This window comes from Streptomyces sp. NPDC002463, from assembly GCF_042889835.1.
In the GTDB taxonomy this organism is placed as follows: Bacteria; Actinomycetota; Actinomycetes; order Streptomycetales; family Streptomycetaceae; genus Streptomyces; species Streptomyces nymphaeiformis.
In genome coordinates, this window is record NZ_JBIARL010000033.1 from 1 (window position 1) to 55,245 (window position 55,245).

The following is a 55,245-nucleotide window of genomic DNA, read 5'->3' on the forward strand; positions in this document are numbered from 1 at the left end:
CGACGTGACGGTCACGGCCGCGGCGGTCGCGGCCACCAGAGCGGTGGCGACGGCGAGCTGACGACGGGTGGGCTTGGGCATGAATCGCACTCCTCCAGACGGCTGTACCGGTAGGTCACCGGCGCGGGCCAGACCATCAGGCGCCTGCGAAGAAAAGGTGAACAACCGGTCGAACGCACGTATCCCGAACACGTCGAGTACCGGTCCGGCGGCTGTCCGAATTGTGCGCGATTCATGCGATGGGGGCGAGGAAAGGCCGATGTCAGTCCTCGTCGTGTCCTTCGGCGTCGTGGCCGCTGCCGTCGCGGTCGTCGCCGGACTTGTCCGCCGTGACCTTGCCGTCGACGGCGTTGACGGTGACCTCGTGCTCGGCGCCCTTGGCGTCGACGATGTCGACCTTCCAGACGGGCTTGCCGTCCACACCGTCCAGCTCCACGCCGGTGACCGTGCCCGCCACGGACTTCACGGCCGTACCGGCGGCCGTGTCCAGGTCGACCTTCACGGACTTGACCAGCGAGGCGTCGGCATCTCCGTCGTGGTCGTCACCGTGATCGTCGTCGTCCTCCCGCTCGTGCGAGGCCGAAGCAGCCGGCGAGTCGTCGTGATCGTCGTCGTCCGCGAAGGACGCCGCGGTGGCGGCGCCGGCGCCACCGAGGACGACGGTGGCCGCGAGCACGGCGGCGAGGGTGCGGCGGCGGCCGGTCAGGGCGAGCAGGCGAGCCTTCATGAGGACGGTTCCCTTCGGTCGTGGGCGGCGGGACGGTGCCGTCCCGCCGCCGTCCACCATGGACGAGCGACCCTGAAGCCACGCTGAAGCTTCCTGAAGATCGTTTCAGGGACGGTCTGAGACGCTGGGGACATGCGCCTGCTGATCGTGGAGGACGAGAAACGCCTCGCCACCGCCCTGGCCCGCGGGCTCGCGGCCGAGGGTTACTCCGTGGACCTCGCCCACGACGGCGTGAGCGGGCTGCGTCTCGCCCGGGAGCAGGGGTACGACCTGATCGTCCTGGACATCATGCTCCCCGGCCTCAACGGCTACCGCGTCTGCGGACAGCTGCGGGCGGCCGGCGACACGACGCCGATCCTGATGCTCACGGCGAAGGACGGCGAGTACGACGAGGCCGAGGGGCTCGACACCGGCGCGGACGACTATCTGACCAAGCCGTTCTCGTACGTCGTCCTCAAGGCCCGCATCCGCGCCCTGCTGCGGCGCCGCCCGCAGACCGGCCCCCAGGTGCTGCGGATCGGCGACCTGACCGTCGACCCGGCGGCCAGACGGGTCGACCGGGGCGGCGTCGACATCGCGCTGACCACGAAGGAGTTCGCGGTCCTCGAGCACCTCGTCCGGCACGCCGGACAGGTCGTCTCCAAGGCGGACATCCTCGCCCACGTCTGGGACTTCGCCTACGACGGCGACCCGAACATCGTCGAGGTCTACGTGAGCGCCCTGCGCCGCAAGCTCGACGTGCCCTTCGACCGGCGCTCCATCACCACGCTGCGCGGAGCCGGCTACCGCCTCGAAACCGACGGCGGCCGGGATGCGTAGGCCGTTCTCCTCCGTACGGGCCAGGGCCGCGCTCGCCGCGACCCTGGTCGTCGCCGTCGCTCTGGTCGCCGCGGGGGTCGCCGTGGTCGCCGTGCTGCGCCACGACCTGGTCGACCGGGCGAGCCTGCAGTCCGAGGTCACCGCCCGCACGGTGGCGGGCGCCCAGGCCGCGCTGAACGGCGACTTCGGCACGCTGGACCCACCCGCCGACGAGGAGCGGATCGTGCAGGTCGTGGGCTCCTCGGGCGAGCTGCTGGCCGCCGGCGAGGACCTGCGCGGCCGCGCCCCCGTCGCGGACTTCGCGCCTGCCCCGGCGGGACCCGCGCCGTCGGACGGCGACCACGACGAACCGGACGACCATCCGGCCCGTGGCAGGGTCGGTACGGACGTGGCCCACCGGACCCTCGACATCCGGTACGGCGACGAGATCCACACGTACCGCTTCGCCGCCGTCGAGGGCACGACCTACGACGGCCGCACGTACACCGTCTACGCCGGCACTTCGCTGGAGGACGGGCAGGCCACCCTCGACCAGGTCAACCGCGCACTCCTCGTGGGGTTGCCGTTCCTGCTCGTGGTCGTCGCGGTGGTCACCTGGCTGGTCACGCGCCGTGCGCTGGGTCCGGTCGAGGGGATCCGGGCCGAGATGGCCGAGATCACCACGAGCGGCGACCTCTCGCGCCGGGTGCCCGAGCCCGCCTCGCACGACGAGATCGCCCGGCTCGCCGCCACCACCAACGAGACCCTGGCCGCGCTGGAGGAGTCCGTGGAGCGGCAGCACCGCTTCGTCGCCGACGCCTCCCACGAACTGCGCAGCCCCATCGCCTCGCTGCGCACCCAGCTGGAGGTGGCCCGGGCGCACTCCGAGCTCCTCGACGTCGACGAGGTGCTCCAGGACGTCGTCCGCCTCCAGCACCTGGCGGCGGACCTGCTGCTCCTCGCCCGCCTCGACGCCGGCGAGTCCCCAGTGGCAGGCCGGATCGACCTGGCGGCCCTCGTCCACGAGGAACTCGCCGGCCGCGCGGCGACGGACGTCATCGTCCCGACCCTCCGCATCGACGACGGACCGCTCGAAGTGAACGGCAGCCGCGGCCAGTTGGCCCGGGTCCTGGGCAACCTGCTCGACAACGCCCAGCGCCACGCCACCTCCACGATCGGCGTCGGCCTGCGGGCCGAGGGGCCGAATCTGCTGCTCACGGTCACCGACGACGGCCCCGGCATCCCCGAGGCCGACCGCGAACGCGTCTTCGAACGCTTCGTCCGCCTCGACGAGGGCCGCACGCGCGACGAGGGCGGTGCCGGCCTCGGCCTGGCGATCGCACGCGACGTGATCCGGCGCCACGGGGGAACGCTGACGGTGAGTCAGGCCCCGCGCGGCGGCGCCGCCTTCGAGGCCCGGCTGCCGAGAGCGAGCTGACGGACGAGGGGCGGACACGGCCGGAGCCGGCGTCCCCTCGGGGTCACCGGTGGCGCGGGGGCCCTCTCCGTCGGGCCTGCCGCGCTCGTCCAGGACGTCGCCACCGGGCTGTCCGTGCCTGGCCGTAGCCCACGCGCGGGTGCCTGTCAGTCCGCAATCTTCCGGGGTCCCCCGGCGCGGCGCCGTTGCTACGTTCCCGAGCGTCGTCCCGCTTCGACCCGGAGGTCATGTTGAGCGCGAAGAACCCCACCCGTCGGAACGTCCTCAAGGCAGCCGGAGGCCTCTCGGCGGCGATCGCCGTGGGCGGTGGAGGCGTCCTGGCCTCGGCGGCGCCCGCCGCCGCCGTCGGGGACGGCTTCGGGCTGCGGATCGTGGACCGCAACGAGGCCGACCCGCGCATGTGGTACTACCGCTTCCAGACCGGCGCCATCGGCTGGAACCCCGGCGTCAACGTGCTCCTGCCCGACGACTACCACTGGAGCGGACGCACCTACCCCGTGCTCTACCTCTTCCACGGCGGCGGCAACGACCAGGACTTCATCACCTTCGACCGCGAGGGCGTCCGCGACTGGACCGCGGGCCGGCCGATCATCGTCGTCATGCCCGACGGCGGGCACGCCGGCTGGTACTCCAACCCGGTGAGCTCCAACGTCGGCCCGCGGAACTGGGAGCAGTTCCACATCTCCCAGCTGATCCCCTGGATCGACGCGAACTTCCGTACGTTCGCCGAGTACGACGGCCGTGCCGTGTCCGGCTTCTCCATGGGCGGCTTCGGCGCGCTGAAGTACGCCGCCAAGTACTACGGCCACTTCGCCTCGGTGAGCGCCCACTCCGGTCCGGCCAGCCTGCGCCGGGACAACGGCCTCGTGGGCCACTGGGCCAACGCGAGCTCCGCGGCGCTCGACCTGAACGGCGGCACCATCTACGGCGTGCCGTTCTGGGACGAGGCCCGGGTCAGCGCGGACAACCCGGTGCAGCGGATCGAGAGCTACCGCAACAAGCGGGTCTTCCTCGTCGCCGGTACCAGCCCCGACCCCATCAACTGGTTCGACACCGCCAACGAGACCCAGGTCCTCGCCGGGCAGCGGGAGTTCCGCTCGCTCCTCGGCAACGCGGGGATCCCGCACGAGTGGTACGAGCTGCCCGGCGGCCACTTCATCCGCCACGACATGATGCAGCGCGACATCGACGGCGTCATCGACCGGCTCCGCAAGGCGTGAGCGGATGCGTCCCCGACCTTCCCGACACGCGCTGCGCCGGTTCCTCGCGGCGGCGGTCGCCCTGCTGCCGGCACTGGTCGCCACGACCCCGGCCGCGGCCGCGACCGCCGGCTCCGCCTCTGCGTGCCCGGCCGCCGGCTTCGTGAGCCAGCCGTTCCACCCGGGCCACAACGGTGTCGACATCGCCAACGACGTCGGTACGCCGATCTACGCGGTGGGTGACGGCGTGGTGACCATCTCCGGCTACACCGGTGACTACGGCCAGTGGATCCGCATCCAGCACCCGGACGGCAAGACCTCCGAGTACGGGCACATGTCCCAGCGGGACGTCTCGGTCGGCGACCATGTCGTCGCCGGCCAGCGGATCGCCCTCATGGGAGCCGAGGGCAACGCGGACGGCCCCCACCTCCACCTGCGGATCTGGGGGGACCTGTCGTACTCGTACGGCATCGACCCCGAGGTCTACCTCGCGGAGGGCGGCGTGGTGCTGCCCTGCATCCCGGGCAGCGGTCCGCGTCCCAGGCCGCTCGTGTACCCGGCGGAGTCCGGCCGGGTGGTGTCGGCGCGGTCGGCGGACGGGCGGCTCGAAGTCTTCGCCGCCGGCGCGGACGGCGTCCACCACGCCTGGCAGCGGGAGGCGAACCGCGACTGGTCGGAGTGGGAGCGGCTGGGCGGGCCCGTGAACGCCCAGCTGGCGATCGCTCCGAACGAGGACGGCCGCCTGGAGATGTTCGCCATCGACGGGACCGTCTTCCGACACCGCTACCAGCTCGCCCCCTCGGGCGCCTGGTCCGACTGGGAGGACTTCGGCGGCGGCGGCCGCGACATCGCGGCCGGCGTGAACGCCGACGGCCGCATCGAGGTCTTCGCCTCCGGCCCGGTCGGCGTGTTCCACCGCTACCAGCTGACGCCGAACGGCGGCTGGTCGGCATGGGAACCGACCGGCGGCGGGCCCGCCGACAGCCGCATCGAGATGGAGAAGTCGCCCGACGGGCGCCTCGAGGTCTTCGCGCTCAACGGCAGCACGTTCCAGCACCGGTACCAGACGGACCCGAACGGCGGCTGGTCCGCGTGGGGCGACTTCGGCGGCGGCGGTCACGACCTCACGGTCGACCACAACGCCGACGGCCGCATCGAGGTCTTCGCCTCCGGCCCGGTCGGGGTCTTCCACAAGTACCAGACCAGTCCGAGCAGTTGGTCAGGGTGGGAGGGCACCGGCGGGCCCGCGGACTCCCAGCTCAGCAGCGAGCGCACGGCCGACGGGCGCGTCGAGGTCTTCGCCATGAACGGCGACACGGCCGTGCACGCCTGGCAGACCGGGGTGAACGCGCCCTACCACGCCTGGGAGACCTTCGGCGGGGGTGGCACCGAGGTCACCGCGGCCTCGAACGCCGACGGCCGGATCGAGGTCTTCGGCACCAACCCCACCGGCACGTTCCACATCTGGCAGACCGGCTTCTCGGCCTGGTCGCCGTGGGGCTGGGTGAACAGCACCGCGGGACCCGGCCTCAGCTGATCCCCACCGGCCGACCTCCGAGCTCCGATCCCCACCGGCCGGTCCCCGAGCTCCGATCCCCACCAGCCAGGCCCCCGAGGTCCGTTCCCCCGACCGCCGCCGTCCTTCCGACCCGCGGCCGGCCGAGCCCTCACGGCGCGGCCGGCCGCGCGGTTCCCCTGGAGACCCTCATGCTTCCGATCAGCAGACGGAACCTGCTGCGCGGCGCCGCCGGGCTCGGCGCGCTCTCGGTGCCGGGCGCCGCCGCCCGCGCCGTGGCCGCGACGGCCGGGGCCGTCCCGCCCGCCCGGTGGATCGGCGCGGGACCCTTCGCCCACGTCTACGACCCCTCCACCCCCGCCGGGCCGCGCTACCTCAACGACCACACGCTGATCCGGGCCCAGGGCCGCTGGCATCTGTTCAGCATCGTCGGGAGCAGCGCGCCGCGCGGCGAAGTGCCGGACAGCTCGGCGGAGACCTCCTTCGCCCATGCCTCCGCGCCGACCCCGCAGGGCCCGTGGACCACGCACCCCGACGCGCTCACCGTCGCACCGTCGTACTTCGGCGAGGAGCACCTGTGGGCGCCGCACGTCGTCGAGGCGGGCGGCCGGTTCTGGATGTTCTACGCCGCGGGCGGTACGAGCGGGGCCGCCATCAACCTCGCGACCTCCACCGATCTGTTCGCCTGGACCCGCGAGCCGTCCGGGCCGCTCTTCCGGGGGATCGCCGCCCGCGACCCGATGGTCCTGCGGATCGGCGGCGAGTGGGTCATGTACTACACCGAGCTCTCGGGCCCTGGCGGCCACCACGTCGTGGCCTACCGGCGGTCCGCCGATCTGGTGCGCTGGAGCGAGCCGGGCGTCGCGTTCACCGACGCGAGCACGGACACGACCGTCTCGGTCACCGAATCGCCGTACGTCGTCGAACGGGACGGCTGGTACTACCTGTTCATCGGGCCGCGCAACGGCTACGCGGGCACCGATGTACTGGCCTCGCGCGACCCCTTCCGCTTCGACCTCACCGGCCCCGCCGGCCATGTCCCCGGTCACGCGGTGGAGGTGTTCGCCGACGGGGACGCCTGGTACGCGAGCGCGGCCGGCTGGTTCGGGCAGGGCCTGTACGTCGTGCCCCTGGAGTGGCGGGACACTCCCCCGCCGTGGCAGAGCCCGGACAACCCGGTGGCGGGGCTCGACGTGGCCGGCCGGCTCACGGTGTTCGCGCTCGACGCCGCCGACCGCTCGATGCTGCGGCGCGTCCAGCTCGACGCGAACACCGACACCTGGTCGGAGTGGGAGGCCTTCGGAGGGCCCGCCGGTGCGGTTCCCACCCTGGGGCGCAACGCCGACGGCCGCCTTGAGGTGTTCTCGCTCGCCCCGGGCGGTGTCAACCTGCACCACCGGACGCAGCGGTCGGACGGCGGCTGGGACGACTGGGAGGAGTTCGGCGGCCCGGCGGGTGCGGCTCCCGCCGTCGCCCGCGACTCCGCCGGACGCCTGGAGGTCTTCGCGTCGAGCCCCGGCGCGGCCTCCTTCGCGCGGCGACGGCAGCGCTCACCCGGATCGGCGGTCTGGGACGCGTGGGAGCCGGGCTTCGGCGGGGCCGCGGGTGCCCCACCGGCGGTGGCCGCCAACGCCGACGGCCGGTTGGAGGTGTTCGTCCTCGCGGTCGGCGGCTCCGGGATCCGCCACCGGTGGCAGGAGTCCCCCGGCGGCACCTGGACCGGCGCCTGGTACCCCTTCGGCACCGCCGCCGGTGCGGCGCCGCGGGTGGCCGGGGACGGCAGCGGCCGGCTCACCGTGGCCGCGATCGGGCCGTCCGGCGCGGGGACGTTCTTCCGGCGGCAGACCGTGCCGAGCGGTGGCTGGGACGACTGGCAGCCGCTGTTCGGCTGGAGCGCCGCCGCCCCGGCGCTCGCCGTCAACGCCGACGGCCGTCTGGAGGCGTTCTCCCTGTCCCCCGGCGGTGCCCGCCTCAGCCACCGCTGGCAGGTGACGCCGGGCGGGAGCTGGGACACGGGCGGGGAGTTCGGCGAGCCCGGGACCGTGCTCGCGGCCACGCCCTCGGCCGCCCTCGACGCCACCGGGCGGATCCACGTCTTCGCCGTCACCGCCGAGGGCCGGATACGGACCCGTGTCCAGGACCGGCCGAGCGGCGGGTGGCGGCCGTGGACGGCCTTCGGCGACCGTCCGGTCGCGCCCCTCGTGTCGGGCAGCCCCGTACTCTGAGTGCGGGCCACGCTGCGCTCCGTACAGATTGCGCCAAGTAGGAGGGAGGCGAGCGGACGTTCGGCCGCCTGACGAACCTCCCGGATCGCCTCTTACTCCCCCTCCGGTCGCCGTGACCTACCCCACCTTGCGCACGGCGTCCCCCGCCCCCTGGCCCGCGGGTCTCTCCGATCTCAAGGTCCCTCGCACCTCTGGGCTGTGATGTTGCGACGACCACGAGACCTCGGGGACCGACCGAGGGGGGGCGACGGCCGGCGCGGTCGGTCCCTGCCGAAGTGGCCGAAGGACGCCGGTGAACTCTACTGACTGGTGAGTATCGTTCCGCTCGTCCGACAACCGCTGACGGGACGAAGAGGGGGAGCGGTGAGCGGCGTAGTCGTTCATCTGCCGCGGGGAAGCGGTGGCGCCGACGGCGGCGAACCAGGCGGGGACGCGGTCACGTTGCGGCTCGGTCCCGGCCAGGTCGCCCGCTTCGGACGGGGATCCGCGACGACCCCGGTCGAGCTCCGCCTCGCCGACGCGGCGATCTCCCGGCTCGCCGGGGAGATCCGCGCGACCGACGACCACTGGCAGCTGACGAACCACAGCACCACCCACAGCTATCTGGTGGAGAACCCCGAGGGAGCGGGCGAGTACCTGAGGGTCTCGCCGCGGCGCGTCGGGGCGCCCGTCCCGTTCGAGTTCTCCCGCGTGGTGCTGCCCACCCGCGGCGAGCTCGCGGTCTCCTTCCAGGTGTTCGCGCCCGACCACGTCTATCTGGACCCGGACGCGATGGGCGCGCCCTGGGGCAGTCGTACGGTCACCGCGTACTCCCTGGACGAGTCGGCCACGTACTTCCTCGTGCTCGTCGCGCTCTGCGAGCCCCGGCTGCGCGACCAGTCCCGCGTGGCGGTCCCCACCACGCCGCAGATCGTCGAGCGGCTCAGGGGGCACGTCACCGGCGGCACGCTGACCGCGCGGGCGATCAGCTCGCACATCGACTACCTCGCAGAGGAGAAGCTGCGCATCGGAGTCCTCGACGCCCTGGAGCCGGGCAAGGGAGACCGCCGCAACGGCAAGCGGGAGGAGATCGTCGGGCTCGCGCTGCGGTTCGGTCTGGTGCGGGAGGAGCATCTCGGGCTGCTGCCGTCCCTGGCCGGGGGCGGCGGGCGGGAGCGGCAGAGGCCGCGATGACGGTGTCGCACGGCCCGCACGACACCGCGGGACTCGACCGTACGGAGCTGCTGCCGCCCGGCCACCGGGTGGGCGACTGGGTGGTCACCGAGCTGATCGGGTCCGGGGGCTGGTCCACGGTGTACGCGGCACGGCCCGCCGGGCGCCGCCGCGAGGGCGACGGCCGGGCGCCGGAGCCCACCGAGGTCGCCCTCAAGATCATGCCGACGGCCGGGCTCGCGCCGCGGCAGGCGCGCAGGATCGTGGAGTCCGCCCGGCGCGAGGTCGAACTCGGGCGCAGGGCCGGGCATCCCCGGCTGATCGGCCTGCGGGAGTCCTTCGTCCTCGCCGCCCCGGAGCTGCCCGCCGTGGACGGGGCGATCGTGCTGGTCATGGAGCGGGCCGCCGGCAGTCTGCGCGAGCTCCTCGACGCGGGGGTGTCCGAGGCCGATCGCGGCCGGCTGATCGCGGGGATCTGCGAGGGCCTGGCCCATCTGCACCGCTCGGGCTGGGTGCACGCCGACCTCAAGCCGGAGAACGTCCTGCTCGGCCGGGACGGTTCGGTGAAGCTCTCGGACTTCGGCCTCGCCACGGAGCTGACCGGGACGCACGGGTACGTGCCGCCCATGGGCACCCTGGACTACCTCCCTCCGGAGCGCTGGCGGGCGCCCCTCGGGGAGCTCGGCGTGCAGGTCCGGCCGAGTGCCGACATCTGGGCGCTGGGGGTCGTCGTCCACGAGGTGTTCGCCTCGGGCGCCTCACCGTTCCCCGGCGCCACACCCGTTGCGCGGGGCGCCGCCGTGCAGGAGTACGGCGAGGGGCGTGCGCCGCTGCGCATGGACCCCGCGGTGCCGCCGTTCTGGCGGGCGCTGGCCGCCGACTGCCTGGCCCCGACCCATGCGGCACGCGCCCCGCACACGGCCGAGAGCCTCCTCGCCCGCATCGAGGCCCGGGGGCTCGCGCACGACGACGCCGAGAAGCACGACACGCGGCTTCGGGGCCGGGTCCGGGCGGCCGTCCTGGCCGCCGCGCTCTGCGGGACCGCCGGCGCGGCACTGTGGTCGGACGCCGTACGGGAGGGCGCGTCCGGTCACCGTCCCGGCGCGGTCAGGGTCTTCAACGCGGAGCGGGGCTGTCAGGACCGGACGGACAGGGACCCGCAGTGCAGTCTGGGCCTGGCGATCGACCCCCTGCGGCCGTACGCCGCGGGCAATGTCGTACCGACGCGGGTGTGGCACGGCGACGTCCTCACCGCCGACTGCCGGCTGCCCGACGGACAGCCCGTCATCGACGAGGAGGACCTGCAGTCCACCCTCTGGTTCCGCGTCCGGCTGCCGCACGGCTCCCCGTACCGGGCGGCCTGGCTCCCCGCCGTGCGCACGAAGGACCGTCCGGCGCTGCCGGGCTGCCCCCGGCCTCAGGCCGGACCTCCGCAGCACGGAGGTCCGGCCCCTGGAGGGCCCGGCTCCTAGTCGATCGCCGGCCCGGAGTCGTTCAGCCGGCCCCATTCCGCCCAGGTGGTGAAGCCGGTCTGCCACCGGTGGTAGACGCCGGCGTGGCTGGTGCCGAACACCTCGATGCGGCCGTCCGCGTTGTTGCTCGCGCCGATCTCGGTGCCTCCGCCGCCGAAGGTCTCCCACGGCGAGTACGCGGCGTTCGGACCGGTCTGCCAGGCGTGGCCGGCGGTGGCGGAGTTGATCGCGAAGACCTCGACCCGGCCGTCGACCGAACGCGCGGTGGTCAGCTCGGCGTTCGAGATCCCGCCGGTGCCCGTCCACGCCGACCAGGACGTCGGGTTCGTCTGCCAGCGGTGGAAGACACCGCTCGCGTTGGAGGCGAACACCTCCAGACGGCCGTCCTGGTTGTGGCTGACGGCGACGTCGTGTCCGCCGCCGCCGAAGTCCTCCCAGGCGGACCAGCCGCCGTTGACCGCGGTCTGGTACAGGTGCCCGAACGTCGCGTCCGACAGCGCGAACACCTCGAGACGGCCGTCGGGCGCGTTCTCGACGGCGAGCCGCGCGTCGGCCGGTCCGCCGCCGGTGCCCTCCCAGTCGGCCCAGCCGCCGCTGGGCGCGGTCTGCCAGCGATGGAACACGCCGTTGGCGTTGGAGGCGAACACCTCGATACGGCCGTCGGCGTTGCTGCCGGCCGCCAGCCGGTATCCGCCGCCGCCGAAGTTCGCCCACGCGGACCATCCCGCGCTGGGCCCGGTCTGCCACATGTGGTCGAACGTGCTCGCCGAGAGCGCGAACAGCTCGAGCCGGCCGTCCGCGTTCGACGCGACCGCCAGCTGCGCGTTGCGCGGGCCGCCCTCGAACCGCCACGGCGACCAGGCCCCGTTGACCGCGGTCTGCCAGGCGTGCCAGACGCCGTCGGCGCCCGCGGCGAAGGCCTCGAGGCGTCCGTCGGCGGACCGCCCGGAAACCACCCGCCCCGAGCCGTACGGGTGCCTGGGGCCGGCGCTCATGCCGGACCACAGCGCGTTGGCGATGGTCACCGCGTCGCCCGCCTGGACTCCGTACAGGTAGCGCAGGTCCTCGCGCGGCCGCTGGACGTGCCAGCAGACCTCGCCGATCGCCTCGTCGTTCCACGAACCGCCCGGGTACTGGGATTCCATGGCGTCGAGGAAGGCGTTGGTGGCGTAGACGGGGTCGAGCCGCTGCTCCTTGGTGCCCCACCAGTCCTGCTGCTGGAACAGCCCGACGCTGGTGTAGTCGACGGCCTGGGAGTAGTTGTTCATGCTGCTCTCCACGATGATCGTGGCGAGCGCGATGGCCGCGGCCTTCTCGTTGAGCCCCCGGTCCTTCACCGCCTGCGTCACCATCCGCGCGCAGGACATCTTGTAGGCGTCGAGGTAGCCGGCCATCTTCGCGTTCAGCTGCGGGTTGAGCTGGTCGGCGAGGACTCCGTCGGTGGCCGACGGGCCGGCCGGGTCACAGGGCTCCGTCGGGATGGCGAACCCCTCCGGGCCGCTGAAGTACCGGGAGACGCCGTGCCGGTCCTTGCCCGGTTCCGGCACGGGCCGGGCGCCGGCCGCCGGGGCGGTCAGCCCGACGGCCAGCGCCCCGGCTCCGGCGACGACGACCAGTCGGGTGAGCGCACGGCGTAAGAAGTCTCTTGCCATCACGAGCCTTTCTGTCACGGAGTCGGTGGGGAGAACCCGTCCGCAAGGTAGTGGCGAGAGAACCGGGGACGGCATCCGGAACGATCCGGAGTGACACCGCCGTCGAGCACCCGTGGAGACCGTCAGGGCGTGCCGGGCGTCCCCGTGGGGGCCGCCGGGGCCGGGCAGGCGACCGTGCCGGGCCGTACGGAGAGCGAGAGCTTCGGGGTCGTGAGGAGGCCCGGGATCTGGAAGTCCTGAGCGGTGCCGGTGATCCGGTCGAACTTGGCGTAGCGCGCCTGGATGCCGAAGCGGTGCTGCGGGCTGTCCAGCGGGTTGGTCACGTACGCGCCGGTGGCGTCCTTGACGGTCTTCACGTTGGCGCCGTTGACGTTGAGGTCGACGATGCCGTCCATGTCGAGGACGCCGGTGGCCGTGCGCAGGTCGAGGACGGTGTTCTTCGTCCTGATCTCCCAGCTGCCCGGGTCGTCGTCGCCGAGGGTGAGCAGCAGGGTGTACGTGGCTCCCGCGATCTGCTGCCGCTGGCTCAGGCACAGGCCGTTGATGACGCCGTCCGCGAAGCCCATGCGGAGCACGCGTTCGCTGCCGGTGGTGCCGTCGGGGCGCCCGACGGCCTGGTCGACGACGACGGCGCCGTACTGCGTCCCGTACAGGCTGCTGGTGGTGAAGTCGACGGGCCGGTCCTGGATGCGGAGGCCGACGGCCAGCGCGCCCGTCGCCATCGCGGAGCCGAGGCCGCCGGCGGCGAGGAGCGCGGGCAGGGCGACGGCGAGGGACCGACGCCAGTGGGTGCGTCCTTCCTCCCGGGTCCTCATGGCGTGGTCACCGTGATGGTGCCGGGGAGGTGGACGGGGTTGTCGGTGGAGTCGAGGGCCGCGTGGTCGTCGACCGTACGGATCGCGTAGATGTCGCCGGTGAAGTCCTCGGCTCCGGCGGTGAGCGGGATGAGGGAGCCGAAGAAGTCGAGCAGTCCCTGCACGCCGCAGATCTTGAGGAGGACGCGGACGCAGACGTTGGTGATGTTCCCCCACATCGTCGTCGTCTCGGCCCTGCCCGCGCTGTCGTAGCCGCCGAGCGAGCCCTCCGCGGGCACGTCGATGGTGACGGTGTGCCCGGCGGCCTTCTGGACGACGTTCATGTGGGAGCGGATCTGGAGCTTGGTGAAGGTGTACCGGGTGGTGGTGCGCGTCGAGCCGTCGGAGAGCCGGATGGTGACGTTCTTGTCGACCGTCATCGAGACGGCGACCATGCTGGCGATGGTGACGTGCAGCGGGTCCGGGGAGGGCAGGAAGGGCACGCCGAGCGGCTCGACCGCCGCGCTCCCGGCCGAGGCGCTGCTCGGCTGCCCGGACCACACGGCGGTGACGACCGCGAGGAGCAGGGCCGCGGTCACGGCGAGGGCCTTGCGCGGTGCCCCGCGCGCCCCGGCCGTCATCCTTCCACCGCCCGCCGTCGGGGGCGTTTGACGCCCCAGCCGACCATCATGGAGCCGCCGAGGACGCCGAGGAGCATGCCGAGCAGGAAGCCGCCCAGGTTGGAGACGACGAGCGAGACGACGGCGAGGACCGCGCCGATGAGCCCGAAGGTGTACCGCTGGGCGGGCAGGGCGAGCGGGATGAGCCCGCAGAGGATCATCCCGCCGCCGACGAGGTAGCCGGCCACTCCCCCGAAACCGGTGCTGACGATCAACTGCAGCGAGCTGAGGGAGAACTTGAGGACGGTCCAGCCGCCGGCGACCAGCCACACGCCGCCCCAGAACGGCCGGGTGCGGCGGAACGCGCGGAACCAGGCGTACGCGGCCTTCGCCCGGTCCGGTCCGAGCCCGCCGTACGTGGACCCGGCCCGGCTCAGCATGCGTTGGCCGATCCCGCGACGACCCTGATCTTCAGGTCGGGCAGCACGAGCGCCCCGGCCATCTCGGCGTCGTACGCGGTGGCGTTCAGTCCGTGCAGTGCGATGGAGCTGCCTCCCTCACCGCCGGCCGAGCCGAGGCCGAAGCCGCCGGGCAGGGCGCCGGTGAGGGCCTTGCCGGCGACGGTGACCTGGTCGGCGGCCTGGCCGAGGACCGCGTTCTGGAGGGTGGTGGGCCCGTACGCCTGGAGCTCGGTGGCCTGGATGTAGAGGTTCGAGGCGTCGATGTCGGTGGTGAAGGTGGCGGGCGGGCTCGCCGTCACCTTCTGGCCGCCCGTCAGGAGCAGCGAGTACGGGACCCCGGCGATCGTCTGGTGGACGATGCCGCACAGTCCGGCGAGATGGGCGCTGGCGAAGCCGACGCGCGCCATCGCGGTGTTGGTGCTCGTGGTGCCGTCGGGGCGTCCGACGGCGGGGGTGTTGACGATGGCGCCGAAGCCGCTGCCCTCGACCCCGTTGGAGGTCAGGGTGAAGGGCTGCCCGGTGACGCTGAAGTTGGCGGCGAGCGCGCCCTGCGCGAGGGCGGTGCCGAGGACGCCGATGGCGAGGGCCGAGGGGACGAGGGCGAACGCGCCGCGCCCCCAGCGGGTGCCGCGGCGGCTGCCGTCGGCGGCCTGGGCGAGCATGCGGGCGTTCCAGTCGGCGGCGGCGCCGCGGGCCCCGGAGAGGAGGTTGCTCATGCGGATCCGCTCCCCACGGCGGTGGGGGTGGTACGGCGCGGGAAGCGCCGCTCGGCCGGCTTCTCGGGGAGCCAGGCGAAGGCCATGGAGCCGCCGAGGACCGAGAGGAACATGCCGACGAACAGGCCGCCGAGGTTGGACAGCGGGAAGGAGGCGACTCCCGCGATCACCGCGATGACGCCGGCGGTGTGGCGCTGTCCGGGCAGCAGCAGGATGAGCAGGGCCATCGCCATGAGGAGGACCCCGCCGGCCATGCCCGCGATGCCTCCGATGCCGACCTGGAGGATCTTGCCGAGCGGTGCCATCGGCAGGAAGAAGATGACGAAGCCGCCGAGTCCGGTCCAGACGGCCGCCCAGAACGGCCGGGTGCGGCGCCAGCGGCGGAAGGCGCGGCGGGCGCGGTGCACCCCGCCCGGGGCGGGCGCTTCGGCCGGCGCTCCGGGGTCCGGCTCGGGGGGCTGATCGGTGGTCATGGAGGCCTCGCAGCGGTGGGTCGGGGTGGGAGGGTCGGGGCCCCGCGCCGTCGGAGGACGCGGAGCCCCGGGGTGGTACGTGCGGTCAGGCGCCGCAGGTCTTGTCGCCCTGGGCGATGCCGATCGCGAGGTCCGGCAGGGTGATCGCGCCGGCGATGGTGGCGCCGTTGGCGTCGGCGTTGAGGTTCTTGATGTCGGTCCGGCCACCGGTGGCGTCGAGGCCGAACTGGCCCGCGCTGCCGTCGTTGATGCCGGTGCCCTTGATCCCGGCGCCGTCGGCGGCCGCGCCGATGACGTTCGGGGTGGTGTCGCTGGCGTTGAGCGTGGCCGTGGCCGCCCTGACCGCCTGCGCGTCCAGGACGAGCTTGTTGGCCTGGAGCCCGGCACCGGCGACGAGCTGGTCGCTGGTGAGCGGGGTGGCCGCGGCGGGCGAGGAGATGTTGAGCGACCAGGTGCCGAGGCTGCCGACCACCGGGAGGTTGACGGACTGGGTGGCGTGGACGCAGATCCCGTCCAGGCCGGCCTTGGCGATGCCGACCTCGGCGGCGCCCTTGGCCCCGCCGGCGTCGATGGTGTGCATGACCGCGCCGATGCCCTGCGGTGCGGCGACCGTCTTGGAGCTGAGGGTGAAGGGGACGCTCGTGAGCGAGAGGTTCGCGGCGAGCGCGCCCTGCACCATGGCCGTCGCCATGGCGGCGATGGCGGCCGTCGCGGGAACGGCGAGGAACGCCGATCTGCGCCAGCGGGTGACGCCTCTGGTCTCGTGCTGCATGTGATCTCCAACCGTCGTGCCGCACTGGCCGAATGACACTTCGCGGCTACCTGTTCGAGAATTGGACACTTTGCTGAGAAGTGTCAACACTTCTGACAATCCCGGGAAGTTTTGCTGCTGGTCTAGGCTTGGCCGATGCCACGGTTCAGGGAGACGGTCCGGACACTGCTGCGCGAGCGACTGCTCGACGCCGCGTACGAGGCGGTCGCGGACCGCGGCTTCGACAAGCTCCGCATGGCGCACCTGGCGAGTGCCGTCGGCGTCAGCCGGCAGACGCTGTACGCGGAGTTCCCCTCCAAGGAGGCCGTCGGCGAAGCACTGTTCCAGCGCGAGCTGGAGCGCTGCCTGGTCGGCATCCAGCAGGGCCTGGACGCGCACCGGGACGACCTGCGCGCGGCGGTCGAGGCGGCCGTCGGCTTCACGCTCACGCTGGCCGGCCGGAATCCGCTGATCAAGGCCATGCTGACCAGCACCGGCGAGGACGGGCTCCTCTCGTACCTCACGACCCGCTCCACGGCGGCCTTCGACACGGCGACGGCGATGTGCGACGCGTACGTCACGGAGGCCTGGCCCGCCATCGACCCGGTCGCGCGCGAACTGGCCGTGGACGCGGCGGTCCGGCTGACCGCCAGTCACATCGTCCAGGCCACCGCCTCCCCCGAGGAGTCGGCCCGCCGCATCGCGGACACCGTGGTCCGGGTCGCACTGAGCACGGGCCGGGAACAGCTGATCCGGTAGGACTCCCCCGGCGGACTCAGGGACTCGGCCCGCGGTACTCCTCCAACACCGGCCGGTTGCCGATGCCGGGTGACGCGGAGACGGGGAAGGCCCGGACGCCGACCCGGCCCTCGATCCGGTCGAGCGCGCCCCAGCCGTAGGCCCGCGAGTCGTCCGACAGGTCGGGGTTGTCTCCCAGGTAGAAGAAGGAGCCCTCGGGCACGGTCCGCAGCTCGGGCCGCGCCGACCGGGTGCCGTCGGGACCGCAGCAGGCGCTCGCACGGTGGGCCTGTGCCGCCCATGGGGGCGCCACCACCCGGCGCACCGGGCCCCTGCCCCGCTCCTGGAGGAGGACCTGGAACGGCTCGTCCGGTGTCGAGACGATCCCCACCCGGTCGCCGGGCAGGGCGATCACCCGCTTGACGAGGAGGGTGTCCTTCCCGGTGGCCCGCAGCAGCACCACGTCGAACCGGTGCGCCTCGCCCGCCGAGCCCGGGGCGACGAGGACCCGGTCGCCCTGGTGGAGGGTGGGGGTCATGCTGGTGCCGTCGACGCGGACGCCGAGGGCCGTGACGGCGACCCCGGCGAGGAGGCAGAGCAGGACGCCGGTCCCGAGGACGGCGCCGGCCGCCCGGCGCGCGTTCACCGGGGTCGGGTGGGGTCCGGCGGCCAAGCGCCACCGGACCGGTCGATTTCGGTCATGGCGGGAAGGTAGGCCGGACGGCGGACGGCGGCTGTGACCGTACCGCTCAGGGTTGTTGACCCCGCGTCTGATAAGACCGGGGCGTCTCTCCGGTCCAGCGCCGGAACGCCCGGTGGAAGGCGCTGGGTTCGGAGAAGCCGAGCTGCCGCGAGAGCCGCTCGATCGAGACCCGGCCGCCGGTCAGCTCGGCGATGGCGTGGTCACGCCGCACCTGGTCGCGGATCCGCTGGTACGTCGTCCCCTCGGCGGCCAGCCGGCGCCGCAGGGTCTGCGGGCTGACGGACAGCCGGTCGGCGAGCTGCTCGGGCGTCGGCACCGGCCCGGCGGGCAGCGCCCGGCCGATCAGGTGCCGCACCCGGCCGGTCGCCGTACTGCCGTAGTCGCCGCAGACCAGCACGTCGACCGGGGCACGACGCAGGAAGGCCTTGAGCGCGGCCGCGTCCCGCAGGACGGGTTCGTCGAGGTCGGCCCGGTCGAAGACGGCAGCGGTGCGCCCGGCGCCGAAGACGCAGGGCGCACCGAAGAGCAGGGCGTACTCGCGCGCGTGCCGGGGCTCCGGGTGGACGAACTCGACCCGCCGCAGGCCGATCCGGCGCCGGACGAGCCAGCCGGCGAAGCGGTGCGCGACCAGGACGGTGGACTCGGCGCCGAAGTGGAGGGGGTCGTCGTACCCGGAGACGTCGAACTCCATCCGCGCCTCGTCGGGTCCGCCGGTCCCGGGCTCCACGAGCCGGAAGCGCGGACCGGCCGGGAAGAGGGAGTAGAAGGTCTGCGCGCGCCGGAGCGCCTCGCGCAGGTCCCGACTGCCGTGGACGACGACATGGGCCATCATCGCGAAGGTCCCGACCTTGCTGGGCGCGCCGCCGAAGCCGATCAGCTCGTCGTCGAGGGTGGCCCACAGCATGCGGACGAGCTGCCCGAACTGCTCCACGGGAACCCTGGCCCGGGTTTCCTCCAGGAGCGTGGAGGGCAGTCCGGCGCGGGCGAGGAGCGGCCCCGGGGCCACCCCGCGCCGCTCGGCGCCGAGCAGCACGGCCCGTACGTGATGCGTACTCACCGAGGAGTTCACGGAAGAGTTCACGGAAGCTAGACACTTTCATCGAAGGATGTCCAGGTTCCGACACTCTACTCAGAACTGTAAGGCTCTCGAAGTGCGCATCCCGTGAACGGGACACAGCTCACAGCCGTACCGTCTGCTGCAGTACACCGAGGAATGAGGGGCAGCACATGAGCGGAGTGGCACGCCGGACAGTGGTCGCGGCGGCGGGCAGCGCGGGCCTCGCGGCGGCGCTCGCCGCCTGCGGGGGCGGCGCGGACGACAAGAGCACGGCGTCGGAGGGCGCGGCTCCGAAGGGCGCGGCCCTCGCGAAGACCGGGGACATCCCGGTGGGCGGCGGGAAGATCCTCGCCGACAAGGGCCTGGTGATCACCCAGCCGAAGGCCGGCGAGTTCAAGGCCTTCTCCTCCAAGTGCACGCATCAGGGCTGCGCCGTGAGCAGCGTGAAGGACGGCGTCATCGTCTGCCCGTGCCACCAGAGCCACTTCGACATCTCGGACGGCAGCGTGAAGGCCGGTCCGGCGCCCTCGCCGCTGCCGCCCGAGCCGATCCAGGTGGTGGGCGAGGAGATCAGCCCCGGGTGACGGCGCCCGCGTCGCCCTCGGGGGCCTTCCAGCACCCCAGCACCTCGTCGGTCGTGGTGATCGTGGCGACGAGCGCGAGGGTGTGACGGATCATCGCGGGGGTGTAGTCGGCCGGCACCCCCGCGATGGCGTCCCCGGGCACGACGACCGTGTAGCCGAGGTTCACGGCGTCGAAGACCGCGTTGGGCACGGCCACGTTGGCGGAGACCCCCGTAACGACGAGCGTGCGGCAGCCGAGGTTCCGCAGGAGCGCGTCGACGTCGGTGCCGGCGAGCGGGGAGAGCCCGTGCAGGCGCCGGACCACCAGGTCCTCGTCGGCGACCTCGATCGGTTCGGCGATCCGGACGGCCCTGCTGCCGCTGTGCTGCTGCACGGGCAGCCGGGCGGCGGCCGCGAACAGCCGGGCGTTGGTGTTGGCGCCTCGCCCGTCGGGGCGGCGCTCGGCGACGGCGTGGATCACCTGGACGTCCGCCGCGTGCGCGGCGGCGACGAGGCGGGCGACGTTCCGCAGGACGCCCGACGCGTGGGCGACGGCGGCCAGTTCGGGCAGGGCGCTGTCGGGACCGACGACACCCTGCTGGCACTCGACGGTGAGCAGGGCGACTCCCCCGTCCGGGCGGATCCGCTCCGCGAGTCGTTCTCTCGGACTCTGGCCCATGACTCCCCGACCTCCCCTTGCACGCGCGCGATGGACCCCCCATGCTTTCTGACGTCTCGTCAGAAAGCTAGAAGGGGGCGGACGATGACCGTCGCACAGCGCCGCGGACGCCGGATCATGATGACTCCGGCCGAGCTCGACTCCTTCCTCGCGGAACAGCGCACCTGCCGGGTCGCGACCGTCTCCGCCGACGGCCGCCCGCACGTGAGCGCGCTCTGGTTCGCCTGGGACGGCTCCTCGCTGTGGCTGTACTCGATCACCCGCAGCCGGCGCTGGGCGGAACTGCGGGCCGACCCGAGGATCGCGGTCGTGGTGGACGACGGCGAGGAGTACGGGGAGCTGCGCGGCGTCGAACTGTCGGGCACCGCCGTCTTCGTCGGCGAGGCACCCCGGACCGGCGAGCCGTGCCCCGAACTGGACGTGCCCGAGCAGCTCTTCGCCGCCAAGAACTTCGGCCTGGACTCCATGCCGCACGACGGCCGGCACGCCTGGCTACGGCTGACCCCGGACGCCATCGCCTCCTGGGACTTCCGCAAGCTGGCGAACCTCTGAGCCTCAGCTCGCCAGCGGCTCCGCCACCGCCCGCAGCGCCGCGACGACCGCACGGACGGAGGGGCGGCGGCCCGCGTCGCCGCGCCAGGTGGCATAGATGTGGCGCCGCACCTTCTGCCGTACCGGAACGAAGACGACCCCGTCCGGCACCGGACGCCCGAGCCGGGGCGTGACGCACACCCCGAGGCCGGCCGCGACCAGGGCCAGCTGGGTGTGGTGCTCGCCCGCGAGGTGCCCGATGCGCGGCTCGATGCCCTGCGAGCGCAGCGTGAACATCAGCCAGTCGTGGCAGAACTCGCCCTCGGGCCAGGACACCCACTCCTCGTCGGCGAAGTCCTCCAGGTCCACCGCCTCCCGCCCGGCCAGCGGATGGCCGGCGGGCAGGGCGACGTCGGCGGAGTCGTCGAGGAGGTGCGCGCGCTCCAGGCCACCGGGGACGGGCGCCCGCTTGTTGCTCCAGTCCAGGACGATCGCCAGGTCCGCGTCACCGCGCAGGACCGCCCGCACGCCCGGCTCCGGCTCCAGCTCCGTCGTACGGACACGGAGCTCGGGGTGACCCTCGCGCAGGGCGGCGAGGGCGGCCGGGAACAGTCCGCGCGCGGCCGTCGGAAAGCCCGCGAGCCGCACCTCGCCCACCACTCTCCCCCGCTGGGCCTCGATGTCGGCCTGGGCCATCTGCACCTGGGACAGGATCCGGGCGGCGTGCTCGGCGAGCAGCAGCCCGGCGTCGGTGAGCCGCACGCCCCGGCCGTTCTTGGCGAGCAGCTGCTGCCCGACCTCGCGCTCCAGCTTGGACAGCTGCTGGGAGACGGCCGAGGTGGTGACGTGCAGTCCGTCGGCCGCACCGCTGACGGAGCCGTGCCGGGCGAAGGCGTCGAGGGTGCGGAGGCGCTCCAGGTTCAACATGTAAGCGATGCTAAGAGGAGGGGTGGAGGAAATCTAGCTTGTCCTAAGACGTCATTCCGCTCACCCTGAGTGCATGAGCCCCAGCCCCACACCCTCCCCCTCCCCTCTCCTCGACTGGCGCGTCCGCTTCGGCGCCCTGGCCCTCATCTGGGGCTTCAGCTTCCTCTTCATCAAGGTCGGCACGGAGGGCTTCGCGCCGTTCCAGGTCACCTTCGGGCGGCTCCTGTTCGGTACGGCGGTGCTCGCCGTCGCGATCGTCGTGAAGCGCGACCGGCTGCCGCGCGGCGCCCACGTCTGGGGCCACCTCGCGGTCGCGGCCTTCCTCCTCAACGCGCTGCCGTTCTCCCTCTTCGCGTACGCGGAGCTGACGATCCCCTCCACCCTGGCGGGCATCTGCAACGCGACGACCCCGCTCTGGGGCATGCTGCTCTCGCTGGTGGCGCTCTCCGAGGACCGGCCGACCCGGGTCCGCGCGGCCGGCCTGGGCATCGGCTTCATCGGCGTCCTCACCGTGCTCGGCGCCTGGCAGGGCTTCTCGGGCCTCGACGTCACGGGCACGGCCCTGGCGCTGCTCGCCTCCTTCAGCTACGCGGTCGGCTGGATCTACGTCCGCAGGACCCTGAGCGGCACGGGCGCGTCGAACCTCTCCCTGGCGGGTTCCCAGGTGGGCCTGGCGACGCTGCAACTGGCGGTGGTCACGCCGTTGTTCACCTCGGTCCCCGATTCGATCGAACTCATGCCCCTCCTCTCCGTGATCGCGCTCGGGGCGCTCGGGACGGGGTACGCGATGCTGCTCCAGTACGGCGTCGTCGCGGAGGTCGGCCCGACGACGGCGGCGATGGTCACGTACTTCATCCCGGTGATCGCGACGACGGCGGGAGTGGCACTCCTGGACGAACGCCTCACCTGGAACACGCCGGTGGGCGCGCTCGTGGTCCTGGCAGGCGCGGCCCTCACCCAAACCCGCCGGCCCCGCTCGCGCACCGTTGTGGGCAATCGTTCCGCCGGGGCGGAACAGGTGGGCACAACGGACGGCGCCCCCGCCGTTGTGGGCAATCGTTCCGCCGGGGCGGAACGGGTGGGCACAACGGACCCGCGCCCTGCCGGCGCCAGAGGCTCCCGCGCCTGAACCCGCACCTGACGTGCGCCGCGCTCGTGGTGCGGATACAGGCACGGAACGCGGGGGCGCCGCTAGGGGCGCCTCCGCGCGTGCCCACCCTCCCCCAAGCTCTCGGCTTCGCTCGAGCAGGGGACCCCCCCCATCGCCCCGGCGGGACGATTGCCCACACGGCAGCGGGGCGCGGGCCCGCACCGACGCGACCGCACAGCCACGCACCGCCCGCACCGCCCGCGCCGCCCATCACCCATAGCTCCGCGCAGCGACCGGCCCCACCGCCCCCGCCACCGCACCCGCCAGGGCCTCGACGTCGGACGCGGCCAGCCCTGAGACGGTCAGCCGGACGGCCGGCCCCGTCTCCATCCGGAAGCGGGCGCCCGGCGCGACCGCCCAGCCGGCGGCGAGGAGACGGGTGACCGCCCCGGTCTCGTCGGGGACGGGGACCCAGACGTTCATGCCACCGCACCCGTGCGCTTCGACGCCGCGCCGCGCGAGCGCCCGTACGAGCCCGTCGCGCCGCTTCCCGTACGCGCGGGCGACGACGGCGGGGTCGACCGCCCCCGTCGCCCACAGATGCGCGACGGTCCGCTGAAGGAGCTTGCTGACCCAGCCGGGCCCGAGCCGCTGCCGCCCGAGGACCCGGTCGACGGTCTCGGCGTCGCCCGTGAAGGCGGCGATCCGCAGGTCGGGTCCGTACGCCTTGGCGACCGAGCGTACGAGGACCCAGTGGTCGGTGACGCCGGCCAGCAGGTGCAGCGGCTGCGCGACGATGCCGTGCCCGTGGTCGTCCTCGACGAGGAGCACGCCGGGGTGCGCCCCGAGAACCCGCCGCAGCTCGCCCGCGCGCGCCGCCGTGACGCAGGCCCCGGTCGGGTTCTGGGCCCGGTCGGTGACGATCACGGCCCGCGCCCCGTCCTGCCGGATCGCGCGCTCGACGGCTTCCGGCAGGGGGCCCTCGTCGTCGACGGCGACCGGCACGGGCCGCAGGCCGAGCGCGGGCACGAGGTCGAGGAGGCTGCCCCAGCCCGGGTCCTCGACGGCGACGGCGTCGCCGGGCCTGAGGCGGGCGGCGAGCACGCGCTCGATCGCGTCGAGGGAGCCCGAGGCTACTCCGACGGGCCCGGCGGGCACCCCGTCCGCGTCGAAGGCTGCGCGCGCGAGGCGCCCGAACTCCTCGTCGACGGGCACCTCTCCGTACAGGACGGGCTGCTCGCCGTACCGCCGGGCGACCTCCGCGAAGGCCTCCCCCAGGGGCGGCAGGAGCGCGGGGTCGGGGCTGCCGTTGCTGACGTCCCGGACTCCCGCGGGCGCCTCCACGCGGATCGAGCCGCGCGCGGTCGTGGCGGGCCGCGGCCGCACGCGACTGCCGCGCCGGCCGTCCGTCTCGATGACCCCGCGCTCGCGCAGGGTGCGGTAGGCGGCGGCGACGGTATTGGGGTTCACACCGAGGATGCCCGCCAACTCCCGCATGGGCGGCAGCAGTTGGCCGGGCGGCAACGCACCCTCACCCACTCCCCGCTCGATGCTGGCGGCGATGTCCGATGCGCGACGACCTTCGATCCGATACTCTCCTAGCACAAACACAAGTATGCACTAGTGCAATGGAGTACGCAATGAGCGCCGCCGCCGACACGAGCACCGCCCCCGACACGTCCGCGCCGCGCGACACCTACACGCCGACCGACCGCACGGTGCCCACCCGTTCCCGCCAGCGCGCCTCGTACGACAAGGAACTCGTCCACTCGATACTCGACGAGGCCTACGTCTGCCACCTCGGCTTCGTCCGCGACGGCGCGCCGGTCGTCCTCCCGACGCTCTTCGGCCGGGTCGGCGAGCGCCTCTACGTGCACGGCTCCACCGGCTCTCGGCCGCTGCGCGCGGCCGGCGACGGAGTGTCGGCCCCCGGTCTGCCCGTCTGCCTGACCGTGACGCACGTCGACGGTCTCGTGCTCGCCCGCTCCGCGTTCCACCACTCGCTCAACTACCGCTCGGTCGTCGTCCACGGCACCGCCCACCAGGTCACGGACCCCGAGGAACTGCGCACCGCCCTGGACGCCCTCGTCGACCACGTCGTCCCCGGCCGCTCCGCCGACTCCCGCCCGGGGAACGCCAAGGAGCTCGCCGCGACCGCCGTGATCCGGCTCGACCTGGACGAGGTCTCGGCGAAGGTCCGCACGGGCGGCCCCAACGACGACGCCGAGGACCTGGACCTGCCGTACTGGGCCGGCGTCATCCCCGTACAGAGTGGTTACGGCACGCCCGTCCCGTCCGGCGACCTCGACCCGTCCGTCGCCCTGCCCGGCTACCTCGCGGCGCTCTGAGCCGCGCTCGGATCGAGGAAGGAAGGACGGACCGACGATGCTGATCCACCCCTGGGACGCCGCCCACGACGAGGGCGAGTGGCGCGACTGGCTCTCCCGGCACGACTTCGGCCAGCTCGCCGTCAACGGCCTGGAGGGCGAGCCGCCGTGGGTGCAGCCGATGCACTTCCGGTACGACCCCGAGCCCGGCCCGTACGGCAGGGCGCTGGCCCACCTGGCGCGGCCGAACCCCCTCTGGCGCGCCCTGGAGGCGAATCCGACGGTGCTCCTGAGCGTGGTCGACGACTACGTCTACGTACCGGGGCACTGGACGGCCCCCGAGGGCGCCCCGTCCGAGCACGGCACCCCCACCTCGTACTACGCGGCCGTCCAGCTGCGCTGCACCGCGCGCGTGGTCGACGACCCGGAGGAGAAGGCGGCGCTCCTGAACAGCCAGGTCGCCCACTTCCAGCCGGAGGGCGGCACGGCGACGGTCGCCCCGGGCGAGGCGCCGTTCGGCCGGCTCCTGTCGGGGATCCGGATCCTCAGCCTGGAGGTGACCGACGTACGGGCGAAGTTCAAGTACGCGGGCAACAAGCCGCAGGAGATCCAGGACCGCGTCTCGGAGCGCCTCGCCGAGCGGTCCGGCCCGGGCGACCTGAACGCCCGCGCCCACCAGCTCCGCCGCCGCGCGAACGGCTGACCGCCCCGGGGGCGAGGCTGCACAGGCCCCGCCCCCGAATGCGCATGCCGAGCGCACGGCCACCCGAGCCCCGCCCGCGAATACTCATGCCGCGCGCGGGGCCCCAAGCTCTGCCCCGCCCCCGGCACGGATCCCCTACACCGCCACCGGCTCCCGCCTGCGCGCCTCCGCCGCCGTCCGGGCCTCCGCGAACGCGAGGCCCGTCACGGCCGCGAGCAGCAGCAGCGTGCCGAGCACGATCGCGGCGGTGAGCCGCTCGCCGAGCAGCGAGACCGCGATCAGGGCCGCGCTCACCGGCTCCAGGAGCATGATCACGGAGACGGTGGCGGCCCGGACGACGGCCGCCCCGGCGAAGTACAGCGCGTAGGCGAGCGCGGTCGGCACCGCCGCCACGTACACGAGCAGCAGCACCACGCTCACCGGCGCGTCGGTGTGCGGGACCAGCCCCTCCGCGAGCGCCGCGGGCAGCAGCCCGACCGCCCCGATGGCGAAGGCCCAGGTGGTCGTCGCGAGGGCGTCCGTACCGCCGCCGTCACGGCCGAGCCACCGGGTGAGCAGCGTGATCGCCGCGTATCCGGCCGCCGAGACCACCGCGAGGACGACGCCGAGCGGCCGCACCTCCGCGGCCCCGCCGCCCAGGACGAGGACGAAGAGCCCGGCGAGGGCTCCGGCGACGGCGGCGACCCCGCCGCTGCCGAGGCGCTCCCCCATGGTGAGCCGGGCGCCGATCGCGATGAGGACGGGTCCCGCCCCGAGGGTGACGACGGTGCCGACGGCGAGACCGGTCGCCTCGACCGCGGCGAAGTACGCGCTCTGGAAGACGGTGAGTCCGATGCCCGTACCGAGGATGCGGGCCGTCCGGCGGCCGCGCGGCTCACCGTCCGTGCGGGCGGCGCGGCGCCGGGGCCGCAGCGCCAGGGCGCCGAGGAGCAGGACGAGGCCGCCGACGCAGCGCCAGAAGGAGAGGGCCAGCGGGCCCATGTCGCTGACACGGAAGATCAGCGAGGCTGCGGCGCCGGCCGTGCCCCAGGCGATGCCGGCGACGATCAGATAGACGAGGCTCCGCCCGACGGACAGGGCGGATCCCGAGGAGTTCGACACGTGGGTTCTCCGTGGAAGACAGGAGGGAAGGGTGGTCGCTGGGCTCCGCGCGCGGGCAGCGACGAACCGCTCGGTGGCGAGGAGTCGCCGGCCCGAGCCCGGTCTTCGTCGAGGAGGGTCTCCGCGCGCGCTAGGCGGCGGGAGGCGGAAGCACGGTCGAATGCATGGTCGGCACCCTACGGGGCGGTTCGCCCGGCCGACAACTCCGCACCCGCCGCCCCGGAAACGGAACCGAGAGCATCCACCTCGGAGCCCGCACCGACCGCGTCAGAACCCACGCCGGCCGCTGCCTCGGACCCCGGACCGGAACCCGGACCGGACCCGGCCACCGGCCCCGCCGCAGGCGCCTTCGGCGTCGAGGACTGGGCGATGAACGCCCCGACCAGGACCACCGCGCCGCCGATGATCTGCGGCGCGCCCAGGTGCTCGCCGAGCAGGATCCAGGCCAGGACGGTCGCGATGACCGCCTCCAGGCAGGCCACGACGCCCGCCACCTGCGGGGAGAGCCGGCGCACCGAGATGACGCCGGTGACGTACGCGAGGACGGTGGCGATCAGCACGATCCAGCCGAGCAGCAGCCACGCGGGCACGCTCGTCCCGTCCATGTCGGCCCGGCCGCCGAGGACGCCCCAGTCCATGGACCAGGGCCGGGCCACGGCGGTGAGGACGAGCGCGCCGATGAGCAGCCCGTACGCGATGACACCCAGGGGATCCGCCTGCTCGGCCTCGTCGGCGCCCTGGTCGGAGAGGACGAAGTAGCCGACCTGGCAGCAGGCGGCGGCGAGGGCCAGGAGCAGCCCACCGAGGTCGAAGGTCAGCCCGGACCAGACCTGCACGACGCAGGCGAGGCCGCCGGCGGCGAGGACGACGCCGAGGGCGGCGGCGCGGGTGACGGGCCGGCGCTGGACGAAGCGGACCCAGCCGAGGACGAGGGCGGGGGCGAGGTACTCGATGAGCAGGGCGACGCCGACGGGTATGCGGGATATCGCGGCGAAGTAGAAGGCCTGGACTCCGGCGACGGCGAGCAGGCCGAAGCCCACGAGGAGGGCGGGTTTGCGGCGCAGGAGGTCCCGGTGGCGCCAGGCCACGGGCAGCATGACGAGGGCGGCGCCGGCGACCCGGAGCCAGACCACGTGGAGCGGGTCGAGTCCCGCCTCGATGAGCGGCTTGGCCGCCACTCCTGAACCACCGAATGCGAAGGCCGAGGCCAGGGCGAGTCCCAGGCCGGCGCTTCTCCCCTGAGACGCGTGCATCGGGCCATCATGACAGGACGCGGTCAGGGGCGTAACCCCCGTTACACCTGTTGAGACGGCTCCTCGTCGCGGGCGGCCGGAAGGGCGGTGGCCCGGGCGGTCAGCGCGGCCGGATCGACGCCCGCGCGGCGCAGCACCTCGACGGCCCGGCTCTCGGGATCGGCGGCGACGGCCGCGAGCAGGTCGACGCCGCGGGCCTGCGGCTCGCCACGCTCGGCGGCCCGCCGGAAGGCGCCTTCCAGGGCGGCGGCAGCGGCCGGGGACCACGGGGAGGTACGGGCGCCCTGGGATTCGGCCTCGCGCGCGGCGGGCAGCAGGCGCCGGTTCGCGGACCCTTCCTCCGCACGCTGCCAGCGCAGCCCGTAGCCGATGGAGCGCTGGGCGAGATAGCCGAGGACGCGGGCGAGCTGATGGCCGCCCTCGAAGGCGGCACGGACCTCGGGGTCGGACTCGACGAGCGAGTGCAGCAGGTGGGCGGTGTCGATCTGGCGGTCACCGTCCCTGAGCGCCCTGCGGCGCGCGCCCGACACGACCGCAGCGAGCGAGGGCGTGAGGAGAGGCGCGACGGCCGCGAGCGAGGGCGCGAGGAGAGGCGCGACGGCCGCGAGCGAGGGCGTCAGGAGGGGCGCGAGCTCCGCGCGCGGGGAGGTGGACGGCGGGAGCGGCTGGGGGCGAGGGACGGGATGGTGCACCCTTCCACCTCATCAGGCGGGGGCGGCCGGAACATCACCGGGGAGAAGCATGTCCGCATCCCACCGGAGTTGGGCACGGGCGCACGGTTCCTCCTCCTTACGGATGAGATCGCGCTCGTGATCCCTGAGAGGCGCGCGCCGTCTTGCTTCGCGCCCCCTTTGCAACCACGGATCCCCTTCCGCTCGTCCTCCGGTCGTGTTCTGGATGGTGGGCCTGCTCGCGCGCGACGGGCGGCAGTACGTGTACCGGGTGTACGCACCCCGGGAGGCGCTGCCGGCCGATCTGTTCTGGGCGGCCTTCCACTGCCACGAGGAGGACGGGGCGCCACGGGCCTCCGACAGCTTCGACGCGGCCGAGATCTGGTGGATCGGCGACGGCACGGGGCCGGCGACCGCAGAACTGACGTTTCATCAGTATTGAATGTTCACGGCCGTCCCGCTACGTTCCGCGACACCGAACCCAGTGGGCACGCGTGAAGGGGTGGTCTCATGGCCGAAGTCAGCGCGGAGGCACGGATCGAGGCGCCGGCCGGGAAGGTCTGGGCGCAACTCACGGACTTCTCCTCGTACGGCGAGTGGAACGCCACTCACACCAGCTTCCCGAACGGCGGCCCCGCCGCCCTGGAGGCGGGCGCCACCTTCACGGAGAACATGAAGCTGATGGGCTTCCCGGCCGAGGTCCTGTGGACGGTCGAGGAGCTGGAGGCCGAGCGGGCGTTCGCCATCAGGGGCAAGGGCCCGATGGGGGTCGTCGTCGCCACGCGCTACTCGCTCGCGGCGGAGGGGGAGGCCACGACGGTACGGATCGACGGCGAGTTCACGGGCGCGGCGGTCTCGCTGATGGCGGGCAAGCTGAAGGACTCGGCGACGGCGGCGCTGACCGAGTCCCTGCGCAAGCTCGCGGGCCTGGTGGTCTGAGCCTGCCGCTCTCGACGGGAAGGGCCCCGCGACCGTGGTCGCGGGGCCCTTCCCGTCGAGAGCGCCGAACTCAGTGCTCGTCGGCGAGGATCAGGTACAGCTTCTTGCGGGCCTCGTTGATCACGGTGACCGCCTTCTGCCGCTGCTCGGCGCTGCCGGCCTTCCAGACCTGCCCGAACGCCTCCATCAGACCGAAGCCGGCCTGCCGGACCTCGTTCAGGGCGTCCCAGTCGACCCCGCGACCGGCCGCCTCCCACGGTGCCTCGGGACCCTCGTCGGCCTCGGCGCGCCCGGTGTCGGTGAGCGTGAACAGCTTCTTGCCGCCCTCGCTCGCGCTGGTGATCAGCCCCTCGTCCTCCAGCATCTGGAGGGTCGGGTAGACCGAGCCCGGACTGGGCTTCCAGGCCCCGTCGCTGCGCTCGCCGATCTCCCGGATCATCTCGTAGCCGTGCATCGGGCGGTCCTTCAGGAGCGCCAGGATCGAGGCGCGCACGTCACCGCGCCGCGCCCGCCCCGGGCCGCCACCGCGACCGCGGCCGCCCCAGGGGCCACCGCCCCACGGCCCGCCGCCGAACCCGGGCCCGAACGACCCGAAGGCGCCACGCCGCCCCTCGAAGTCCCCCCGAGGCCCGGGACCGCAGCCTCCACGACCGTGGCCGTGTCCGTTTCCGCACTCGTGTCCATGTGAACGCATCGCAACGCTCCTTCCATCGGGATTCCATCGTCGAACTGTCGCGATGCCTCAACGATATATCGGAACTGTTCGGCGAGCAATACCCGACGGATCGACCACGTGTCCTTTGACAGCGAATCTCGTTCGATTGCCACTGAACTTTGACCACCGGTACGTTCCTGCCACCGAACTTTGACCGTTGCGGTTGGAGGCATGGTGGGGGCACTGGCTCATGCGTACGGGGATCCGTCGTTATCCGCCTTTGAGCTGGACTTTCTTGAGTTTGGTGAGCGTTGTCGCGGGCCGTTGGGCCGGTTGTGGAGTACGCGGTTCGAGGGTGTTCAGCCGGTACGTGAGTTCCGGTGGGCGAAGGGCGGGGAGAGCTTCCCGGGTTGGTACTTCGCGGCGACGACCAGCGGTCACGTGGGCTACGAGTCGTGGCTGGAGCGGGACTGCTTGATCTTGCTGGACCGTGATCCGAGGGTGGTCGGGATCGCCTCGCAGCCGTTCTGGTTGCACTGGCAGGACGGTCAGGAACTGCGTCGGCATGCGCCTGACTACTTCGTGCGCCTTGCTGATGGGCGGGCCAGGGTGGTCGATGTCCGGGCCGCGGACCGGCTGGACGATCGGACCGGGGAGGCGTTCGCGGCGACGCGTCGGGCCTGTGAGGCGGTGGGCTGGGAGTTTGCGTGGATGGGCACGCCGGAGCCTGTGTTCATGGCGAACATGCGCTGGCTGGCCCGCTACCGGCGGACCCGCTCGGGGCGCCCGGAGGGGTTGGCGGCCGCGCTGGTGGAGGTCTTCGAGGAGCCGCTGCCGTTGTGGTCGGGAGCCGGGCGGGTGGGCGATCGGCTGCAGGTCCTGCCGGTGCTGTTTCATCTGCTGTGGTCCGGGCGGCTGGGCACGGACCTGGAGTCCGCGGTGCTGGGGGCGGACAGTCTCGTCTGGGCCGAAGGGCGGGCGGCATGGGCAGGATGAAGCGGCCGGGGCGGGTCGCGGTCGGTGACCGGGTGCGGTTCGAGGGCCGGATCCGCGGAGTGCTCGCCGTCGCCGGCCAGGCGGTGACGCTGACGGACGGCGAAGAGCCGTATCGGGTCGTGCCGTTGCTCGAGTTGTTCGCGGCGGCCGATTTCGAGGTCATGACCAGCCCGGTTCGGATGCCGTTGCCGGCGGCCTCGCTGCTGGAGGCGTTTCCCGCCCGGGAGGTGGAGAAGGCCCTGTGGTGGGAGGGCCACATCCTGGAGGTCCTGCACGGGCTGCCGCCCGATGCCCAGCCCGGCACGACGGTGAGGCCTGAGTACGGGCCCGGGCGGTCCTTGACCGCCCGGCAGCGGGCGAAGGCCGCTGAGCTGACTGCCGCTGGTCACAAGGTCTCTGCCAGTACGGTCGCCCACCGGCGGCGTCGCTACCAGGAACGCGGGGTGCTGGGTCTGGCCGATCACCGGCCGGTCCGCAGGACGGCCGAGTTCGGGGAGGTCGACGACGCGGTGGTGGCCGCGATGCGGCAGGCGATCAAGGAAGCGGTGGACGCCTCGACCCGCACGGGGACGTTCATTTTGTGGCGGACCGGCGAGATCCTCAAAGAGACACCTGGCGGGCAGAGGGCTGGGCTTCCCTCACAGCGGACGCTCTACCGGCTGCTGGCGAAGCTGACTTCGGGCACCCACACGTCCGGCTCGGCGGTGACTCGCCGGTCCAGGGCCCACGGGGCCACGACGCCGCACGGGGAACTGCCGGTCTTCGCACCGGGCGAGGTCATGCAGATCGACTCCACCCCGCTGGACGTGCTGGTCCTCCTCGACAACGGCGTCACCGGCAGAGTCGAGCTCACCGCCATGGTCGATGTCGCGACCAGGACGCTGACCGCGGCGGTGCTGCGGCCGACCACGAAAGCCGTGGACGCCAGCGTGCTGCTGGCCCGCACCGTCACCCCCGAACTGATGCGGCCTGGCTGGTCGGACGCGCTCAGGATGTCCCGCTCGGTGCTGCCGCACCGCAGGCTGCTGGCCCTGGACGAGCGGCTGGCCCATGCGGCGGCCCGGCCGGTGATCGTCCCGGAGATCATCGTCTGCGATCACGGCAAGGCCTTCCTCTCCCGCAACTTCATCTCCTCCTGCCTGTTCCTGGAGATCGAAGTGCAGCCGGCCCACCAGGGCTCGCCCTTCGAGAAGGGGCACATCGAGAAGATGCTGGGCTCGGTGGCCACGCTGTTCGCACAGTTCCTGCCCACCTACACCGGCCGCAGCAGCGACCACCGCGGCCGGCACCTGGAACGCGAACGAGTGTGGTCCCTGCTGGAGTTGCAGGAGCTTCTGGATGAGTGGATCGTCGCGAAGTGGCAGAACCGCAAGCACGACGGTCTGCGCGATCCGGTCCACCCGGGCCGACTGTTCACGCCGAACGAGAAGTACGCCGCGTTGGTGGAGGCCTGCGGCTACGTCCCGGTCGCACTGAGCGGCGACGACTACGTCGAACTCCTGCCCGCGGAATGGCGGGTGGTCAACGACTACGGCATCCGGATCAAGAACCGCACCTACGACAGCCGGGCGTTGGGGCCGATGCGCCGCCAGAACTCCGGAGTCCGGGCGAAACGCGGCCTCTGGGAGGTCCACCGCGACCCCTACGACGTCTCCCGGATCTGGGTACGCAACCACCGCGGTGACAACGAGTAGGTCCCGGCCACCTGGAAGCACCTGAACCGGGCACCGGTCCCCTTCGGTGACCTGGCCTGGGACCACGTCAGCCACCAGCTGCCCCGCGCCACCGAGGCGGAGATCGCTGACGCGGTCGCCGCCCTGCTCACCCGGGCCCACGGCGGCCCGCAGACCGAGCCCGGTCCGGGGCCCGGCAAGCGCGACCGGCGGGTGGCGGCCCGCACGAAAGCCGCAGGTCCGCTTACTCCGGCGTCCGTTGCCGGTGCTCAGACGGAGCCAGAGGACGAAGCGGACGAAGGCGAGGAGTCGGTGGCCGAGGTGATCCCGCTCGGACTGTTCGACCCGCTGGAAGACCCCTGGAAGCGCTCATGACGGCATCGTCCGCTCTGCCCCAGGACTCCCAGCGGCACCTGACCACGATCGACGGCTGGCGCCGCTTCGTCGAAGGGCCACCGGGTCCGCCGCCCCGGCTGACCGACGCTCAGTACGACGCGCTGGGCGAGGCCGGCCAGGCGGCCTTCGACGAGGCCCGTCTTGACCATCACGGCCGTCTGCTGGTGGTCGCCACCTCCGTCGTCCGGCACACCGTCGCCACCGGACGCCGCCTGGTCGTGCTGAACCGGCACGCGATCAGTGCACGCCGGGGCCTGATCGTCTCCGGCCCCGCCGGCACCGGGAAGACCATCGCGATCACCCAGCTCGGGCTGTCCCACGAACTACTGGACCGGGCCCGGCACCCCACCGCCACCGACCGCAAACCGGTCATCTACATCACCGTCCCGCCCGCCGCGACACCCCGCATGATCGCGGCCGAGTTCGCCCGTTTCCTCGGGCTGCCGGTGATGGCCCGCATGAACATCACCGACCTCATCGAGTCCGTCGTCGGTGTCTGCACCGACGCCCGCACCGGCATGATCCTGGTCGACGAACTCCACAACATCTCGCTCACCACCCAGCACGGCGCCGAAGTCGCCGACACCCTCAAGTACTTCTCCGAGCGGATCCCCGCGACGTTCATCTACGCGGGCATCGACATCGAGCACGGCAGCCTGCTGACCGGCACCCGAGGAGCCCAGATCGCCGGCCGTTTCACCCTGATCCCCACCCACCCCTTCCCTTACAACAGTGAATAGCGGGGCCTGGTCGCCACCATGGAGAAGACCCTCGCCCTGCGGCAGCACCGGCCCGGCACCCTGGCGAGACTGGACCGCTACCTGCACGACCGCACCGGCGGCATGATCGGCGCCCTCTCCCACCAGATCCACGGAGCCGCGATCGACGCGATCTTCAACGGCACCGAGAAGATCAGCAAAGCCGGGCTGAAGGCCGTCCCGCTGGACGTCGCCGCCGAATCGCCTCACTTCCCCGGGCCCAGGTCCTCCCGATGACCCACGAGAACGTCCGCGTCCTGCCCTTCCAGGTCCGGCCCCGGTCCGGCGAAGGCATCCGGTCCTTCATCGTCCGCCTGGCCCACGCCAACCATCTTCCGCCCCGCTACCTGCGGACCTACCTCTGCGAACCGCCCGAACATCTCGGTCTTCCCAGCTGGACACGGCTGGCCGCCGCGACCGGCCGCGCCCCGGAGACGCTGGTGGCCACCCTGGAAACGAGGCGTTGCCTGGAGTGCGACGCGGAGATACCGCCCTCCGACGTCATCGGCCGCCAGGCCCTGCGCTGTTCCCAGGCCTGCCGCGAGAAGGCATACCGGAAACGGCATCCGCGGGCTCCAGTTCAGAAGGCCCCCTGCAGAGAGTGCGGGAAGAGCATGAAGATCCAGCCCGGACAGCGCTATCGCCTGTGTTCATCCGCCTGCCGACGCGCCAACTACCTCAAACACAAAGAAAAGTGGTTGGCCGAGGCAGCCCCGGCTGATCCATCCGGACCACGAGTCTGCCCGGTCTGCGACGGCCCGATGTTCTCAGCAGCACGCCGGACATGCTCAGACCGATGCCGCCAGCGAGCACGTCGCCAACAGCTCAGGCAGCCTCCCGCGAATCCACCTTCTCCACCGCCGGTGACATCGCCGACACCACAGCCCGCACCGCCACCCCAGCCACCCGAACCAGCCCCCACCGCATCAACGAGACCCTGTGAGACCTGCGGAGGACCATTACCAGCAGGGCGCTGCCAGCGACAACGCCGGACATGCTCACAGCGCTGCCGCCAGAAGGCATACCGGCAGCGGAAGGCGCAGCTGGCCTCCGCCTAGGCTGGCACGGTGACTGATGAGCAGAAGCAGGTGCAGCCGTCGGGAGTGTGGGCCACGGCGGTGGGGGTGGCCCGGGTGCGGGCGCTGGAGACCGAGCGGGAGAACGCCCTGTTCCGCGACCCACTGGCACAGGCCTTCGCCACCGCCGGCGGCCTATGGCCCTCCTCGCCGCCGCTGCCCGATGACGAGGCCGCGCGCCGCCGCCGACTGGCCGTGTCGTTCTCCATCGTCATCAGGACGAAGTTCCTCGATGACCTGTTGCAGCAGGCCTCCGCGTCCGGGGTCCGGCAGGTCGTGCTGCTCGGCGCCGGCATGGACAGCCGGGCCTTCCGGATCGACTGGCCAGAGGGCACCCGACTGTTCGAGGTCGACACCGCCGCGCCACTGGACTTCAAGGCTTCGGTGCTGCGCCAGGAGCAGGCCGTCCCACACTGCGAGCGGATCACCGTCGCGGTGGATCTGCGGGAGGACTGGCCAGGCGCGCTGGCCGCCGCAGGGCACGACCCGGCGGTGCCGACCGCGTGGATCGCCGAAGGACTGCTGATCTATCTGCCCGAGGACGCAGTGGAACTGCTGCTGGCCCGGATCAGCGCGCAGTCGGCGGCAGGCAGTCGGATGGGGCTGACACTGGGCTCGCGCGGCGTGATCGAGCGCTTCGGCGCGGACGCCGTGCCGGGATCGGCTGCGTCCATGTGGGTCTCGGAGATGCCCGACGACCCGGTGGGCTGGCTGGCCGGGCACGGCTGGGACGCCGCCAGCCACACCCTGCGCGAGCGCGCTGCCGCCTACGGCCGCCCGATCAGCACCCCTCCGCAGCGCGAGGAACGGCCCGGCGGACTGATCTCCGCGGTCCGCCGGTAGAGCGCCTCCAGGCGGTCAAACTTCAGTGGCAATCGGTCAAGGTTCACTGTCACAGGACAGCCACGGGCGGAGGCGCATCAGCGTCGCGGAACGTCCCTGACGAACACGAGACCGTCGCCGGCCGCCAGGTGGGCCGGATCGAGCGGGGCGTAGCCGAACCAGGGGGACACGCGCGGCGCGGGCCGGCTGTCGCCGAGGGCGGCGACCAGCCGGCGGACGTCGACGACGCAGCGCTCCTCCGGCAGCGCGTACAGGAGCCCTTCCAGGGTGTCCGGCGGCGGTACGTCCACCCCCTGGTGCCGGATCGTGCCGAGTGCCATGGCCACGAAGGCGTACTCCTCGCCGAGCTCGGCGTCGACCAGCGCACCGGCGCTCCACCACTCCAGCGGCCGTCCGCCCATCCGCATCGAGCTCTTCTCGCGCTGGAGGTGGGAGTTGTGGGCGTAGACGAACGTCGGGCCCCGGTCGGCGAGCGCGAGGAGGTTCCGGGACATCATCTGATCCCGGATGGCCACGAGGCGGGCCAGGCGGGCGGGTGAGGTGTCGGCCATCCAGTGGTGGTAGCGCAGCAGACCGAGCGCCGTGCGCGCGTACAGGCGGGCCCGCTCCCATTCGTCCGCCGAACTCAACGTGATCAGGTACGGGCGCTGCTCGTCGAGCAGCGCCACCAGCTCGTCGGCGAGCAGCCGCAGCCGGCCGGCCTCGTCCGACCGCCCCACGGACCGCGCCGGGTCCATCATCGCGGCGGGCTCGGTCCAGCGGCTGTCGGTGCCGAGCAGGTCGTCGAGCGTGTCCGCGGTGCAGGGGAGCAGGTCCGCGTCCACCCGGGCCGCGAGGTATCCGTGGAGCGCGGCGAGGGCCTGCCGGGGGCTCTCGGCGGCGGTGATCTCCAGCGGGCCGTCGAATCCGGCGAAGCGGAGCCGCTCGGAGGCGGGCCGGCCCTCGTTGTACGCGCGCATCCAGCGGACGAGCTCGCGGTTGGCCGCGGAGCCGCCCCAGTCATGGCTGAAGCCGTGCTCCATGACCTCGTCGAGGGTGCCGGCGCCCGAGGTGACGTGGTCGTCCACGACCAGGCCCCTCAGGCAGTCGGTCTCCAGCGCGATCGTCCGGTAGCCCTCCTGCTCGACGAGTCGGCGGAAGAGCTCGTTGCGGAGTTCGAGGAGCGCGTCCTCTCCGTGGGTGGGCTCGCCGAGGGCGAGCAGCCGGGGCCGGGCCGGGAGCAGCCTCATGAAGGCGGCAGCGTCGACGGCATGGATGGTGTCCTTGATGTCAGTCGCCATGCCTTCCACGCTATCGCTGAACTTTCGGTGGAGACTTTTCCGCGAAGCACCCGCGATATCGTCGATATCATGGGGAAAAACCTTCAAACCGGAGAGCGGCTGAGGCCGATCGATCTGGCCCGTGGACACGGTCTGTCCACGCAGGCGGTCAGGAACTACGAGGAGGCCGGCATCCTCCCCGCCGCCGACCGCACCCCTTCCGGATACCGCTCGTACACCCCGCTCCACGCCGGGGCCCTGCGCGCGTTCCTGGCGCTGCTGCCCGGCCACGGCCATCCGACGGCGACGTCGATCATGCGGGCGGTGAACGAGGGCGCGGCCGACGAGGCGTTCCGCCTGATCGACGAGAGCCACGCCCAGCTCCTCGACGACCGGAGGACCCTCCGGGCCGTGGAGAGCGCCCTCCGCGACCTCGACCCCACCACGGCGTCCGAGCCGGTCGTACGGTCCGACCCCGGCGGCACGTTCATCGGACCGCTCGCCCGGAAGCTCGGCATCCGTCCCGCGACGCTCCGCAAGTGGGAGGACGCCGGACTCGTCCACCCGCGCCGCGACCCCCGGACGGGATACCGGCTCTACGACGAACCCGCCGTACGGGACGCCCGGATGACCCATCAACTCCGGCGCGGAGGATACCTGTTGGAGCAGATCGCCCCGCTGATCGACCAGGTGAGGTCGGCCGGTGGCCTCGAGCCGCTGGAGGCCGCGCTCACCGATTGGCACCGCCGCCTGTCGGCCCGTGGACGCGCGATGCTGACCGGGGCGGCGGAGCTGGAGGCGTATCTCCGGTCGCGGGGCTGAGACCCCCGGAACGGAATCGCGCGCGGAGGAGACCGACTGACAGGATGGCCGCCGTGCCGACGCATCCGCTCCTGCTCGCAGCCCGGGAACTCTGGGAGCAACTGGCCCACGCACCGGGGTCGTTCCCGCCCCCGGGCGGCGTGACCGTGATCGTCTCCCCGGACTCGGGCCTGTGCCCGCCCGGCTGGATCGGCGTGGTCGCGCTCGGCGGATCGGCACTGGTGTCCGCGCCGGACGAGGAGGCCGCCGCGGCGGTACGGACCGCCCTGGGCGGCCTGCCGGTGGAGGCCCTGCTGGATGCGGCCTCCGTCCGTGGCGTACTGCCCGTGGCGGGGATGCTCGGACCGGCGGCGCTGTCGTACGCCTCCCCGGAGGGCTTCCGCCCGGTCACCGGCCCGGCGACGGTGGAGCGGCTCCCCGGCGGCCATCCGGACCTGCGGGCCCTGGAGGAGGCCTCGGGCGAGGACGACTCGGCGGAGGCCTCCCTGGACGAGATCACCTCGCCCGCGTTCGTCGTACGCGAGCGGGGCCGGGTGGTGGCCGCCGCCGGATACCAGGCCTGGCCCCGACGGACCGCCCACCTCAGCGTGTTGACGGCCCCGGAGGCGCGAGGCCGCGGCCTCGCACGGGCGACGGCCTCGACGGCGGTCGCCGACGCCCTCGCCACCGGTCTCCTTCCGCAGTGGCGCGCGCGCCCGGCGGCCTCCCGGCGGGTCGCCGCCACCCTGGGCTTCGAGGAGCTGGGTGCCCAGCTCTCCTACGAGATCGCCCAGGGGGGTCGTGCCGCCATCCCGGCGTGATCGACAAGCCCCCCGCCAGGGGCGGCGCACCTCAGAGCCAGCCGCGGCGGCTCGCCTGGACGCCGAGCTGGAATCGGGTCCGGGCGCCGAGCACCTCCTGGAGACGGGTGATGCGGCGGCCCACCGTCCGCTCGCTGACGCCGAGTTCGCGGGCGATCGACTCGTCGGTGAAGCCGCCGCTGAGATAGGTGAGGAGCTGCCGGACCTCGGCGGTGGGAGTCGTGCCGAGTTCGTCCGCCGTCTCGGCGGCGGGCAGCGGGACGCCGATCCGCCAGAACGACTCGAAGATGCCGGTCAGTGCCTCAAGGAGGTCCGACCGCTGCACGACGATGTGGTGGCGGCGGTCCCAGTCGCTCGCAGGGGGGCACACGAGGGCGAAACGGTCGTCGCAGATGGCCATGTTCAGGGGCACGTCGGGAAAGACACGCGCTCGCTCGCCGAGGTCGACGGAGGCCTGGACCGCTTCCCGGGCAGACCGGTCACGCAGGACGTGGGATCCGTAGACGACCGAGCACGTGACGCCACGTGACAGCGCCTCCCGGAAGCCGGGAGCCAAGGTGTTGGGCTGTGCCGATCGGCCGGTGTAGCCGATGGTCAGGGCACGGACCCGCTCGGTGGCCTCGTCGTAGATCCGCCGGACGAGTGCCCTGCGGGCCGCCTGCGTCCGGGCGATCTCGATGTAGTCGGCTCCTCCGACATGGTTGTCGCGCCAGAAGCGGGACAGGTCCTCGATGCCGGCACGTAGCGCGCTGAGCTCTCTGCTGCGGCTCTCCACCACGCCGTCGAGCGCGGCGCGCGGGGGGCAGGCGACCAGCAGTGACCCCTCCGGTTCCACCAGCCCGAGGGCGGCCAGTTCGTCGACCGCGGCACTCATGGCCTGCGGGGTCACGCGCAGGCTGTTCGCCAGTTCGGACGCGGCCATCGGGCCGCGCTCGACGAGGGCGAGGTAGGCGTTCTCGGCCGTTGCGCCGACGCCTGCACCACGGAGCGAATACACATACCGATTGTCACATGCATGCATCGGGATGGATGAGTGCCATAGGACACAGCCTTCGAGGGCGCGAGACCTGTCGCCTTTCCGTCATGCCAGATTCGGACGAACGTCAACCCTTCATCGGAGCACGGGGTTCCTCGCAAACTCTGCGTACGGCACAGCCGACCGTCACTTCGCCTTGCGGTGACACTCCCACGCGTCGGCTCACACCTAGGAGTTTCCCCGTGAAGAAGACCCTGGCCTGGGCTGTCACCCTGGTGACCGCGGCCACCTGCACCCTCGGCACCGCCCTGCCGGCCACGGCCGCCGACGCCCCGGCGTCCGCCGCCACGTCCGCCCTCGCCCCCGGCGCCGCGTTCGACACCTCCCGCCTCTCCCCGGAGGTGAAGGCCCTCGTCGACCAGATCGTGGCCAAGCTGCCGGCCGACTGGCAGCAGCGCCGCGACGCCGCCGCCGCCAAGTACGGCATCCACGACACCCAGTGGGCCGACATCCGCGACAGCGTCATCGACCCGGGCGACTACCAGTGCCAGAACACGGCGCTCAGGGACTACCAGGGGACCCTGCTCCGGGGCGCCGACTTCGAGCTCCTCTTCTTCCTCTACTTCCTGGGCGTGTTCGACATGCCCACCTACGACGCGCTGTACTTCGGCAGCGAGTCGAAGGACAGCACCTTCGGCGTCAACGGCGAGTACACCAACGAGCTGACGGCCGAGGGCAAGGACCTGAAGAGGTTCTGGGACATCCCCTCCGACGACATCCAGATCGTGCCGATGCACGGCGGCGAGGTCTTCTCCTCCCCGGAGCGGCTGGCCCCCATCGTGAGCCTGATGTACGGCATCCCGGAGGAGAACCACGAGGCGGCGCTGGCCCTCTCCAAGCTGTTCATCTACGTGATCAACCTCGAGCCCGTCCTCCAAGGCGGCGACAACCCGTTCTTCACCCTCAACGCGTTCGCCTACACCGAGAAGGGCGACCCGAACCCGGCAGGCATCTCCGACCGCATCGTCATGGGCGACGGAATCCTGGAGGCCATGAAGGCCGTCGGCCTGGGCGACACCGCCCCGCGCGCCATCCTCGCCCACGAGTTCGGCCACCAGGTGCAGTACGCGGACAACCTGATCGGCGACCGCGTCGGCACACCGGAGGCCGGCCGCCGCGTCGAGCTGATGGCGGACGCGTACGGCACGTACTTCCTCACGCACTCGCGTGGTGAGGCCCTCAACGCCGAGCGGGTGCTGGGCTCCGAGAAGTCCTTCTACACGGTCGGCGACTGCGGCTTCGACAGCCCCGGGCACCACGGCACGCCCAACCAGCGCTTCGCGACCTCCGCGTGGGCCGCGAGCGTGGCCGATGACGCCGCCGACCAGGGTCACATCCTGCCCTCCCTGAAGTTCGACGAACTGTTCGAGGCGAAGCTCCCCGACATCGTGAAGCCCGACGCGGCGAACTAGCACCCGGAGCGGGCTTGCGATACTCGTGCCATGCCCCTCGCCGACCGCCCGCTCCACATCCAGCTCACCACCCCCGAACAAGTGACCGGTGCGCTCGCTTCGGACCTCGTCGACTGCTGGACCGAGGTGAGCGACGCCGGCGGGGCGGCCGGGTTCCCGTTCCCGCCGGTCGACCCGGCGGAGGTCGCCGCCGCCGTCGACCGCATCGTCGCCGGACTCGACCCGGCGAGCAGCCGCCTCGTCGTGGCCGCGGTCGACGGCGCCCTCGCCGGCTGGCTGTGCCTGCGCCGCGACCCCCACCCGCTGGTCGCGCACTGGGGCACCCTGCACCACGTCCAGACCCGCCTCGGGGTACGCGGACGGGGCATCGGCGCGGGTCTCGTGCGCCGCGCCCGAGAGATCGCCCGGGAGGAGATGGGCCTGGAGCAGCTGCGGCTCGCGGCACGCGGCGGCGTCGGTCTCGAGGAGTTCTACGGCAGGCTCGGCTGGCGGGAGATCGGCCGCTGGCCCGGAGCCCTCCGCCTGGCCGCCGACGACGACCGCGACGAGATCCTCATGGTCCTGACACCCCTGTGACGCCCCCGGGCTCACCAACGGTCCTGCCCCGCTGTGACGCCACCCGGGTCACGAACGATCCTGCCCCCGCTGTGCCGAACCCCCGTCCGTAGCCGAAGACGAACCGGTCCAGTTCTCCCCGATTGGCCTTGGCCCGCCCTTTTCCGCCCCCGGTACGGTCGGTGCCATGCGCATCCGAATCGTCGACGCCTTCACCGACCGGCCCTTCTCCGGCAACCCCGCCGGAGTCCTGATCCTCGACTCCTTCCCCGACGACGCCTGGCTCCAGAAGGTGGCCGCGGAGGTCAACCTCTCCGAGACGGCCTTCGCCCACCCGCTGCCCGCCGGCGGCGACGCGGACTGGGCCCTGCGCTGGTTCACCCCGACCACCGAGGTCGACATGTGCGGCCACGCCACCCTGGCCACGGCGCACGTCCTGCACACCACCGGCACGGCGAGCGGCACCGTCCGCTTCGCGGCCCGCTGCGGCATCCTGATCACCACCGCCGAGGCCGACGGCACGATCACGATGGACTTCCCGACCTCCTCCCTCACCCCGCTCCCCGTCCCCGAGGGCCTGGAGAAGGCGCTCGGCGCCGAGATCGTCGCCGTCCACGACACGTCCGACCACATCGGCGACCTCGTCGTCGAGCTGCGCGACGAGGCCACCGTCCGCTCCCTCACGCCGGACTTCGCCGCCCTGAAGGTGCTCTCCTCGCGCGGGGTCATCGCAACGGCCGCCGCCAAACGTCCGGACAGCGGGTACGAGTTCGTCTCGCGCGGCTTCTTCCCGGCCGTCGGCATCGACGAGGACCCGGTGACGGGCAGCGCGCACACCGCGCTCGCCCCGTACTGGTCGGCCAGGTTCGGCCGCGAGGAGCTCACCGGCTTCCAGGGCGGCGCCCGCACGGGCCTCGTCCGCACCCGTCTGAACGGCGACCGCACCCTCCTGAACGGCCACGCCGTCACGGTCGTCGAGGGCGACCTGCGGGCCTGACGTACGAGAGGGGGTGCACGGCCCGCACCGCGTACCCCCTCCCCGCCTCCCGTCACACGGTGGGCAGCCAGCCCACCTTCCCGGCCAGCAGCCCGTACCCGACGAAGGCCACGATGTCGAGCAGCGAGTGCGCCACGACCAGCGGCCCGACCCGCCCCCACCTGCGGTACAGCAGCACGAAGACCACGCCCATCACCATGTTGCCGACGAAGCCGCCGACCCCCTGGTAGAGGTGGTACGAGCCGCGCAGCACCGAACTCGCCACGAGCGCGGCCATCGGGGTCCATCCCAACTGGCCCAGTCTGCGCAGCAGATAGCCGACGACGATGACCTCCTCCAGGACGGCGTTCTGCACCGCCGAGAGGATGAGCACCGGGTACTTCCACCACACGTCGGGCAGCGACTCGGGCACCACGGTCAGGTTGGCCCCGGACGCCTGCGCCGCCAGGTAGAAGGCGAGGCCCGCGCTGCCGATCCCGGCGGCGACGAGGGCCCCGCGCCCGAGGTCGGACCACGGCCGGGTCCGGTCGAAGCCGATGGCCCGCAGCCCCGAGCCCTCCCGCAGCAGCAGGTGGGCGACGAGCACGACCGGCACGAGTGCCGTGGCGATGTCGAAGAGCTGCCAGGACAGGTCGAGCCAGGGACGCCCGGGAGCGTGCGAGCCGTTGAGCCTCGCCGCCTGGTCCCTCAGCGCCTCCGGCCTGGTCAGCGAGCCGACGAAGCTGATGAACGCCGACACCGCGCTCGCGCCGAGCGAGAGCGCGAGCACGATGAGCGTCTCGGAGCGCAGTACGCGACGCGGCAGGCCGTCGGGGGGCAGGGAAGCGTCCCTCAGTCGTTGCTCCGACACCACACCTGTCTCCACTTCCCCGTCGCGGGATCAGTCCGTTCCGGTGGTCCCGGCCGGCCGGGACCACCTTGACATGATCACCCATGCCCCGCGGGGCACGGCGGGGAGGCGGGGTCAGTCGATCCCGACCGGCCAGGTGTGCACCGGCTCGCCCGCGAGCATCAGCGTCCGGTACCGCCGGGTCGTCGCCGCGAGGGCGGCCTCCCGGTCGAGGCCCGATTCGAGGGCCCGGTGGAAGGTGTCGGCCTGCCAGGAGGCGCCGTTGACCCGCCGCAGACAGCGCTGCTCGATCACGCCGAGGTAGAAGTCCCGGTCCGCCGGCTCGATGTGCCAGGCGTCGAGCCCGGCCGCGGCGAGCGGCAGCAGCTCGTCGAGGACGAGGCGTACGGCCGGGAGGGTCGCGATGCCGCCGGCGCGTCCCGAGCGGGGCCAGCGCAGCTCCGCCTCTATGCCGTGGCGGCAGGCGGTGTCGAAGTTGGCCTCGGCGTCCTGGAAGGTCATCCGCTTCCACACCGGCCGGGGGTCGTCGGCGAGCGAGCGGACGAGCCCGTAGTAGAAGGCCGCGTTGGCGATCACGTCGGTGACGGTCGGCCCGGCGGGCAGCACCCGGTTCTCGACGCGCAGGTGCGGGACCCCGTCGACCCAGCCGTACACCGGCCTGTTCCAGCGGTAGACGGTGCCGTTGTGCAGGACCAGTTCCTGGAGGCGCGGCACCCCGCCCTCGTCGAGGACGAGCAGCGGGTCCTCGTCGTCGCAGAGCGGCAGCAGGGCGGGGAAGTAGCGGACGTTCTCCTCGAAGAGGTCGTACACGGAGTCCACCCACCGCTCCCCGAACCAGGTGCGCGGCCGTACCCCTTGGGACTGCAGCTCGGGCGGCCGGGTGTCGGTGGCCTGCATGAAGAGCGGCGGCCGGGACTCGCGCCACAGTTCGCGGCCGAAGACGAAGGGGGCGTTGGCGCCGAGCGCGATCTGGACGCCGGAGACGGCCTGGGCGGCGTTCCACACGGCGGCGAAGCGGGCGGGCGTCACCTGGAGGTGCAGCTGCACCGAGGTGCAGGCCGCCTCGGGAACGATCGACTCCGTGGTGCACAGCAGGCGTTCGACGCCGTGGATGTCGAGGGTGAAGTCCTCGCCGCGGGCGGCGAGGATCTGGTCGTTGAGCAGGGTGTAGCGGTCGTTGTCCGAGAGGTTCTCGGGGACCAGGTCGCTCTGCGCGAGCGTGGGCAGTATGCCGATCATGACGACGCCCGCGTCGAGTTCGGCCGCCTTGCGGTCGGCGTATCCGATGCCGGTTCCGATCTCTTCCGCGAGCCGGTCGAATACGCGCCCGTCGAGCTGGTGGGGCGCGATGTTCACTTCGAGGTTGAACATTCCGAGTTCCGTCTGGAAATCGGTGCTGGCGATCTTTTCGAGAACCGGGCCGTTCAGCATCCGGGGCAGCCCGTCGGCGCCGGCGAGATTGAGTTCGATCTCCACGCCCATGAGATTGCGCGGCCGGTCGAACCTCTTCTCCGCGAGGAGTCGCGCGAGCCCCGCGAGACACTGCTGGAGCTTTCTCCGGTACTGCTGCCGGTCGGACGGGCCGAACCCGTCGGCCACGACCTTCTCCCCCATCGAAGCGTCCCTCCCCGAGTGGGCAGCCGCCACGACGGCCGCGCGTCACGGACGATGATGCCCACCCCGCTGATCGACAACGCCTGCGAATCCGGCCTGTCGGAAGATAGTCTGGACCGAGCGCTCCACCGGCACGTCCCGAGGACACGGAACGCATGACATATACCAATGTCATATTGTCCGGGGACCTCGGGTCGGAATTCAGCCGTCCACCTTCGCGGGGAATACGCAGGTGGGAGCGGCATCGTCCACGCGATTCCGCTTCAACTCCCCGTCATTAAGGCCTGATGACGCCTTGTCAGGAATATCCGCGAGGTCTAGCGGAAACACTGTGTGAACACGTGTCGTATAAACTCCGCGGACGAGGCAGAGTGTTGGCGCCCGGCCATGGCCCCATGGCCCCTCTCTGGCCCCGCCGCCGACAGCGCCGTCGTACCTGCCCACGCATCACCGTGTCTCCTGAGTGAGAGGCGACCCACCATGCTCCGACCCTCCCCGGCCCCCGCGCCGGCCCTCCGCAGTGTCCTCGCGGCCCTCGGCTCACCGACCGCCGTCCGCGAGCCGCGAACTCCCGCGCTGCGGGCCGCACAGGGACCGCTGAGCCCCGAACGCCCCCTGCCCGTGCACGTCCTCGACGTCACGGGGACACCGGGGCTCGCACCCCGCACCCGGCTCGCCGGCTGGCGCTTCCTGATCCGGAGCGGGGACCGGGCGATCGCCGCCGCGGACACCATGCTCACCCCGGACGGCTGGGCCTTCTCCCACTTCTTCGAGGGGCCGTACGTCTCCGCCACGGAACGGGCCCTGCTCCAGGCCGAGGCCCTGCCCGTCACGTACCGGCCGAGGCTGCTCTCCGTACCCGAGCTCTACATGCTGACCCTCTGGCTGGACGCCGGCCCGGACACGGACGACGACGCCGACGCCCCGGCCGCCGACGATCTGATGGTGCCCCTGGCCCCCGCGCCCCCGGGGATCGCGGCCCACCGCCCGTACCAGGTCGCCGATCTCCTGCCCGTCCTCACCACACGCCTGGCGCCGCCGCCCCTCCTGGGCTCGCCGGCGCCCGCCTGATCCACCGCACGCGCGTCGCCGCCCCGTGACCCGGCCGGGTCACGGGGCGCACTCCTGTCCGGGCCGTGCGCCCGAACGCGCCGCCCGAACGCCCCTCCCGTACGGACTAGCCCGCTCGGGCCACCCCGAACCACCCGAAGAGACGGTGCAGTTGACCTGAACCGCCCCTGCGGGTGATGCGTCTTCCCAGGAAAGGACGAGCTGTCGTGAAATACCTGCGGAAGACCGTCCGTGGGGCAAGACTGAGACCGGAACCGAACCGAACCGACGGGGGCGGCCATGAGCGCGCAGAGCCGCAGGACATCCACCACGACGCAGCGAAAGAACCCACCCATGTGCCAGCATCAGCCTGCCTGTCCCACCGCCGACTCCGCCGACCGTGAGGCGGCCCGACTGGTGGCACACCACCCGGAGCAGGGCTGGAGCCTGCTGTGCAACGGCGTCCTGCTCTTCGAGGACACCGGTGAACTGCTGCCGGACGGGCAGATCATCGCCCCGCACCGGCCGCTGACCGCGGGACAGGTGACGACCGCCGCCTGAAAGGGCACCGGAGGACACCGTACGAGGGAAACGCCGAGGGCCGGCCCGGAGGAGATCCTCCGAACCGGCCCTCGGCTCGTGCTCAGTTGTCGTACTCGTCCAGCGGCGGGCAGGAGCAGACCAGGTTCCGGTCGCCGAAGGCGCCGTCGATGCGGCGCACCGGCGGCCAGTACTTGTCGGCGGCCGAGACACCGGCCGGGAAGACCGCCTCGTCGCGGGTGTACGGGTGGATCCACTCGCCGCCCAGCGCGGCCGCGGTGTGCGGGGCGTTGTGCAGCGGGTTGTCGTCGGCGGGCCACTGGCCCGAGGCGACCTTCTCGATCTCGGCGCGGATCGCGATCATCGTGTCGCAGAAGCGGTCGAGCTCGGCCAGGTCCTCGGACTCGGTCGGCTCGATCATCAGCGTGCCGGCGACCGGGAAGGACATCGTCGGGGCGTGGAAGCCGTAGTCGATGAGGCGCTTCGCGATGTCGTCGACGCTGACGCCGGTGGCCTTGGCCAGCGGACGGATGTCGACGATGCACTCGTGCGCGACCAGCCCGTTCGGACCGGTGTAGAGCACCGGGTAGTGCGGCTCCAGGCGCTTGGCGATGTAGTTCGCCGCGAGCACGGCGACCTGGGTGGCGCGCTTGAGGCCCTCGCCGCCCATGAGGCGCACGTACGACCAGGAGATCGGCAGGATGCCGGCGGAGCCCCACGGGGCGGCCGAGATCGGGCCGACGCCGGTCTCCGGGCCCGCGGTGGGCTGGAGCGGGTGGTTCGGCAGGTACGGGGCGAGGTGGGAGCGGACGCCGACCGGGCCGACGCCGGGGCCGCCGCCGCCGTGCGGGATGCAGAAGGTCTTGTGCAGGTTCAGGTGCGAGACGTCGCCGCCGAACTTGCCCGGCTTGGCCAGACCGACCAGCGCGTTGAGGTTGGCGCCGTCGACGTACACCTGACCGCCGGCCTCGTGGACCTCGGCGCAGATGTCGGCGACGTGCTCCTCGAACACACCGTGCGTGGACGGGTAGGTGATCATCAGCACGGCGAGCTCGTCGCGGTACTGGGCGATCTTGGCGCGCAGGTCCTCGACGTCGACCTCGCCGTCGTCGGCGGTCTTGACGACGACGACCTTCATGCCGGCCATCACCGCGGAGGCGGCGTTGGTGCCGTGCGCGGAGGACGGGATGAGGCAGACGGTGCGCTGCTCGTCGCCGTTGGCGCGGTGGTAGGCGCGCACGGCCAGGAGGCCGGCGAGCTCGCCCTGCGAGCCGGCGTTGGGCTGGATCGACACCTTGTCGTAGCCGGTGACCTCGGCGAGGCGCTCCTCCAGCTCGGTGATGAGCGTGAGGTAGCCCTGGGCCTGCTCGACCGGGGCGAAGGGGTGGATCTGGCCGAACTCGGGCCAGGTCACCGGCTCCATCTCGGTGGTCGCGTTCAGCTTCATGGTGCAGGAGCCGAGCGGGATCATGCCGCGGTCGAGCGCGTAGTCGCGGTCCGCGAGCTTGCGCAGATAGCGCAGCATCGAGGTCTCGGAGCGGTGCGCGTGGAAGACCGGGTGGGTCAGGTACGCGTCGGAGCGCAGCAGACCGACGGGGAGGGTGTCCTCGGTGGCGGCGTCCAGGGCCGCCACGTCGGCGGTGACGCCGAAGGCGCCCCAGACGGCGGCGAGCTGCGCGCGGGTGGTGGTCTCGTCGCAGGAGACGTAGACCAGGTCGGCGTCGGCGCGGTAGAGGTTCACGCCGGCCTCGCGGGCGGCGGCGACGACCTCGTCGGCCTTGCCGGGCACGCGGACGGCGAGCGTGTCGAAGTACGAGCCGTGCACGACCTCGACGCCGCCGGCGGTGAGACCCGCGGCGAGGATGGCCGCGTAGCGGTGGGTGCGCGCGGCGATCTGCTTCAGACCGTCCGGGCCGTGGTAGACGGCGTACATGCCGGCCATGACGGCGAGGAGCACCTGGGCCGTACAGATGTTGCTGGTGGCCTTCTCGCGGCGGATGTGCTGCTCGCGGGTCTGCAGGGTCAGGCGGTAGGCCTTGTTGCCGTCGGCGTCGACGGAGACGCCGACCAGACGGCCGGGCATCGAGCGGACGTGCTTGTCCTGGACGGCCATGTAGCCGGCGTGCGGGCCGCCGAAGCCCATGGGGACGCCGAAGCGCTGCGTGGTGCCGACGGCGATGTCGGCGCCCAGCTCGCCCGGCGAGGTGAGCAGGGTGAGCGCGAGCAGGTCGGCGGCGACGGTGACGATCGCGCCGAGCTCGTGCGCGGCGTCGATCAGCGGCTTGATGTCGCGGACGGCACCGGAGGCGCCCGGGTACTGGAGGAGCACACCGAAGACACCGCGCTCGGCGACCTCGGCGGGGATGCCCTCGCTCAGGTCGGCGACGACGACCTCGACACCGGTCGGCTCGGCGCGGGTCTCGATGACCGCGATGGTCTGCGGCAGGGCGTCGGCGTCGATGAGGTAGACGCCGTTCTTGACCTTGCCGATGCGGCGGGACAGCGCCATGGCCTCGGCGGCGGCGGTGCCCTCGTCGAGGAGGGAGGAGCCGGCGGTGGGCAGACCGGTCAGGTCGGCGACCATGGTCTGGAAGTTCAGCAGGGCCTCCAGGCGGCCCTGGGAGATCTCCGGCTGGTACGGCGTGTAGGCCGTGTACCAGGCGGGGTTCTCCATGACGTTACGGAGGATCACCGGCGGGGTGAAGGTGCCGTAGTAGCCGAGGCCGATCATCGGGGCGAGGACCTGGTTGCGGTCGGCGAGCGTGCGCAGCTCGGCGAGGACCTCGGCCTCGGTGCGCGCGGCCGGCAGGCCCAGCGCCTCGGCGTTCTTGATGACGTCCGGCACCGCGGCGGCCGTGAGCTCGTCGAGCGAGCCGTAACCGACCTGGGCGAGCATCTTGGCCCGGGCCTCGGCGTCGGGCCCGATGTGCCGCTGCTCGAACGGGATGCCCTGTTCGAGCTCGGAGAGCGGAGTGCGGTTGGCGGTCATGTACGGAGGCCTCCTGGTCGTCACGACCTGCGAGGGGCACCACGGCGCGGGTACCCGGACGGCCTCCCCCTCTGTCATCTCAACCTGAGAGTTTCACCGGCACGCCTCGCGGCCCGCCGGCTTTCACCGTCGGTGAGAGCGAAATGCCGTCGGACATCCGCTCTGCTTTCCAGAGTGACCTCGTCCGCGCGGTACAGGGGCCTGAGAGATTCCGGGGAGGATTTGCTCCTTCGGCGCCCACCGGAAGCTTTCTCCGGGGGACTCTCCCGCACAGGGTCGACAGCCACAACCAGCCTACCAGCGCGATTGCGGCTTCCATCGCTCAAGTGGCCGACATCCCAGTTGTGCACTTTCGTAGGGGTGTAGAGCAGTTGCGACCAGTTGGAGGGACCGTGCAGACCGATATCGATCCGCGCAGCCTGATAGGCCGCAAGGCGTTCGACCGGAACGGGCACAAGATCGGAACCGTGGACGAGGTGTACCTGGACGACGCGACCGGCATCCCCGAATGGGCCGCCGTCCGCACGGGCCTGTTCAGCCGGGACGCCTTCGTCCCCCTGGAGCCGAGCACCCTGCTCGACGACGGCCTCCACATCCCGTACGAGAGGGCCCTCATCAAGGACGCCCCCGACTTCGGCGTGGGCCGCCACCTCTCGCCCGAACAGGAACTCCAGCTCTACCGTCACTACAGCCTCGCCCTCCCGCCCCCGCCCGTGGACACCCCGGACAGGGACTTCGGCCGCCTGGCGGGCCAGGACGGCGCCTGAGGGCCCCGGACGAGCAGCCACCGGAAGACCCGCACCGCACGGCCGGTGCGGGTCACACCGCCGCGTCCCCCCGGACCAGCGGCAACGGCTCGGAGGGCTCCAGGTCCGGATCGTCCACGGAGAAGGTCCGCACCCGCCCCGGCCCGGACCACGGCTCCTCGAACCGCACCGTGACCCGCCCGACCCCGCTCCCCTGCACCCACCCGGCCCCGTGGACCGCGTGCCGCACGTCCCGCCCGGGGACCCAGCCCCACTCGGCGGTCTCCGTCGCGGTGGCAGGAGCGGCCTCCTGGGCCTCCACCGGCGCGACCTCCTCCGCCGGCCGCTCCGAGGCCTCCGCCTGGGCGAACAGGTCCTCCTGCGTGTAGTCCGCGAGCCCGCTCACCCCCACCCCGAGGAGCCGCACGCCCCCCGTCGTGTCCACCGCCCCCAGGAGCCGCCCCGCCGCCTCCCGTACGACCGCCGGATCGTCCGTGGGCCCCCGCAGCGTCTCGGACCGGGTCAGCGTCGAGAAGTCGTACCGCCGCACCTTCAGGACGATGGTCCGCCCCGAGTGCCCCGAGGCCCTCAGCCGCCCCACGCACCGCTCCGCGAGCCGTTCGACCTCGATCCGGATCCGTACGCGGTCGTGGATGTCGGCGTCGAAGGTGTCCTCGACGGACACGGACTTGGCGTCCCGCTCGGCCACCACGGGCCGGTCGTCGTACCCCTGGGCCATCCTGTACAGCGAGGCCCCGTGCGCCCGCCCCAGGAGCCGTACGAGCTCGTCCTCGCCCGCCTCCGCGAGATCGGAGACGGTGGTCATCCCGGCGCGCCGCAGATGCTCCCCGGTGGCAGGACCGACCCCGGGCAGGATCCGTACCGACCGCGGCCCGAGCAGCTCCCGCTCGGTCCCGGGCTCGATCAGGACGAGCCCGTCCGGCTTGGCCTCCTCGGAGGCGATCTTCGCGATCATCTTGGACCCGGCGAGCCCCACGGACCCGGTGAGCCCGGTCGTCGCGAGGATGTCCACACGCAGCCGCTCCCCCACGGCCCGGGCGCTCGCGCTGTCGTCGGCGACACCGCCCGCTTCGAGGTCGACGAAGGCCTCGTCGAGGCTGAGCGGCTCCACGAGCGGGGAGAGGCGCCGGAGCAGCTCCATGACCTGGTCGCTGATCGAGCGGTAGAAGGCGAAGCGCGGCACGAGATAGGCGGCGTTCGGCGCGAGCCGTCGCGCCTGGCCCATCGGCATGGCCGAGTGCACCCCGAAGCGACGGGCCTCGTAGGAGGCGGTGGCGACCACGCCGCGCGGCCCGAGACCGCCGACGACCACGGGCTTTCCGCGCAGGCTGGGCTTCGACGCCTGCTCGGCGGCGGCGAAGAAGGCATCCATGTCGAGATGCAGGATCGTGGGCGCGGCTCTCACACGTCCGATGCTGCCTCACGACACTGACAATGCCCCCGCGGAACGCCCGGGGCGCCTGGGAACCCCGGGGCGAACCCCGCCGGAGGGCCTCAGACCGCCTTGTCGCGCCGCCGCCGCGCCAGCTCGTCGCCCGGGTTGTGCCCGACCAGCGTCTCGCCGGTGTCGACCCGCTCCCCGTGGAGCTGGGACAGCGCGGCCTCGACGTCGCGCCAGACGACCCCGACGGCGATGCCGAAGACGCCCTGCCCGCCCTGGAGGAGGTCGACGACCTCGTCGGGCGAGGAGCACTCGTAGACCGTGGCCCCGTCGCTCATGAGCGTCATCCGCTCCAGGTCCCGGAAGCCCCGGGCGCGCAGGTGCTGCACGGCGGCGCGGATGTTCTGCAGTGCCACCCCGGTGTCGAGGAAGCGCTTGACGATCTTCAGTACGACGACGTCGCGGAAGCTGTAGAGCCGCTGTGTCCCCGACCCGTACGCGGGCCGCACGCTCGGCTCCACGAGTCCGGTGCGTGCCCAGTAGTCCAGCTGGCGATAGGTGATCCCGGCAGCCGCGCAGGCCGTCGGTCCTCGGTAGCCGATCGCCGTGTCGGCGACGCCGGCACCGGTGTCCGTCCCGAAGTCGCCCACACTGCCGTGAAGCGGATACGGAACGCTCTCCCCGGACACACGTCCGAGCGAGCTCCCTGCCGTACCGTCCGCGCTGCTCATCACGCCGACCCTCCGTCCTTGACCTGCCCACACGAAGGTAGGCAGTCACCCGGGGTGCGTCAACGATCGCCACACTCGGCACGCCGAGTGATAATCACCCTGAGAGTGGTTTTGCGTGCCCCACTCCGGGGAAAGGCTACTCGAATGCTCTGACGGCACCCCGCGGACGACCTCCGGCCGCACCGCTCCGCCTCACTGGCTGCTGCTTCCGAAGTCCTCCGGTGAGATCTGGTCGAGGAACTCGCGGAACTTCTCCACCTCGTCCTCCTGCTCGTCCGGAATCGCGATACCGGCGTCGTCCAGCACACCGTCGCTGCCGAAGATCGGCGTCCCGGTCCGCAGTGCCAGCGCTATCGCGTCCGACGGCCGCGCGCTCACCTCGACGCCGCTGGCGAAGACCAGCTCGGCGTAGAAGACCCCGTCACGAAGATCCGTGATGCGGACCTCGGTGAGCTCCTGTCCCACGGCCTCCAGCACGTCCTTGAACAGGTCGTGCGTCAGCGGCCGCGGCGGCGCCATCCCCTGCTGGGCGAAGGCGATCGCGGTCGCCTCCCCCGGTCCGATCCAGATGGGGAGGTACCGATCGCCTCCCACTTCACGCAGGAGCACGATCGGCTGGTTGGAGGGCATTTCCACCCGGACACCCACAACGTCGAGCTCGTTCACACAGCAACCCTAGGACGTGCCCGACCGGTTTGGATAGTCGGGCCCCTCCCGGGCCCCTCAGCGGGTCACTGGAGCCGGATCCCCAGAGCGGTCTGGACCAGGGCCGCGTGCAGCCGCACCGACTGTGCGGCGAGCTCCTGCGCGGTGGCCTCCGCATGGGCTCTGGTCTGCGGGTTACGGTGCCGGCGCAGCGGCGCGACCACCTGCTCGATCAGCCCGGCCTCCCGGTCGGCGGCCGCCTTGACGGCCCGCAGGTGCCGGGGTTCCAGACCGAATCTCCCCAGATCCGCGACAAGTCTGGCGACGGTGACGGCCTCGGCCTCATAGCCTCCGCCCTCCGCCTCGGCGATCAGACCGTACGACTCCCACTCGGCGAGCTCGGTCTCGGTCACCTCGGCGGCGGCGATCAGCTCGGCCCGCCCGAGCCGCGCGACGGTCGGCGGCTCCGCCTCGTCCTGCTCCCAGGACCCTTCGAGCAGGTCCCGCCGACGACCGGGCGCCGGCAGCTTGATCTGCTCGCCCCGCGCGAGGGCGTCGAGGTGCTCGCGGATGACCTTCAGCGGAAGGTAGTGGTCGCGCTGCATCCGCAGGATGCGGGCGAGCCGCTCCACGTCCTCCGGGCTGAACTTCCGGTATCCGGAGGCCGTCCGACGGGGCTCGACGAGCCCCTCGGCCTCCAGGAACCGGATCTTGGAGATCGTCACTTCGGGAAACTCGTCGCGCAGCTGGTTCAGCACCGTGCCGATGCTGACCAGCCGTTCGCCCGCGGTGGCGGTGCCGGTTCCGGCACCACCCGTCGGTGTTCGCAGCATGGACCTTCCCTGAAGGGGCTTCCCCGAGGCGTCACACGCCTCGCTGGTTCGAGTAGAAGACCAGCCGGTACTTGCCGATCTGCACCTCGTCGCCGTTGGACAGGACGACCGAGTCGATCGGCTCACGGTTGACGTACGTGCCGTTGAGGCTGCCGACGTCGGCGACGGTGAAGCTGCCGTCCTGCGCCCGGCGGAACTCGACATGACGCCGGGAGACGGTGAAGTCGTCCAGGAAGATGTCGCTCTGCGGGTGCCGGCCGGCCGTCGTCAGCTCGCCGTCGAGCAGGAACCGGCTGCCCGAGTTCGGCCCGCGGCGCACCACGAGGAGCGCGGACCCCGGAGGCAGCGCCTCCACGGCCGCGAGCGCCTCGGGAGACAGCGACGGGAGGGCCGTCTGACCGGTGACCTCCGCGTCGTACGCCTCGAGACCCGAGATGGAGATCGTCGACGTCGTCTCCGACGCGCGCTCGGGAGCGACCCCGCCCCGCAGCGGCGTACCGCAGTGGGAGCAGAAGCGGCTGTCGGCCGTGTTGCGGTGACCGCACCTCATACACACCGGCATGGACGCATCCTCCTGCCGCGGCTGCCCCGCGGAGGTCTGTGTCGCGTACGGGTCGGACGTAAACCCTCCACCCGTACTTGAGGTTGATGGTTCCCCGAAACCTATGCGGGCGGCACCGGCGGGGTCAACAGAAGACGCGCCCTGTGTGCCCGGAATGTCACCGCCCCGGCCGTCGACCTCGTCGCGGAAGAGGGGGCGCTCGCCACCCTGCTCCTCGCTCTGGGCGTGGCGCGGCGCGGCGTGCCTGGCGTTGCCGCCGTCCTCACGTCCGCTCTTGCCGAACAACTTCGCAAAAAAACTCACGGGCGATTCCCCTTGACCGAAACAGACCCGCCCGTGGGGCAGGACGAACCGAAATCCTTCATACCTGCCGACCCGGACACCTTCACAACGTCCGTATCCTCCGGACAGTTTCCACCACGCACCACCGTTGTGGTGCGCCGACCCCCCGCAACGCCGTGCGCTTGTCGCGGGACCCCCCTCGTCTCCCTCTCACTGGGAGGACGACTGAGCGTAGTCAGGCCGCTTCGCGGGTCGCAAGGCGTCGACGACGATCTTCGTCGACCGCTCCACCGTGGCCGTGGCCTGCTCCTTCTCCAGGGTCTGCACGACACCGCCGGGGATGTTGAGCGCGGGCTCGAGATCCTCCGGCTTGCCGATGACCTTGAAGACGTACGGAGCGGCCACCTTCGTTCCATCGATCCGCATGTCATCACCGCTACCGGTGAA

The 55,245-nt window shown here is 72.4% G+C and carries 53 protein-coding genes, 2 pseudogenes and 1 riboswitch (1 of these 56 only partly in view); of the genes and pseudogenes, 27 read left to right on the forward strand and 28 right to left on the reverse strand.

The genetic code is table 11. From position 1 onward, the window contains the following. Nucleotides 1-262: 262 nt before the first annotated feature. Nucleotides 263-727: a PepSY domain-containing protein gene (locus tag ACFYX3_RS38870; protein ID WP_389024384.1), complete on the reverse strand. Its 465-nt coding sequence runs from the start codon at nt 725-727 to the stop codon at nt 263-265. 132 nt (nt 728-859) lie between these two features. On the opposite strand from ACFYX3_RS38870, the gene ACFYX3_RS38875 reads away from it, so the two are divergent. The 7 genes from ACFYX3_RS38875 to ACFYX3_RS38905 all read left to right on the forward strand — a co-directional run bounded on the left by ACFYX3_RS38875 (nt 860) and on the right by ACFYX3_RS38905 (nt 10,527). Then, nucleotides 860-1,546: a response regulator transcription factor gene (locus tag ACFYX3_RS38875; RefSeq protein WP_382663449.1), complete on the forward strand. Its 687-nt coding sequence runs from the start codon at nt 860-862 to the stop codon at nt 1,544-1,546. Then, the gene (locus ACFYX3_RS38880; RefSeq protein WP_389024387.1) at nt 1,539-2,963 is read left to right on the forward strand and encodes a sensor histidine kinase; all 1,425 of its coding nucleotides are present in this window, start codon (nt 1,539-1,541) and stop codon (nt 2,961-2,963) included. The genes ACFYX3_RS38875 and ACFYX3_RS38880 overlap by 8 nt, the downstream gene beginning before the upstream one ends. Nucleotides 2,964-3,190: 227 nt before the next feature. Next, on the forward strand, nt 3,191-4,183 hold the full coding sequence (locus ACFYX3_RS38885) for an alpha/beta hydrolase-fold protein (protein ID WP_116162144.1): 993 nt from the start codon (nt 3,191-3,193) through the stop codon (nt 4,181-4,183). Nucleotides 4,184-4,187: 4 nt separating this feature from the next. After that, entirely contained in the window at nt 4,188-5,699 is a 1,512-nt protein-coding gene (locus ACFYX3_RS38890; protein ID WP_389024391.1) for a peptidoglycan DD-metalloendopeptidase family protein, read from the forward strand. A 170-nt stretch (nt 5,700-5,869) separates the two neighbouring features. Beyond that, nucleotides 5,870-7,903 (forward strand): family 43 glycosylhydrolase, encoded by a 2,034-nt coding sequence (locus tag ACFYX3_RS38895; RefSeq protein WP_389024394.1) that lies wholly within the window; start codon nt 5,870-5,872, stop codon nt 7,901-7,903. A gap of 363 nt (nt 7,904-8,266) precedes the next feature. Then, the gene (locus ACFYX3_RS38900; protein WP_181924692.1) at nt 8,267-9,076 is read left to right on the forward strand and encodes a serine/threonine protein kinase; all 810 of its coding nucleotides are present in this window, start codon (nt 8,267-8,269) and stop codon (nt 9,074-9,076) included. Beyond that, nucleotides 9,073-10,527 carry a serine/threonine-protein kinase gene (locus ACFYX3_RS38905; RefSeq protein ID WP_389024397.1) on the forward strand — a complete coding sequence of 485 codons (1,455 nt, stop codon included), beginning with the start codon at nt 9,073-9,075 and terminating at the stop codon, nt 10,525-10,527. The genes ACFYX3_RS38900 and ACFYX3_RS38905 overlap by 4 nt, the downstream gene beginning before the upstream one ends. Here the strand turns inward: ACFYX3_RS38905 and ACFYX3_RS38910 are convergent. From ACFYX3_RS38910 to ACFYX3_RS38940, 7 genes are all read right to left on the reverse strand, one after another. Further along, nucleotides 10,524-12,179 (reverse strand): peptidase M23, encoded by a 1,656-nt coding sequence (locus ACFYX3_RS38910; RefSeq protein ID WP_389024400.1) that lies wholly within the window; start codon nt 12,177-12,179, stop codon nt 10,524-10,526. The two genes, ACFYX3_RS38905 and ACFYX3_RS38910, sit on opposite strands and share 4 nt — an antisense overlap. A gap of 122 nt (nt 12,180-12,301) precedes the next feature. Continuing rightward, complete coding sequence (locus ACFYX3_RS38915; RefSeq protein WP_389024403.1) at nt 12,302-12,994, reverse strand: DUF6230 family protein; 693 nt, start codon at nt 12,992-12,994, stop codon at nt 12,302-12,304. After that, a complete protein-coding gene (locus tag ACFYX3_RS38920; RefSeq protein WP_376584056.1) occupies nt 12,991-13,614 on the reverse strand; it encodes a hypothetical protein in 624 nt (207 codons plus the stop codon). Before ACFYX3_RS38920 ends, ACFYX3_RS38915 begins: the two co-directional genes overlap by 4 nt. Next, nucleotides 13,611-14,033, reverse strand: coding sequence for a DUF6114 domain-containing protein (locus tag ACFYX3_RS38925; RefSeq protein WP_376584054.1), 423 nt, complete (start codon nt 14,031-14,033; stop codon nt 13,611-13,613). The genes ACFYX3_RS38920 and ACFYX3_RS38925 overlap by 4 nt, the downstream gene beginning before the upstream one ends. Continuing rightward, nucleotides 14,027-14,770, reverse strand: a complete 744-nt coding sequence (locus tag ACFYX3_RS38930; protein ID WP_389024408.1) for a DUF6230 family protein — start codon at nt 14,768-14,770, stop codon at nt 14,027-14,029. The genes ACFYX3_RS38925 and ACFYX3_RS38930 overlap by 7 nt, the downstream gene beginning before the upstream one ends. Next, the gene (locus tag ACFYX3_RS38935; RefSeq protein WP_389024411.1) at nt 14,767-15,243 is read right to left on the reverse strand and encodes a DUF6114 domain-containing protein; all 477 of its coding nucleotides are present in this window, start codon (nt 15,241-15,243) and stop codon (nt 14,767-14,769) included. The genes ACFYX3_RS38930 and ACFYX3_RS38935 overlap by 4 nt, the downstream gene beginning before the upstream one ends. Nucleotides 15,244-15,328: 85 nt before the next feature. Beyond that, nucleotides 15,329-16,015 carry a cholesterol esterase gene (locus ACFYX3_RS38940; protein WP_389024414.1) on the reverse strand — a complete coding sequence of 229 codons (687 nt, stop codon included), beginning with the start codon at nt 16,013-16,015 and terminating at the stop codon, nt 15,329-15,331. Nucleotides 16,016-16,150: 135 nt separating this feature from the next. Between ACFYX3_RS38940 and ACFYX3_RS38945 the strand changes: the two genes are divergently transcribed. Beyond that, nucleotides 16,151-16,753 (forward strand): TetR/AcrR family transcriptional regulator, encoded by a 603-nt coding sequence (locus ACFYX3_RS38945; RefSeq protein WP_389024417.1) that lies wholly within the window; start codon nt 16,151-16,153, stop codon nt 16,751-16,753. Nucleotides 16,754-16,769: 16 nt separating this feature from the next. Here the strand turns inward: ACFYX3_RS38945 and lepB are convergent, their stop codons facing one another. Together lepB and ACFYX3_RS38955 are read right to left on the reverse strand one after the other, a co-directional pair. After that, nucleotides 16,770-17,378, reverse strand: a complete 609-nt coding sequence (gene lepB / locus ACFYX3_RS38950) for a signal peptidase I (protein WP_389024420.1) — start codon at nt 17,376-17,378, stop codon at nt 16,770-16,772. Between the two features lie 103 nt (nt 17,379-17,481). Next, a complete protein-coding gene (locus tag ACFYX3_RS38955; protein WP_389024423.1) occupies nt 17,482-18,516 on the reverse strand; it encodes an AraC family transcriptional regulator in 1,035 nt (344 codons plus the stop codon). Between the two features lie 146 nt (nt 18,517-18,662). Here ACFYX3_RS38955 and ACFYX3_RS38960 point away from each other — a divergent pair, with 146 nt between their 5' ends. Beyond that, the gene (locus ACFYX3_RS38960) at nt 18,663-19,076 is read left to right on the forward strand and encodes a Rieske (2Fe-2S) protein (protein ID WP_389024426.1); all 414 of its coding nucleotides are present in this window, start codon (nt 18,663-18,665) and stop codon (nt 19,074-19,076) included. Here the strand turns inward: ACFYX3_RS38960 and ACFYX3_RS38965 are convergent. After that, nucleotides 19,063-19,734 (reverse strand): cysteine hydrolase, encoded by a 672-nt coding sequence (locus ACFYX3_RS38965; protein ID WP_389024429.1) that lies wholly within the window; start codon nt 19,732-19,734, stop codon nt 19,063-19,065. The two genes, ACFYX3_RS38960 and ACFYX3_RS38965, sit on opposite strands and share 14 nt — an antisense overlap. A gap of 84 nt (nt 19,735-19,818) precedes the next feature. Between ACFYX3_RS38965 and ACFYX3_RS38970 the strand changes: the two genes are divergently transcribed. After that, nucleotides 19,819-20,286: a pyridoxamine 5'-phosphate oxidase family protein gene (locus ACFYX3_RS38970; RefSeq protein ID WP_376584041.1), complete on the forward strand. Its 468-nt coding sequence runs from the start codon at nt 19,819-19,821 to the stop codon at nt 20,284-20,286. 3 nt (nt 20,287-20,289) lie between these two features. On the opposite strand, the gene ACFYX3_RS38975 is transcribed toward ACFYX3_RS38970, so the two are convergent. Then, nucleotides 20,290-21,192, reverse strand: a complete 903-nt coding sequence (locus tag ACFYX3_RS38975; protein WP_376584039.1) for a LysR family transcriptional regulator — start codon at nt 21,190-21,192, stop codon at nt 20,290-20,292. Between the two features lie 73 nt (nt 21,193-21,265). Here ACFYX3_RS38975 and ACFYX3_RS38980 point away from each other — a divergent pair, with 73 nt between their 5' ends. Then, nucleotides 21,266-22,321: a DMT family transporter gene (locus tag ACFYX3_RS38980; protein WP_389024434.1), complete on the forward strand. Its 1,056-nt coding sequence runs from the start codon at nt 21,266-21,268 to the stop codon at nt 22,319-22,321. 231 nt (nt 22,322-22,552) lie between these two features. Here ACFYX3_RS38980 and ACFYX3_RS38985 read toward each other — a convergent pair whose 3' ends face one another. Beyond that, a complete protein-coding gene (locus ACFYX3_RS38985; protein ID WP_389024437.1) occupies nt 22,553-23,887 on the reverse strand; it encodes an aminotransferase class I/II-fold pyridoxal phosphate-dependent enzyme in 1,335 nt (444 codons plus the stop codon). Nucleotides 23,888-23,922: 35 nt separating this feature from the next. Here ACFYX3_RS38985 and ACFYX3_RS38990 point away from each other — a divergent pair, with 35 nt between their 5' ends. Together ACFYX3_RS38990 and ACFYX3_RS38995 are read left to right on the forward strand one after the other, a co-directional pair. Further along, nucleotides 23,923-24,630 carry a pyridoxamine 5'-phosphate oxidase family protein gene (locus ACFYX3_RS38990; protein ID WP_389024440.1) on the forward strand — a complete coding sequence of 236 codons (708 nt, stop codon included), beginning with the start codon at nt 23,923-23,925 and terminating at the stop codon, nt 24,628-24,630. Between the two features lie 37 nt (nt 24,631-24,667). Further along, nucleotides 24,668-25,312, forward strand: coding sequence for an FMN-binding negative transcriptional regulator (locus ACFYX3_RS38995; protein ID WP_389024443.1), 645 nt, complete (start codon nt 24,668-24,670; stop codon nt 25,310-25,312). Nucleotides 25,313-25,447: 135 nt separating this feature from the next. On the opposite strand, the gene ACFYX3_RS39000 is transcribed toward ACFYX3_RS38995, so the two are convergent. The 3 genes from ACFYX3_RS39000 to ACFYX3_RS39010 all read right to left on the reverse strand — a co-directional run bounded on the left by ACFYX3_RS39000 (nt 25,448) and on the right by ACFYX3_RS39010 (nt 28,358). Continuing rightward, nucleotides 25,448-26,413 carry a DMT family transporter gene (locus ACFYX3_RS39000; protein ID WP_389024446.1) on the reverse strand — a complete coding sequence of 322 codons (966 nt, stop codon included), beginning with the start codon at nt 26,411-26,413 and terminating at the stop codon, nt 25,448-25,450. A gap of 176 nt (nt 26,414-26,589) precedes the next feature. Then, nucleotides 26,590-27,666, reverse strand: coding sequence for a DMT family transporter (locus ACFYX3_RS39005; protein ID WP_389024449.1), 1,077 nt, complete (start codon nt 27,664-27,666; stop codon nt 26,590-26,592). Nucleotides 27,667-27,707: 41 nt separating this feature from the next. Further along, nucleotides 27,708-28,358 (reverse strand): Clp protease N-terminal domain-containing protein, encoded by a 651-nt coding sequence (locus ACFYX3_RS39010; protein ID WP_389024452.1) that lies wholly within the window; start codon nt 28,356-28,358, stop codon nt 27,708-27,710. 196 nt (nt 28,359-28,554) lie between these two features. Here ACFYX3_RS39010 and ACFYX3_RS39015 point away from each other — a divergent pair, with 196 nt between their 5' ends. Further along, nucleotides 28,555-28,779 (forward strand): hypothetical protein, encoded by a 225-nt coding sequence (locus ACFYX3_RS39015; protein ID WP_389024455.1) that lies wholly within the window; start codon nt 28,555-28,557, stop codon nt 28,777-28,779. A gap of 68 nt (nt 28,780-28,847) precedes the next feature. Then, nucleotides 28,848-29,276, forward strand: a complete 429-nt coding sequence (locus tag ACFYX3_RS39020; protein WP_376584022.1) for an SRPBCC family protein — start codon at nt 28,848-28,850, stop codon at nt 29,274-29,276. A 70-nt stretch (nt 29,277-29,346) separates the two neighbouring features. Here ACFYX3_RS39020 and ACFYX3_RS39025 read toward each other — a convergent pair whose 3' ends face one another. Beyond that, a complete protein-coding gene (locus ACFYX3_RS39025; protein WP_389024460.1) occupies nt 29,347-29,970 on the reverse strand; it encodes a PadR family transcriptional regulator in 624 nt (207 codons plus the stop codon). A gap of 192 nt (nt 29,971-30,162) precedes the next feature. Between ACFYX3_RS39025 and ACFYX3_RS39030 the strand changes: the two genes are divergently transcribed. The 4 genes and pseudogenes from ACFYX3_RS39030 to ACFYX3_RS39045 all read left to right on the forward strand — a co-directional run bounded on the left by ACFYX3_RS39030 (nt 30,163) and on the right by ACFYX3_RS39045 (nt 35,673). Beyond that, a complete protein-coding gene (locus ACFYX3_RS39030) occupies nt 30,163-30,927 on the forward strand; it encodes a TnsA-like heteromeric transposase endonuclease subunit (protein ID WP_389024463.1) in 765 nt (254 codons plus the stop codon). After that, nucleotides 30,915-32,975, forward strand: a pseudogene (locus ACFYX3_RS39035) (Mu transposase C-terminal domain-containing protein). Before ACFYX3_RS39030 ends, ACFYX3_RS39035 begins: the two are co-directional and overlap by 13 nt. Further along, a pseudogene (locus ACFYX3_RS39040) lies at nt 32,972-33,991 on the forward strand (AAA family ATPase). The pseudogenes ACFYX3_RS39035 and ACFYX3_RS39040 overlap by 4 nt, the downstream one beginning before the upstream one ends. Nucleotides 33,992-34,857: 866 nt before the next feature. Beyond that, the gene (locus ACFYX3_RS39045; RefSeq protein WP_389024507.1) at nt 34,858-35,673 is read left to right on the forward strand and encodes a class I SAM-dependent methyltransferase; all 816 of its coding nucleotides are present in this window, start codon (nt 34,858-34,860) and stop codon (nt 35,671-35,673) included. Nucleotides 35,674-35,750: 77 nt separating this feature from the next. Here ACFYX3_RS39045 and ACFYX3_RS39050 read toward each other — a convergent pair whose 3' ends face one another. Continuing rightward, nucleotides 35,751-36,953: an erythromycin esterase family protein gene (locus tag ACFYX3_RS39050; protein WP_389024467.1), complete on the reverse strand. Its 1,203-nt coding sequence runs from the start codon at nt 36,951-36,953 to the stop codon at nt 35,751-35,753. Nucleotides 36,954-37,022: 69 nt separating this feature from the next. Between ACFYX3_RS39050 and ACFYX3_RS39055 the strand changes: the two genes are divergently transcribed. Continuing rightward, a complete protein-coding gene (locus ACFYX3_RS39055) occupies nt 37,023-37,754 on the forward strand; it encodes a TioE family transcriptional regulator (protein ID WP_389024470.1) in 732 nt (243 codons plus the stop codon). Nucleotides 37,755-37,807: 53 nt separating this feature from the next. Further along, complete coding sequence (locus ACFYX3_RS39060) at nt 37,808-38,554, forward strand: GNAT family N-acetyltransferase (RefSeq protein ID WP_389024473.1); 747 nt, start codon at nt 37,808-37,810, stop codon at nt 38,552-38,554. A gap of 31 nt (nt 38,555-38,585) precedes the next feature. On the opposite strand, the gene ACFYX3_RS39065 is transcribed toward ACFYX3_RS39060, so the two are convergent. After that, nucleotides 38,586-39,551, reverse strand: coding sequence for a MarR family transcriptional regulator (locus ACFYX3_RS39065; protein ID WP_389024476.1), 966 nt, complete (start codon nt 39,549-39,551; stop codon nt 38,586-38,588). Between the two features lie 221 nt (nt 39,552-39,772). Between ACFYX3_RS39065 and ACFYX3_RS39070 the strand changes: the two genes are divergently transcribed. From ACFYX3_RS39070 to ACFYX3_RS39080, 3 genes are all read left to right on the forward strand, one after another. Further along, complete coding sequence (locus tag ACFYX3_RS39070) at nt 39,773-41,002, forward strand: hypothetical protein (protein WP_389024479.1); 1,230 nt, start codon at nt 39,773-39,775, stop codon at nt 41,000-41,002. Between the two features lie 30 nt (nt 41,003-41,032). After that, nucleotides 41,033-41,578: a GNAT family N-acetyltransferase gene (locus ACFYX3_RS39075; RefSeq protein ID WP_389024482.1), complete on the forward strand. Its 546-nt coding sequence runs from the start codon at nt 41,033-41,035 to the stop codon at nt 41,576-41,578. Between the two features lie 166 nt (nt 41,579-41,744). Next, nucleotides 41,745-42,554 carry a PhzF family phenazine biosynthesis protein gene (locus ACFYX3_RS39080; protein ID WP_389024484.1) on the forward strand — a complete coding sequence of 270 codons (810 nt, stop codon included), beginning with the start codon at nt 41,745-41,747 and terminating at the stop codon, nt 42,552-42,554. A 52-nt stretch (nt 42,555-42,606) separates the two neighbouring features. Here ACFYX3_RS39080 and ACFYX3_RS39085 read toward each other — a convergent pair whose 3' ends face one another. Then, entirely contained in the window at nt 42,607-43,389 is a 783-nt protein-coding gene (locus tag ACFYX3_RS39085; protein WP_389024509.1) for a CPBP family intramembrane glutamic endopeptidase, read from the reverse strand. Between the two features lie 129 nt (nt 43,390-43,518). After that, on the reverse strand, nt 43,519-45,018 hold the full coding sequence (locus tag ACFYX3_RS39090) for a glutamate--cysteine ligase (protein ID WP_352030057.1): 1,500 nt from the start codon (nt 45,016-45,018) through the stop codon (nt 43,519-43,521). A 480-nt stretch (nt 45,019-45,498) separates the two neighbouring features. Here ACFYX3_RS39090 and ACFYX3_RS39095 point away from each other — a divergent pair, with 480 nt between their 5' ends. After that, nucleotides 45,499-46,089, forward strand: a complete 591-nt coding sequence (locus ACFYX3_RS39095) for a hypothetical protein (protein WP_389024488.1) — start codon at nt 45,499-45,501, stop codon at nt 46,087-46,089. A gap of 333 nt (nt 46,090-46,422) precedes the next feature. Next, entirely contained in the window at nt 46,423-46,629 is a 207-nt protein-coding gene (locus tag ACFYX3_RS39100; protein WP_116162112.1) for a DUF5999 family protein, read from the forward strand. A gap of 82 nt (nt 46,630-46,711) precedes the next feature. On the opposite strand, the gene gcvP is transcribed toward ACFYX3_RS39100, so the two are convergent. After that, nucleotides 46,712-49,597, reverse strand: coding sequence for an aminomethyl-transferring glycine dehydrogenase (gene gcvP, locus ACFYX3_RS39105; RefSeq protein ID WP_389024492.1), 2,886 nt, complete (start codon nt 49,595-49,597; stop codon nt 46,712-46,714). A gap of 179 nt (nt 49,598-49,776) precedes the next feature. Beyond that, a riboswitch (glycine riboswitch) is annotated at nt 49,777-49,876 on the reverse strand. Between the two features lie 113 nt (nt 49,877-49,989). On the opposite strand from gcvP, the gene ACFYX3_RS39110 reads away from it, so the two are divergent. Continuing rightward, nucleotides 49,990-50,364, forward strand: a complete 375-nt coding sequence (locus ACFYX3_RS39110; RefSeq protein ID WP_376594715.1) for a PRC-barrel domain-containing protein — start codon at nt 49,990-49,992, stop codon at nt 50,362-50,364. A gap of 52 nt (nt 50,365-50,416) precedes the next feature. Here the strand turns inward: ACFYX3_RS39110 and ACFYX3_RS39115 are convergent, their stop codons facing one another. From ACFYX3_RS39115 to ACFYX3_RS39140, 6 genes are all read right to left on the reverse strand, one after another. Further along, a complete protein-coding gene (locus ACFYX3_RS39115) occupies nt 50,417-51,769 on the reverse strand; it encodes a DNA polymerase IV (RefSeq protein WP_382663505.1) in 1,353 nt (450 codons plus the stop codon). 89 nt (nt 51,770-51,858) lie between these two features. Beyond that, nucleotides 51,859-52,476, reverse strand: coding sequence for a MerR family transcriptional regulator (locus ACFYX3_RS39120; protein ID WP_389024497.1), 618 nt, complete (start codon nt 52,474-52,476; stop codon nt 51,859-51,861). A 192-nt stretch (nt 52,477-52,668) separates the two neighbouring features. Then, nucleotides 52,669-53,142, reverse strand: a complete 474-nt coding sequence (locus ACFYX3_RS39125; RefSeq protein ID WP_030686418.1) for a bifunctional nuclease family protein — start codon at nt 53,140-53,142, stop codon at nt 52,669-52,671. Nucleotides 53,143-53,207: 65 nt separating this feature from the next. Further along, a complete protein-coding gene (locus ACFYX3_RS39130) occupies nt 53,208-53,954 on the reverse strand; it encodes a MerR family transcriptional regulator (RefSeq protein ID WP_389024500.1) in 747 nt (248 codons plus the stop codon). A 31-nt stretch (nt 53,955-53,985) separates the two neighbouring features. Continuing rightward, on the reverse strand, nt 53,986-54,927 hold the full coding sequence (locus ACFYX3_RS39135; RefSeq protein ID WP_389024512.1) for an FHA domain-containing protein: 942 nt from the start codon (nt 54,925-54,927) through the stop codon (nt 53,986-53,988). Nucleotides 54,928-55,008: 81 nt separating this feature from the next. Beyond that, nucleotides 55,009-55,245 carry the end of a DUF881 domain-containing protein gene (locus ACFYX3_RS39140; RefSeq protein ID WP_389024502.1) on the reverse strand. 765 nt of this gene lie beyond the right edge of the window, so the window shows 237 of its 1,002 coding nt (coding positions 766-1,002); the start codon falls outside the window, past its right edge; it ends in the stop codon at nt 55,009-55,011.

Excerpts from the sequence above, each read along its gene's own strand:
- ACFYX3_RS39020 (WP_376584022.1), top strand. The coding sequence starts at position 28,848 with ATGGCCGAAGTCAGCGCGGAGGCACGGATCGAGGCGCCGGCCGGGAAG.
- ACFYX3_RS38905 (WP_389024397.1), top strand. The coding sequence starts at position 9,073 with ATGACGGTGTCGCACGGCCCGCACGACACCGCGGGACTCGACCGTACG.
- ACFYX3_RS38965 (WP_389024429.1), bottom strand. The coding sequence starts at position 19,734 with ATGGGCCAGAGTCCGAGAGAACGACTCGCGGAGCGGATCCGCCCGGAC.
- ACFYX3_RS38995 (WP_389024443.1), top strand. The coding sequence starts at position 24,668 with ATGCTGATCCACCCCTGGGACGCCGCCCACGACGAGGGCGAGTGGCGC.
- ACFYX3_RS38990 (WP_389024440.1), top strand. The coding sequence starts at position 23,923 with ATGAGCGCCGCCGCCGACACGAGCACCGCCCCCGACACGTCCGCGCCG.
- ACFYX3_RS38935 (WP_389024411.1), bottom strand. The coding sequence starts at position 15,243 with ATGACCACCGATCAGCCCCCCGAGCCGGACCCCGGAGCGCCGGCCGAA.
- ACFYX3_RS38880 (WP_389024387.1), top strand. The coding sequence starts at position 1,539 with ATGCGTAGGCCGTTCTCCTCCGTACGGGCCAGGGCCGCGCTCGCCGCG.
- ACFYX3_RS38960 (WP_389024426.1), top strand. The coding sequence starts at position 18,663 with ATGAGCGGAGTGGCACGCCGGACAGTGGTCGCGGCGGCGGGCAGCGCG.
- gcvP (WP_389024492.1), bottom strand. The coding sequence starts at position 49,597 with ATGACCGCCAACCGCACTCCGCTCTCCGAGCTCGAACAGGGCATCCCG.
- ACFYX3_RS38895 (WP_389024394.1), top strand. The coding sequence starts at position 5,870 with ATGCTTCCGATCAGCAGACGGAACCTGCTGCGCGGCGCCGCCGGGCTC.
- ACFYX3_RS38930 (WP_389024408.1), bottom strand. The coding sequence starts at position 14,770 with ATGAGCAACCTCCTCTCCGGGGCCCGCGGCGCCGCCGCCGACTGGAAC.
- ACFYX3_RS39025 (WP_389024460.1), bottom strand. The coding sequence starts at position 29,970 with ATGCGTTCACATGGACACGAGTGCGGAAACGGACACGGCCACGGTCGT.
- ACFYX3_RS38890 (WP_389024391.1), top strand. The coding sequence starts at position 4,188 with ATGCGTCCCCGACCTTCCCGACACGCGCTGCGCCGGTTCCTCGCGGCG.
- ACFYX3_RS38910 (WP_389024400.1), bottom strand. The coding sequence starts at position 12,179 with ATGGCAAGAGACTTCTTACGCCGTGCGCTCACCCGACTGGTCGTCGTC.
- ACFYX3_RS39055 (WP_389024470.1), top strand. The coding sequence starts at position 37,023 with ATGGGGAAAAACCTTCAAACCGGAGAGCGGCTGAGGCCGATCGATCTG.
- ACFYX3_RS39130 (WP_389024500.1), bottom strand. The coding sequence starts at position 53,954 with ATGCTGCGAACACCGACGGGTGGTGCCGGAACCGGCACCGCCACCGCG.
- ACFYX3_RS39100 (WP_116162112.1), top strand. The coding sequence starts at position 46,423 with ATGTGCCAGCATCAGCCTGCCTGTCCCACCGCCGACTCCGCCGACCGT.
- ACFYX3_RS39005 (WP_389024449.1), bottom strand. The coding sequence starts at position 27,666 with ATGCACGCGTCTCAGGGGAGAAGCGCCGGCCTGGGACTCGCCCTGGCC.
- ACFYX3_RS38915 (WP_389024403.1), bottom strand. The coding sequence starts at position 12,994 with ATGAGGACCCGGGAGGAAGGACGCACCCACTGGCGTCGGTCCCTCGCC.
- ACFYX3_RS39090 (WP_352030057.1), bottom strand. The coding sequence starts at position 45,018 with ATGGGGGAGAAGGTCGTGGCCGACGGGTTCGGCCCGTCCGACCGGCAG.
- ACFYX3_RS39050 (WP_389024467.1), bottom strand. The coding sequence starts at position 36,953 with ATGGCGACTGACATCAAGGACACCATCCATGCCGTCGACGCTGCCGCC.
- ACFYX3_RS39030 (WP_389024463.1), top strand. The coding sequence starts at position 30,163 with ATGGTGGGGGCACTGGCTCATGCGTACGGGGATCCGTCGTTATCCGCC.
- ACFYX3_RS38875 (WP_382663449.1), top strand. The coding sequence starts at position 860 with ATGCGCCTGCTGATCGTGGAGGACGAGAAACGCCTCGCCACCGCCCTG.
- ACFYX3_RS39080 (WP_389024484.1), top strand. The coding sequence starts at position 41,745 with ATGCGCATCCGAATCGTCGACGCCTTCACCGACCGGCCCTTCTCCGGC.
- ACFYX3_RS38970 (WP_376584041.1), top strand. The coding sequence starts at position 19,819 with ATGACCGTCGCACAGCGCCGCGGACGCCGGATCATGATGACTCCGGCC.
- ACFYX3_RS38975 (WP_376584039.1), bottom strand. The coding sequence starts at position 21,192 with ATGTTGAACCTGGAGCGCCTCCGCACCCTCGACGCCTTCGCCCGGCAC.
- ACFYX3_RS38940 (WP_389024414.1), bottom strand. The coding sequence starts at position 16,015 with ATGCAGCACGAGACCAGAGGCGTCACCCGCTGGCGCAGATCGGCGTTC.
- ACFYX3_RS39075 (WP_389024482.1), top strand. The coding sequence starts at position 41,033 with ATGCCCCTCGCCGACCGCCCGCTCCACATCCAGCTCACCACCCCCGAA.
- ACFYX3_RS38945 (WP_389024417.1), top strand. The coding sequence starts at position 16,151 with ATGCCACGGTTCAGGGAGACGGTCCGGACACTGCTGCGCGAGCGACTG.
- ACFYX3_RS38885 (WP_116162144.1), top strand. The coding sequence starts at position 3,191 with ATGTTGAGCGCGAAGAACCCCACCCGTCGGAACGTCCTCAAGGCAGCC.
- ACFYX3_RS38925 (WP_376584054.1), bottom strand. The coding sequence starts at position 14,033 with ATGCTGAGCCGGGCCGGGTCCACGTACGGCGGGCTCGGACCGGACCGG.
- ACFYX3_RS39120 (WP_389024497.1), bottom strand. The coding sequence starts at position 52,476 with ATGAGCAGCGCGGACGGTACGGCAGGGAGCTCGCTCGGACGTGTGTCC.
- ACFYX3_RS38870 (WP_389024384.1), bottom strand. The coding sequence starts at position 727 with ATGAAGGCTCGCCTGCTCGCCCTGACCGGCCGCCGCCGCACCCTCGCC.
- ACFYX3_RS38920 (WP_376584056.1), bottom strand. The coding sequence starts at position 13,614 with ATGACGGCCGGGGCGCGCGGGGCACCGCGCAAGGCCCTCGCCGTGACC.
- ACFYX3_RS38980 (WP_389024434.1), top strand. The coding sequence starts at position 21,266 with ATGAGCCCCAGCCCCACACCCTCCCCCTCCCCTCTCCTCGACTGGCGC.
- ACFYX3_RS39095 (WP_389024488.1), top strand. The coding sequence starts at position 45,499 with ATGCTCCGACCCTCCCCGGCCCCCGCGCCGGCCCTCCGCAGTGTCCTC.